This window comes from Shewanella metallivivens (genome assembly GCF_028750675.1).
In the GTDB taxonomy this organism is placed as follows: Bacteria; Pseudomonadota; Gammaproteobacteria; order Enterobacterales; family Shewanellaceae; genus Shewanella; species Shewanella metallivivens.
Genome location: NZ_JAQQPZ010000013.1, coordinates 634,386 through 692,056, shown reverse-complemented (window position 1 = coordinate 692,056; position 57,671 = coordinate 634,386). Strand labels below are relative to the sequence as shown.

The following is a 57,671-nucleotide window of genomic DNA, read 5'->3' as shown; positions in this document are numbered from 1 at the left end:
AAATACCATACCTTTTTCTACTTTTTTGATAAGATCGATCTCAACTTGGCAGCGGTGCAGTTAATTTTATCAAGGCGGTAGCATGAGTGAGATAGCAAATTTAATGGCACAATTGGCGCCAAAGGAAGGAATTAATGATACTCATTTAGCCGGGGTGCGAGTGTTTCGTGGCTCACAATATGCTTCTCGAGGTCCATTGTGCTACTCGCAAGGTGTATTGATCGTTGGCCAGGGTAAAAAGCGTGTTTATATTGAGGATCAAACCTTCGATTATGACCGCCAACATTCTTTAGTGATGACGGTACCGCTGCCGGTTGAATGCGAAACCTTTGCCAGTATTGAAGAGCCAGTATTAGTGTTGATGGTTGATATTAACTTAGTGCAGTTAAATTACATCGTTAGGTTAATGGACGAGCACCATCAGATCCCAAAAGATTTAAATGAGTCGCGCCAAAGTGGTTTTTTTATTGCCAACAGCACTGAAGACATGGATTGCAGTGTTATTCGCTTATTACAGGCTTTGCAGTCGCCGTTAGAGGCTAAAGTGATGGGCGAGGCGTTAGTACTCGAACTGTTATATCGCTTATTAGATGCGCCAAATTCCGCGCCGCTATATGCTTTGTCGTTAACCCACACTCGTTTATCTCGGGTTGAAAAAGCCTTGAGTTATATCCATAAGCATTACGGCGAGTCGGTTGAGGTGGATACGTTAGCGAGTTTGGTTAACATGAGCCCGTCAGCATTTCATCGTTGTTTTAAAGAGGTTACAACGTCTTCGCCGATTCAATATTTAAAGAAAATCCGCTTAAATAAAGCCAGAGAGTTATTGCAATTACAACGGCTGAAAGTGAAAGAGGTATCTACCCAGGTGGGCTATGAAAGTACCGCACAATTTAGCCGTGAATTTAAACGCTACTTTGATCAAAGCCCGGGTGAGTTTGCTCGGTTATAATACGCGTTTACATTGGGTTATTTCATTGGTTAAGAGTTTAATATGTCTGCAATTGCACCAACACAAATAACTTTTTTTGAGTTTTTAACGCCATTAGTGGCGTCGGGCCAAAAGACGATTACCATCCGTGATTTTAGCGAAAGTCATTACCAACCAGGTACTCAAGTTGAGGTCTACACCCTTGAAAGCCATACTAAGGTTTGTGACATTGTTATTTTGGCCGTTGAGCCATTAGCCTTTGACGACATCAATGAATTGCATGCCGACCAAGAAGGCTTACCTTTAGATGAGCTTAAACACCTTATCCAACAGGTTTACCCTGACCAACAACGTCTATTTATGATCTCTTTTGCGCTTGTTGACTCGAAAGTTAGTTCGAATTAATTGCCTATCAATCAGTGACCTCAAGTGCCATACCTCGTTTTAGACACGGTTGGCAACAGCAGTACCTAAAACATGATCTGCTTAACAAATGATCTTCTTTAACCATGTTAGTTTGCATATCTATTAGTTACTTCACATTTTAGCTACCGCTAAAGTGATAGTTTTGCTTTCTGCGTGTGGCATATTTGTATATTGACACTTTGCTATCAATGGTTTTGCTCTCAGGGCTTCATTCAATTAGGATTTTCTATGTCTTCAATCATTCAATCAGCCAGCCAAGAGTTGATTAAACCTTACCAAGCCAATATTACCGTGCCTAACTGGATGATAAGTTCGATGGAACGGGTTATGCAGTATTATGTCGACAAAAATCTGCGTCTTGACACGATTTCAACGGATCGCATGCCTAAGCCTGTTGAAGGCAAAAAGTACATGTTGTACGCCCACATTCCCTTTTGTCATACCTTGTGCTCGTTTTGTACTTTTCACCGTTTTTTATTCCGTGAAGACAAGGCGCGTGAGTACTTTATTGCACTACGCAAAGAAATGCAGATGGCGAAAGACTTAGGTTATGAATTTGAGTCAATGTACATTGGTGGCGGCACTACCACGGTATTAGAAGATGAATTAGCTCGTACCATTGAACACGCAAAAACATTATTCCCGGGCATTAAAGAGGTGTCTTGTGAGTCAGATCCACAGCATTTAGCCAGCCCTGAGTTTAAACAACTTAAAGGTTTGGTCGACAGAATGTCGATTGGGGTGCAAAGCTTTGATGACGGTATTTTAAAAATGACCGACCGTTTAGATAAGTTTGGTTCTGGACAAGAAACTTTTGACCGCATTATGGCGGCAAAAGAGTTATTCCCGATTATCAACGTTGATTTAATTTTTGGTTTTAGAGGTCAAACCGACGAGATTATCCAATCAGATCTCGACATGGCATCTAAGCTGGACCCGCGCCAAATTACTACTTATCCGTTAATGATTACTCACCAAACTCGTAAAAGCGTTAAAGGCCAACTCGCTGCTCCTCATGGTGAAATGGTTAACCAGTATCGCCAGATTTTGAATAGCTTAACGGGTCAGTATAACCAACTTTCTGCTTGGGCATTTGGTAAAACCGATAATGAAGGTTTTGATGAGTACGTAATTGATTATGATGAGTACCTAGGTGTGGGGTCGGGTTCATTTAGTTTTTTAAATGATACTTTGTATGTAAATACCTTTTCACTGAAAAAATACCAGCAACGCATTGCGCAGGGTCGCATGGCGGTTGAGCAACAGAAAAAATACCAATTAAAAGAAGTCATGCAATATCGTTTCTTACTGGGTATGTTCTCTGGACGTTTATCTCGTCAGTATTTCCGCGATAACTTTAATGTCAATTTAGACACTGCCTTATTTAAAGAAATGGCGTCAATGAAAGCCATGGGCGCGATAAAAAATGATCCGGTTAACCCTGATGAATTGATTGTGACCGACAACGGAAAAATGTTGGGCCTCTTAATGATGAAAGAGTTTTACTCTGGTATGGACAATGTGCGAGCCCAGCTGCGTCAACCGCTTGCTGAGACTGATATGTAATTATGTCGATAGCCGTGTGATCTACGCCGATTTTGTTATACTCAACACTCTTTCGTCGGGGTTATTCTAGGTATCGCTATGGCCAACATTTTACTGCTCGCTAATATCAATTGTGACCGAATTTTACGGTTAGACAAACCATTGCAAACTGGCGGGCGGTTTCATTATCAAGATGGTGGTTTACGTTTAGGCGGTGGTGGTGCAAATACCGGCTTAGGGTTGGTGTGGGCTAAACATAATGTGTCGTTAGTTAGCGAAGTGGGCAGTGACGACATTGGAGATTGGATTTTAGCGAAAGCAAGCACCCTTGGATTAGATTGTCGTTTAGTTCATCGTTTTAGCGGTAACACTTGTGAGATGCTGTTGGTGATGACTCCTGATGGCGAGCGCACCATTATTCGACCGCAGCGGCCGATATTCGAGTTATCTCATGCTCCCAATTGGCAACAATGGGACGCGTTTTATATCAATTCATCTGCAAATGGTGCTGATATATGGGCGCAAGATGCTATCGACAGTAATCCTCGTTGCAAAGTAATTGCTCAATTGGCTAAAGATCAGCGCAAGCGTCCTTGTCATGTGTTGATTGCCTCGATTACCGATATGCAAGGACGTTGCAATCAAGCGCCGTGGTCGTTTGCTCAATCTATTGCTGGTGATGCATTACAGTATTTTATTGTTACCGATGGTGATAAAGGTGCGATAGCCTACAGCGCTGAAGGCGAACAACATGTTCCCGCGGTGATGGCTGAGGTTGTTGATACCACGGGTGCGGGCGATGCGTATGCAGCGGGTGTTATCCATGGACTATGCCAAAATATGCCTATTTTTGAAGCAATGCATCAGGGGGCGTTATGGGCCTCATTTGCTGTTGCAACCCCGAGCTCTATCCCTGGAGAAGCGCTTAAAAAGCATCTAACATCAAGTTAATTAAAATCTTTGCAGCTGTCATTTTTATGTCATCTTTGAGCATTATTCTGTGCCGGTCTAATCAACTTATACTCATATTTAAGCGTAAATACGTCTATGTAATGGGTATTTTGCGGTATTAACTCCCATATTTTTTATTGCCTTACTATTCCCCTGTAAGGCTTTTTTTTGCCTGAAATTTGAGTATATTGATTCTACAAGATATGTGGGGAAAGCAGGATGAATAAAACGTGGGTTAATCGTATTTCGGGGTTGTATCTAGGCGACCAAGTGCAAATGCACAATGGTGTTGCCAGTGGTATTAACCAAAAGCATGCCGCAACACAACTGACGGTGCAGTTTGATAGCGTGGTGGGCAATAGTGAGGCTGATCCTAAGCATCATGGCGGTTTAGATCGAGTATTGCATCATTTTCCCCGCGAACATTATGGCCAATACCGCCGCTGGGACTTAATGTCTAGCTTTAAAGATGCGCCATCAATGGGTGAAAATATCAGCACTGTCGGTGTGAATGAAGCCCTCGTCAATATTGGTGATATTGTTCAAATTGGCGATGTCACTTTGCAAGTTACCCAACCACGCTCACCTTGTTTTAAGCTCAATGTACAATTTGACCAACCCAAATTTGCCCTCGCGATGCAAGAAAGCCGCATGTGTGGTTGGTTTTATCGGGTATTGTCTGAAGGGGTTATTCGCCCAAGCGATAGCATTTGTTTAATTGAGCGTAAAACTGACATTAGTATTGCTAAGGCGATGCAAATTTACTTTTTACCTGAGTTTGATGCCGAGCAGTATCAAATTTTACTTGCTTGTGAAGGTTTAGCACAAAGCTGGGTCGAATCATTGCAACGCCGCTTGGCACAACAAAGTATTGAAGACTGGGCAATGCGTTTGTATGGTAAAGCCAGTTAATTAAATACCGCTAAATAATAACGAATACACAATAACAGCATGATAAGGAACATCGAATGTCTGAACCGACAGGTGAAGTAAGTAAGCAAGCAAAAGACATGGGCTTATTGATCCACGCCGCCAGTTTTGCTGGGTATACTTTTCCATTTGGTAGCGTATTAGGTCCGTTGATTGTGTGGTTGATGAAGCGTGACGAGTATGAGTTTGCTAATCAGTGTGGTAAAAATTGCCTTAACTTCAAATTGAGTTTAATGATTTATGCGATGATTTCGGCAGTTTTGATTTTGGTGGGCGTTGGCGTGTTACTGCTAGCTGCGTTAGCATTATTAGATATTATTTGTACTATTATCGCGATAGTCAAAGCCAGTGACGGTATCGCTTATCAATATCCGCTGTCGATTAAGTTTCTGAAATAACACCTTAAGATGATAAAAATAATGCCACTCAATGAGTGGCATTATTTTATTTACCAGTTGTAGAGTGTTTGCTAGTTGCAAACACTCGAGTGGGATTACACCTTAAAGCGAGCCACCAACACATCTAATCGGCTTGCAAGTTGGTTCAAGGCTTTACTTGCTTCAGCAGCAGCTTGTGCGGTGTCAGATGTGCGTTGAGTGATATCGTTAATCTCAGTCACGTTACGGTTAATATCTTCCACCACAGTCGATTGCTCTTCTGTTGCGGCTGCGACTTGGATATTCATATCGCTAATTTGAGCTATACGTTCACTAATGCCACTGAGTGATTGGCTGGCTTCATCTACCGCGGTTACCCCTTCTTTTGAGCGACTACTCGATTGTGCCATGGCGCTCACCGCACGGCTGGCTTCTGATTGCAGCTTATCAATCATGGTTTGCACTTCATTGGTTGATGCTGCAGTACGTGAGGCAAGGTTACGAACCTCGTCTGCAACAACAGCGAAGCCTCGACCGGCTTCTCCGGCGCGGGCAGCTTCAATGGCAGCGTTGAGTGCCAGCAAGTTGGTTTGCTCTGAAATCGCGCGGATAACATCTAAAATACTGCCAATTGATTTAGTGTGAGTCGCCAGTGACTCAATCACTTCACCCACTTGAGCAACATCTTTAGACAGTTGATTAATGGTTGAGCGAGCGCGTGTGACCACTTTTTGGCCATCAACGGATTCGGTATCAGCATCGCGAGCGGTTACTGCAGCTTGGGCGGCATTAGCAGCAATTTCGTTAACGGTGGCGCCCATTTCATTAATGGCCGCAACAACCATCATGGTGCGGTCTTTTTGTAAATGACTGTCGTCTAAGGTTTGGTGTGCTTGATTAGACACATCCACTGCAGATAGACCAAGTTGTTGGCTAGTGTCTGCTACTTCAACAACGGTTTCTTGGATTTTGCTAATAAAGCTATTGAATCCGCGCGCTAATTGCGCGATTTCATCTTCGCCATTTACTGGGAGTCGTTGACGTAAATCACCTTCGCCTTCACCGATGTTTCTGAACATTTCAGCAACTTGTGCAATAGGGCGGCTTACTGAGCCAGCAACTGAAATGGCAATCACAATGAATACCACTGCAATCAATACTGTCCATAGCAGGATTTGGTAAGCGGACTCTTCAAGTAAGGCAAACACTTCTGCTTCAGGGACTTGAGCAACAAGATACCAATCCATAGACTTAATGTAGCTACTGGCGATTAACATGTCTTCGCCGTTAACATTGGCTTTAACGAGGTTGAAATCATTTTTGTTGAGTAAGCCGTTAGTATTAGCATTAGGGTATAAATTAGCTAACGTTGCCTTACCGACTTTTTGCGTATCTTGATGTAATTGAACTTTACCACTAGCATCAATAAGATACACAAAACCGGTATCTTCGATTTTAAATGACGACAGTAAATTCACCATATCATCTAGCGACTTGGCTAGGCTAACCATCCCTCGGCCATTAGGTTGCTGGTGGCTAATGAACAGTTTTACCTCACCGGTCGCTTCAGTGTAAACGCTTAACATGCGCTCTTTTTTACTCGCACGATAGTCAAAAAACCATGCGTCTTGCTGTTGGTTTAATATGCGTAAAAATCCATCTTGGGTGTAGTAAGCGCCAGTGTCGCGATCGGCATAAGAGGCTTGCACTAAATCGAATTGATTTTGCATGTCTTTGAGCTGAGCTATCACTAAAGTTTCTTGGCTTTCAGGGCGGCCTTCTTCAAGCCATGCTCCTAACATTCGGCTATTCGCGAGCTGTTCAGCAGCATTAATTAAGCTACTTATTTGTAGGTCGATGTCATTGCGAATTTGCAGGACTAAACTGGGCATTTCTGATTCAAGCATGCGTTGTTCAACCACTTGTTTGGCACTGCGCTGACTCAGTATTCCGACTAACATGGTTGAAAGCAGCACGGCAAAAGCTACCGTGAGCAGGATTTTTTGTTTAATGGTAAGGGTGTTAAATGTATTCATCTACAACGGCCTCAAAAAGTATCTCTTTGTTATATCGGACACAATGGCAATAAATTGATAAGAATTTTGTATTAATCAATAATGACAAAACGGTTAATGGTGTAGGTCTTTGTGATGTTATGGGGCTAATGATAGTCGAAAAAATGAAAAAAACGCACCTATTTTTAAGTGCGTTTTTTTGACAGTAGCCAATAAATTAACAATGGGTGAACAACGAGTTAATTGCTAATAAAGGTAACTTGTGGTTTACATGTTTGGATAGTTTGGTCCACCGCCGCCCTCAGGGGTGACCCAGGTGATATTCTGGCTTGGATCTTTAATGTCACAGGTTTTACAGTGAATACAGTTTTGGCCATTAATAACAAACTTTTTCTCGCCAGCATCTTCCACAACTTCATACACGCCTGCAGGGCAATAACGTTGCGCAGGTTCGTCAAATTTGACTAAGTTGACCGAAATCGGAATGCTTTGGTCTTTTAAGTGTAAATGGCAACGTTGACCTTCCTCATGGTAGGTGTTGGACAAATACACTGACGATAACTTGTCAAAACTGAGCTTGCCATCTGGTTTTGGGTAATCAATTTTGCTGTACTCGCTGGCCAATCCCATTGAAGCATAATCAGGCGTAGTATCGCGGAAGGTCACAGGGAATTTACCACCAAACCAGTTTTGGTCTATGAAGTTAAATGCACCACCCATTAAAGTGCCAAATTTATGCAGCGCAGGGCCAAAGTTACGTGATTGGTGCAATTCGTCATAAAGCCAGCTTTCTTCAAAACGTTGCTGGAAGCAGTCTAGATCTTTACCACCGTCTAATCCGGCTATTAACCCTTCACCTAGCGTTGTTGCAGCAATTATCCCGCTTTTTATTGCGGTGTGAGTACCTTTAATTTTGGCAAAGTTAAGAGTGCCTGCATTACAGCCAATGATTAACCCGCCTGGAAAACTCATTTTAGGTAATGAATTTAAACCGCCTTTAGCGATGGCTCTGGCACCATAAGTTAGGCGCTCACCACCGGTCAATGTTTGGGCAATGACCGGGTGCGTTTTATAGCGTTGAAATTCGTCAAATGGGCTTAAGTGTGGGTTTTTATAGTTTAAGTCAATAATTAATCCCACAGCGACTTGGTTGTCTTCCATGTGATATAAAAAGCCACCGCCAGACGAACCATTTACCAATGGCCAACCACCAGTGTGAACCACTTTACCTTGTTGGTGTTGCTCAGCAGGGATCTTCCAAATTTCTTTGAATCCTAAACCATAATGTTGCGGGGTTTTGCCATTATCTAAGTGGTATTTCTGAATAAGTTGCTTACCAAGATGCCCTCGGCAGCCTTCTGAAAATACAGTATATTTAGCGTGTAATTCCATGCCAGGCATATAGCTGTCTTTAGGCTGGCCATCTTCACCTACGCCCATATCACCGATGAGAATACCTTTCACACTGTTATCTTCATTAAACAGCAGTTCGCTGGCGGCGAAGCCTGGAAAAATCTCAACCCCCATGGCTTCGGCACGGTTGGCTAACCAACGGGCAAGGTTGCCCACGCTGATAATGTAGTTGCCTTCATTGTGCATGGTTTTAGGCACTAAACTGTTTGGCATTAAGCGTGATTTTGACTCAGAGTTGAGTAAATAAATTTCGTCGTGACTGACTTTGGTGTTGAGGGGGATATCAGAGTCACGCCAGTCGTTGAATAGTTCGTCTAGTACATCGGGTTGAAATACCGCGCCAGACAATATGTGGGCGCCCACTTCAGAGCCTTTTTCGACCACACATACTGTGATTTCTTTATCGGCATCTTTTGATATCTGCATTAAACGACAAGCCGTTGCTAAACCTGCTGGGCCTGCACCGACAATTACAACGTCGAACTCCATTGACTCGCGTTCCATGTTCTCACCTTTAAAAGTTTCCCGTTAACGTGCGGGTTTATTGTTTTTTTATCACGATAGTTAAACGATCGTTTATCCTTTTACTCACCTTACCGCAAAATTTGCTTTTGTCACAGGGGAAAACGCAATCTTATCAGCGTGAGTCGAGTCACAAATAGTTAACGATCTTGTCATTTTGAATAAGATATTCATCTAAAGGGGTATTTGTAAACCCGCAAATAGGCCTATAATTAGATCTGACGGTTCTCCGAGCTTTTTGCCCTACGTCAATGATATGGGCATTTTGCCGTGGTAATTTTGCCACCGGGGTGAGTAAAGAAATGCACTTACCTCCCACACTTGGAAAGGTTAACATGTCCCAGTTACAAGACAATTTTGGACGAAAATTTCATTATTTACGGATGTCAGTCACTGACGTTTGTAATTTCAAATGCAGCTATTGCCTGCCCGATGGTTATCGCCCTGATGGCAAACCTAGTTTTTTAACGCTTAACGAAATTGAAAATCTCGTTGCAGGTTTTGCTGCTGTGGGTACACAAAAAATTCGTATCACAGGTGGCGAGCCGACCCTTCGCAAAGACTTTACTGATATCGTGCGCATCGTTGCAGATAACCCTAATGTTAATACCGTAGCCATGACCACTAATGGTTATCGTTTACAGCAACATGCACAAGAATGGTATGACGCAGGTTTGCGACGTATTAACGTCTCAGTAGACAGTTTAGACCCCAAAATGTTTTACCAAATTACCGGTGAAAATAAATTCGACCAAGTGATGCGTGGTATTGATGCCGCACTTGAGGCGGGATTTGAACGAGTCAAAATTAATGCGGTGTTATTGAAAGGGTTAAACGACAAAGATTTACCGCGTTTTTTACATTGGATTAAACACACCCCTATTGATTTGCGCTTCATTGAACTGATGGAGACAGGACTTGGTCGTGAATATTTCAATGCCCATCATTTAGCCGGTATCGACATTAAAAAACAGCTTGAGCAAGAAGGCTGGTTATACGATCTACCGAGTGCCGATGATGGCCCTGCACAAAACTTCAGTCACAGTGACTATCAAGGCCGTATCGGTTTAATTATGCCGTACGCCAAAAACTTTTGCGCTAGTTGTAATCGTTTAAGAGTCTCTGCCAAAGGTAAATTGCACTTATGCTTATTTACTGAAAATGGCGTTGATTTACGAGATTTACTGCAAGATTCATCGCAACGTGATGAATTAATCACTCGCTTGCATGGCCAATTAGAGCAAAAGAAAGAAACTCACTTTCTGCATCAAGGCATTACTGGTGTGACTAAGCATCTCGCCTCTATTGGTGGTTAGCCGCCAGCTGGCTTAGCTCAAATATAAGTGCCGCTAACCTACAAATTCTATTTGATAAGGTATTCATAACATGAGTAATCGTTTCACCCACATTAATGCCGATGGCAATGCTCATATGGTTGATGTCACTGAAAAAGCTGTGACTGAACGCGAAGCCAGAGCTGAAGCGTATATCGACATGGCCGCTGACACATTATCGATGATAATGAGCGGTAGCCACCATAAAGGTGATGTGTTTGCTACAGCCCGTATTGCCGGTATTCAAGCCGCTAAAAAGACCTCAGACCTTATTCCGTTATGTCATCCTTTAATGTTAACCAAAGTGGAAGTCGAGCTTGAGGCTCAGCCTGAGCATAACCGTGTGCGTATCACTAGCCTGTGTAAATTGTCAGGTAAAACCGGTGTTGAAATGGAAGCATTAACCGCGACGTCTGTGGCTGCGTTAACCATTTATGATATGTGTAAAGCCGTGCAAAAAGACATGGTTATCTCGCAGGTGAGATTGCTTGAGAAACGCGGCGGGAAATCTGGCCACTTTACTGCTTAACATTGGCTAGTTAATTTATTGTCATCAAATTTATGTATTGAGAGACCACTATGATCCAAGTATTATTTTTTGCGCAAGTCCGCGAGTTACTCGGTACTGCGAAAGTGGAGCACAGTAGCGCCAATATTCGTACCGCAGAAGAGTTACGTGCTGCATTGGCTGCAACCGATGATAAATGGGCTAAAGTGCTCACTTCAGATAAGCTACTTGTTGCAGTTAATCAAACGATAAGTCAATGGGACACTCAGATAAAGGCTGGTGACGAAGTTGCCTTTTTCCCTCCTGTAACAGGAGGTTAAGTATGACAACATTGACTACTGTTCGAGTGCAAACCCAGGATTTTAGTGTTGCCGACGAATATGCATTATTGGCCAATGATAACCAAGACGGTGCGGTGGTTAATTTTATTGGTAAAGTGCGCGATTTTAATGATGGCAGTGCTGTGACTGATTTAACGCTAGAGCATTACCCTGGTATGACTGAGTCGGTATTAGATCAAATTTGCCAACAAGCACGCGAGCGCTGGCCATTAAACAAGGTGACGATTATTCACCGTGTCGGCACGATGGCGCTAGGTGAGCAGATTGTGTTTATCGGCGTAACCAGTGCCCATCGTAAGGCTGCCTTTGCTGCATGTGAGTTTTTAATCGATTTTTTAAAGACCAAAGCACCATTTTGGAAGCTCGAAGCCAACGATACTGGCAGCAAATGGGTCGAAGCCCGTGATAGTGATGAGCAAGCGGCTAAAATGTGGCAAAAATAATCTAACCAATATTCTGCCGTTGTTTGCTCAACCAATAAGGTCAGTGATTAATGTTTTTTTCTCGGTTATCTATTTTTACGCAAGGCGAGCGTTTCAATAAACAATATCGTGCGATTATCGCGACATTAATGCTTGTTTTTTTTGGGGTTACCTTGCCTAATCATTTGGTGCAGGCTGCCGAAGTGCCAGCCATAGCTGCCGCGGCAAACATTAAGTTTGCGCTCGATGATATCGCTATGAATTTCAAACAACAAACCGGGTTAGCAGTTCGTATCAGTTATGGCTCATCTGGCAATTTTGTTACTCAAATTCAACACGGTGCCCCATTTGAAATGATGCTCAGTGCCGATGAGTTTTATATTGAGCAGTTGCATAAGGCAGGTTACACCCAAGATGCTGGGGTTATTTATGCTATCGGTCGATTAGCGCTTGCTGCGCCAAAGCAATCTGAGTTAATTCTTGACTCTGAGTTAGTCGGGTTAGGGCAATTTATTACCGACGGCAAGCTTAAGCGCTTTGCGATAGCCAATCCCGATCATGCTCCCTACGGTGAACGTGCCCGAGAGGTGCTAAAATCCAAAGGGTTATGGGATGCTGTGCAACCTAAGCTGATCCTGGGGGAAAACGCATCACAAGCCGCCCAATTTACCATCAGTGGTTCGACTCAAGGTGGCATCGTACCCTTGTCATTGGTACTTGCGCCGCAATTTACTCAGCTAGCTAACCATGTGGTTATTCCTGATCATTTATACGAACCGCTTAATCAACGTATGGCATTAATGCCAAATGCCTCTGAAACCGCTATGCGTTTTTATCAATACATGCAAAGCCCACAAGCGCAAAAAGTATTAAGTGAGTTTGGCTTTAACTTACCGCAAGTAACAGAGACGCTAGACTAATGGATTGGCAAGCGCTGTTGCTGTCAGTCAAACTCAGTAGCTTTACTGTGTTGTTGTTAATTCCGTTGGCGATCTTCTTAGGCCGGGGCTTAGCTTATTATCAATTTCACGGTAAATCATGGTTAGAAGCATTAATTTTAGTGCCCTTAGTTTTACCGCCAACTGTGATTGGTTATTACTTGTTGGTGGGATTAGGCAATCAAAGCTTCATTGGTGGCCTTGCTGAGCAGCTATTTGGTCAACAACTGGTGTTTAATTTCTCTGGACTCGTGATTGCTTCCATTATCGTCAATATTCCCTTTGCTGTGCAGCCCATACAGCGCGCTTATGAAACCATTCCAATTGATATTCGTGACGCCGCTGCTTGCTGTGGTATGAGCCGTATGCGGATTTTCCTTAAAGTCGAGTTACCTATGGTATGGCCAGGTGTATTGACTGCACTAGTGCTGTGCTTCTCTCATGTATTAGGTGAATTTGGAGTGGTATTGATGCTCGGTGGCAATATCGCTGGCGAAACCAAAACGATTTCAATCGCCATTTATGACAGCGTACAAGCCTTCGACTTTGACTCCGCAGGCATGATGTCATTGGTGTTGTTACTATTTGCTGTGAGTGCTCTGGCATTAACGACCAGTCTGTCGCGGCGTTTAGGAGGCCATAATGCCACACAGCGCTGATCTCGTTTGTCATATTGGCCAGACGTTACCCATTCCATTGGCCGCTAACTTTACTTGCAAAGCCGGTGAAGTGTTAGCGGTAGTGGGGCCTTCTGGCGGTGGTAAAACGACGTTGTTAAGAATGATTGCTGGGCTGACAATTCCTAAGCAAGGCCATATTCAATGTGGTGACGTTTTATGGTTTGACTCTTCAACGCAAGTGTCACTAACACCCCAGCAACGTCATATTGGCTATATGCCACAACATTTTGGTCTATTTCCGCACTTGTCGGCTTTAGACAATGTGATAGCAGGGCTCGACCATGTGCCAAAATCAGAACGTAAGCAGCGTGCTTTAGACTGGCTTGAACGTGTTAATTTACATGGTTTGCCTAACCGTTTGCCTGCGCAACTCTCTGGGGGACAGCGTCAACGTGTTGCATTAGCACGAGCATTGGCTCGCGAGCCTGCCATTTTATTACTCGACGAGCCTTTTTCGGCGGTTGACCGTGAAACCCGCGAGCGCTTGTACATTGAGCTCGCACGATTAAAGCAACAACTGTCAATTCCAGTGGTTATGGTGACTCACGACATTCATGAGGCATTATTACTCGCTGATAAAATGATGCTAATAAGCCAAGGGAAAATGCTCCAGCAAGGTCAACCTTTTGAAGTGCTGTCACACCCTTATGATGAAGCTGTGGCTCGTCAAATGGGCTTGCGTAATATTTTTGATGGTGAAGTCGTCGAGCAAGACATTGAACGTAACATGACTTGGTTTAAGCTCGGCGAAGAACTCATTATCAGCGACAGTGCCCCGCCTCTCGCAAAGGGGCAAGCGATCCGTTGGGTTATCCCCAACCAGGGGATTCGTTTTAATGCCATCAGCAGTGGCCGTTTATGTAAAAGCATCAATAAACTGGATGTCATGATTGAGTCAGTATTGGTTATGGGGGAATCGTCACGCGTTATAGCATCTGTTATCGGTATTGGTTCAGTGCTTAATGCTGATGTCCCAACTCACTTAGTCGAAAAGTTAGCATTACAAACCGGAATGCAAACCACCATAGCGTTAAAGTCTGAGCAAATTCATATCTTAAATACCCCTTAATTCAAGCTGAATAAGCTAGAAGGCCTTGTTTTATGGTATTTATGATCAATTATTAATCTTAGATTTCTTGGGACTTTGGCCGCTCTTAGGTAGAGTAGTGCTGTAATAAAATTTTCAATCATATAGAGGCTAGTGATGGTTCGGTTGCTATTAGCAATATGCTTTCTTCCTTGTGCCGTGATGGCAACGCCGTCGATGCACACTTTATTGATCAATGGTGAGTTTCTAAAGCCCATTGTGGTGATGAAGCAGTTAGAACAACAAGACAAAGGCACTATTTGTGACTTTGACGTTGATGTGGAAGAAGGATTACTGGTGTACAGAATTTCTATGGTCAACGTAGAAGCGCGTGAAATCAGTAAATACCAATACCGAGCGTTAGATGGTGTTCTGTTAAACGAAAAATCATCTGCTTATAGTTCTGACGATATCGGCTCTGTGAATGCAGCCAAAATGCTGCAAGCTAAGCACATGACATTTTCTGCGCTGGTCGCTTTAGCGATTGAAGATCAACAAGGATACTTAACGCAAGCGGAATTGGACCACGACTTATCTATTAGTTATCTAGAACTAAAATTACTCAATCAAGATAGTAAAAATACCATTGCTTTCGACATTGAAACTCTGCGTCCACTTCCACTGCTCAAATGGGATTAAAGACTCTATGACTAAGCGTATTTTATTGGTTGAAGATGATGCCACGACGTTAAAATATGTGGCCGACGGATTTACGGCTCAAAAGTACCAAGTAGACAGTGCTACAGATGGACAAGAAGGTTTAACATTAGCCAAGCACAATCAGTACGACTTACTCATTTTAGACCGTATGTTACCTAAGCTTGATGGTCTGACGTTATTGTCCGCATTACGCACCAGCGGTAACAAAACACCGGTACTCATTTTATCTGCATTAAGCCATGTGGATGAGCGGGTAAAAGGCTTGCGTGCCGGCGGTGATGACTACATGACCAAGCCGTTTGCATTTGCTGAGTTATTGGTGCGTGCAGAGAAACTCGTCCAACGTAACATTATCGAGCCAGCGGCCACTGATATCGAAGTTGGCGGCCTAAAAATGGAGCTGCTCACGCGTAAAGTGACCCTCGATGACAACGAGTTAATGCTGCAACCTAAAGAGTTTCAGTTGCTCAAATACCTTATGGAACATCCTAATCAAGTGATCAGCCGTACACTGTTATTTGAAGCCGTGTGGGATTATCACTTTGACCCTCGCACCAATGTAATTGATGTGCATATTGCCAAACTGCGTCGTAAGTTTGAAGAGCTTGGACACGGTGAGTTAATTGAAACAGTAAGGGGTGCGGGTTATCGCCTCTGCAAAGGCCATTAAGCCTTACCAAAGTAGTGCGTGGCGCATCACGCTTATCTTCTCGACGTTAGTGACCATCTTGATTGTGATGTTGGTGTTAAGCCTTTATCGACAGTTAGTCATTGAACAGCAAAACCAAGTGGATAAGCACCTCGCCGCCGAAATGCAGCGATATCAGCAGTTAGCCTTAACCGTGAATCGCCGCAGCTTTGCGGCGCAAATTCGCGCAGCCGATCCTAAAACAGCATTAATTGCTTGGCGTAATAGTGTCGACATGGTTGGGGCATTAACTTTTTTGCCTGAAAATATGCCGCAGCTTCCCGAAACCAAAGACTTTCCTATTTTTACCGGTGGCCCTGATAAATTACATATTTTGACCGGCGGGCTAGTGATGACTCGTTATGGCCCGGTATTAATTGCTACTCGAACCGACCATTTAGCCACCCTTATTGAAAAATTTATCAATGCAGCATTTTGGGCGGTAGCCTTCACGTTAGGTTTAACATTAGCGTTAGGCTATATTTTCTCTAAAGCTATTCTTAGACGACTGGTCGAATACAATCGTTTGAGTGAGCAAATTGAGGCTGGACATTACGAAACCCGCTTGCCTGTGAGCGACAGCCAAGATGAGTTTGATATGTTAGCGCGGCAATTTAATTTAGTATTAGATACTCTAGAGCAAAACTTACGTGCAGTACGGGGCGTGACAGATAATATTGCGCACGATCTTCGTACGCCGCTATCGCATTTGCGAATTGGTATTGAACAGCTCGCAGACAAACCAACGAACGAACTGGCCGATGCCAGCGCAGAGTTACTTGAAGAGTTAGACCATTGCTTAGGTACCTTTGATGCAATGTTGTCATTAACTCGAATAGAAGAAGGCCAACAAACACTCGATTTGCAGCCAGTGAGTTTACAACAAATATGCCAAGACTTATTTGAAATGGCTGAAGTGATTGCTGAATCTCGCGACCAAGTGTTAGACATTTCACTGGAAAATGACGTGCAGATTAATGGTGATAAATACTTGTTATTTCAAGCGCTATTCAATCTAGTCGATAATGCGATTAAGTATTCACCCGTCGGCGCATCCATCTGTATTAAACAGTGTGGCAAACATATCCAAATTAGTGATAATGGCCCTGGGATTGTTGATGAAGATAAAGAGCGGGTATTTGACCGTCTTGTCCGTTTAGACCCAAGCCGTCACTACAAAGGGACAGGGTTAGGTTTATCGATGGTAAAAGCGATTCTGTCGCGTCATAAAGCCACTATTTCATTACACGACAATAACCCTGGGTTGTTAGTTAATATTCATTTTAAATAGTCAGCGGCTTCGTCTCTGGCTTTCATTGAGTTGGATCCATCCATGTATCAACTGCTGAGTGAGCAAGCTGACTTTATTGTGATCAATAAAGATCCTAATGTGCATTTTCATAGCCAAGATGGCGCTGCAGGGGTTATCGCTCAAGCAGAAGCGGATCTGGGGTATAAGTTGTATCCGGTTCATCGCCTAGACACACCCACTTCTGGCTTACTTATTGTGGCCAGAACCTCACAAGCGGCCAATGTATTTACGCAAATGTTCACGGCTCATCAGGTACAAAAATACTACTTAGCCATCGCGTTAGGTAAGCCCAAAAAGAAACAAGGTTGGATAGTCGGAGACATGGCCAAATCTCGCCGAAGCATGTACAAGTTGCTTCGCACTACAGAAAACCCTGCAATGACACAGTTTTTTTGTGCCAGTGTCTGTGAGGGTAAGCGAGGCTATTTACTCAAACCATTAAGTGGCAAAACCCATCAATTGCGCGTTGCACTCGCGAGCATTGGCGTGCCTATTTTAGGCGATACGCTTTACGGCAAAGATGACAGTGATCGCTGTTACTTGCATGCGTATTGTTTGCACTTTGACTATTTAGGCCAACAATATGCATTTGAACAATTACCGCTTAAAGGTGAGCATTTTGTTGATGAGTCGTTTGTTCAATTAGTTAACGCGCATTGGGTTAAGCCCGAGCTATTACCCTGGCCAAGCAAACGTTAACTTACTGCGAGATCCTTATTAATGATATTAATGGCTTGGCTCCACGCTATCAGATGGTGCTGATTGCTTGGTACTAATCGTGTTACGGCCATTGTTTTTGGCGATATACATAGCATCATCAGCTAATTGCAATAATTGCTCTACACTGAGATGCGGTTTACTGGTGACATAACCGATACTCAATGACACCGAGACAGTGTTTTTTTGCCACAAAATAGAGCTGTTATTAATTTTAGTTTGAATCTTTTGCGCTACAACAAGTGCATCTTTATCTGACGTTAATGGCAAAATAATTAAAAACTCTTCACCACCATAACGACAAATAAAATCAATCTTGCGTAACGATTGTTGCAACACTTTTGCAGTATTTTTGATGATAAGGTCGCCAGCCAAATGGCCATAGGTATCATTAATTTGTTTAAAGTGGTCTAGGTCGAGCACGAGGATGCTATAGGCTAATCCATTACGTTGCCATAGGGCGTCAACTTCTTCTAATTTTTTCAGTAATGCATGGCGATTCCACAGTCCTGTCAGTTGGTCTTTATTGGCCAAACTCGCTACTTTAAAGACTAAGCGAGTTAATGCATTGCCATACAAAACGAGGTTACTTATCAGCAACAAAATGATGTAACTCCACATCACCAAAGGGGAGTTTAATTTATCTCCCGCAGATAAATTAGCTAACTTTTCAGGGTAAATAAATAGAGCAAGAGCGCGAATTAAAAATAACGATGCCATCAAAAAAAACGGTACGTTTATCAGTGCGGCATAGTAGATAGAGAGATGCTTTCTGGCTGCTTTAACGTTATCTATTCCCGTTAAAGAGAGCAATACTGCAGCGGTGATGCTCATTAAAATCACTAAATAGACAGCGTAACTAAGTGACGGTGGCACCAATAGCATCAATAGGCCACACGTTGCCAGAGCGACTAAGTCGAAGAGATAAGACACGGGCTGTTTAAATAAGTATTGGCAACCCCATCGCATGAAGGCAAATCCTAGCAAAATAGTCATATCGGCACAGAACCAATATAAATAGTTAACTTCTGTGGTGCGTTGGGTATAGAGCAAAATGCCTATGATGGTCAGTAAGTTGGCAAAAGCAAAGCGCCAACTTGCTTTGGGGGCAATACGAAATACGCCAGCATAGATGGCCCAGGCAATGGTACAGCTAGCGCCAATTAAGAAAAAAAACTGCACAAAAATAATACTTTGGTTATGTTCCATATGACCTATGCGTATTTAAACACGTATTGTGGATAGACTACTATCGTTTTGGACAATAGATATTTTGTGAACTAGATAACAAAATGTTAGGGTAAATTCACATCATAAACAAATGATGTCAGTTACTATTTTTATAATTGCAATTATTGAATTAAGCAAACAATTAAGGATGATAAATGGACACAAATAAGTTATTACTGGTAATTATCGCAATCTTGCTACCCCCGCTGGCCGTGTTTTTGAAAAAAGGCTTAGGTAAAGATCTATTGATCAATGTGTTATTGTGTTTTTTCTTTTTTATTCCCGGTTTAATCCATGCGCTTTGGGTTGTGCTACAAGAAGATCTATAACCCTCTCAGATTGATGATGGTTCAGCAAGGTGAGTAACCGCAATCACTCAATCCCATTAGAGGTTATACGGCTTAAACGTTATAATAGCCGCTTATCGAGTCGATGATGTGGTTAACATGAACCGTAAAAAGAAAATTAATCAAACCCTTAAGGCAAAAGCCAAAAAAGCCAATGCCAAACTGCATAGCAGCAATAAACCGGCTTACGTGTCAAAAGCTGAACGTGAAAGGTTAGCACAACAAGCATTGTTTTGTGGCGACATGAATCAGAGCCCTACAGAGCAGCAGAGGGACGACACCTAGCTAGCGCTTTGTCGTCCTCTCACTGCGCTAGGCATTCGTTAGCTTTTGGGCAGGGGATTACCGCAGACTTTACATTGAGGCTGTTTAGGCAGTTTCAGCGCTCTAAACTCCATTGTCATGGCATCAACCATTAACAGTTTTCCTGCCAATGGTTGTCCTAGTTTGCAGATAACCTTAATGGCTTCAGTGGCTTGAATACAACCAATCATTCCGACAACTGGCGCTAAAATGCCAGACTCAACACAGGTTAATTGCTGCTCACCAAATAGCGCGCTAAAGCATTGATAACAAGGTGTATCAACTTGGTAATCAAATACTGTGACGGTGCCTTCCATCCGAATTGCTGCCGCAGAAACCAATGGTACTTTATGGCTAAAACAACTTTTATTTAGCTGTTCGCGCACAGAGACATTGTCTGTGCAGTCGAGCACTAAACTATGCTGGCTAACGAGCTGATCGATTTCATCGTCGTCTAGTAATTTATTAATCGCGTTGATGCTAATTAACGGATTAAGTTGAGCTAATGTTTGTTTGGCAGAATCAACTTTTGCCTGACCAACATTGGCATCAAAGTGAAGCACTTGGCGTTGCAGATTAGACAGCTCAACACGGTCAAAGTCGACAATCGTCATTTCGCCAACACCGGCAACTGCCAGGTATTGGCTTGCTGCACAGCCCAACCCGCCAGCACCAATAATTAATACTTTTGCTAATTTGAGCTTTTCCTGACCGTCGATATCCATGGCTTTAATTGAGATTTGACGGCTATAGCGGAGCATTTCATTGTCGCTTAAAATTTCTTGGTCTTCAGACTGCATAATTCTCCTAGCACAGCACGCTGTTGAAAGGCTCTACGGTTACAGTATTGCCTTTGGCTAAGTCGCCTTGGAATTGATCTAAAATCACAAAGCAGTTAGCTAAGCTCATCGACGTTAACATGCCTGAACCTTGCCCCCCGGTGATAGACACTTCGAGTTCGCCAGAGGCATTACGGCTTAAAATGCCACGTTGATATTCTACTCGTCCAGGATGTTTGCGGATATCGGTTTGCAGTGTCGCTTGGCACAATAATGGTGCCTTAGGTGTAATACCCTGCATTTTGTTTAAAATGGGCAACACTAATTTATAAAATGTCACCATTGAAGACACAGGGTTACCTGGTAAACCACAAAATATAGCCTTACCTATTTTACCGAAAGCAAACGGTTTGCCTGGTTTAATGGCGAGTTTCCAAAAGGTGATTTTGCCTTCTTCAGATAATATTTGTTTAGTATAGTCGGCTTCGCCTACTGATACACCACCAGACGTCAATACCATATCCGCTTTGCTGGCCGCTTCTTTAAAGGCGCCGCGTATAGCTTCTTTATCATCGGCAATGACGCCTAAATCAATCCATTCGACGTGACTTTTGCTCAATAAGCCTTGAATCGAATAACGGTTTGAATCATAAATTTGTCCTGGCGAAAGTTCACTGCCAACAGGGCGTAATTCGTCACCTGTTGAGAAAAATGCCACTTTTAATTTACGAGAAACCCGTACTTGGCTAATGCCTATGGTGGCTAATACCCCCATTTCTGCTGCGCGAATCGTGACACCACGGTGTAACACTTTGGTACCTGCCTTGAGCTCTTCGCCGCGACCACGCACATTGGCGCCGAGTTTATGCGGATGTGCAATCGTGATGCTGTCGCCGTCAGTTTGGGTCTCTTCTTGCATTTGTACTGTGTCATATCCGGCAGGAACAGGGGCTCCGGTCATAATGCGGATACAACTATTAGGTTGCACTTTTCCTTTAAAAGGGTGACCTGCAAAAGAGCTTCCGATAAGTGTGAGCGTGGTTTTATCTTGTGAGAGATCTAAATCGACAAAACGGAATGCATAACCGTCCATTGCTGAGTTATCAAACGGCGGTAAGTCGATGCTTGATGCTAAATCTTCTGCTAAAACGCGGTCTATGGCATTATTTAATGTCACTAACTCGGTATCTTGGGTTGCATCAACTTGTGCTAGTAATTGCTCAATGGCTTGGTCTGGATGCATTAGCTTGGGTTGCGCGCAAGGGTCTTGATCTTTGAGCATTGTAACTTCCTTAATGAATACCTAAACCTAAAATAAATTGATGTTAGCTTAACTCGCTAGTATGCCATGATGGTAAAAAGTTTTATGATCATAAAAAAGGTTTTTATCGTTTATGTCACAAACTAAATCAGTCAACGAATGGTATTTATACATTATTCGCTGTGCTAACTCGCATTTATACACGGGTGTCACGACAGATGTCACTCGGCGCTTTGCTGAGCACCAAAGTGGTGGACCTAAAGCGGCTAAGTTTTTAAAAGGCAAAGGCCCGCTAACACTAATGTATCAAGAATCACTCGTTGACCGGAGCTCGGCACTTAAGCGTGAAATAGCAGTTAAAAAGATGTCTCGATTACAAAAATTGCAATTGATAGATCAATTTACTGTTGAATAAAGCGCTGATAGCCATTACACCTCGCATCAACGATGCTATTAGCGCTTCATCCTGCATAGAACAGGTGCACAAGCTATGCTTTGCACCATGGTGTCTGTTATGTTTTTGTTGTGTGGCTTACTTTGCCGCGCGCAATACTGGATACACAAGATACTGATTATCAAAATAAGGACTACGCTGATAAAACCATCTCAATCTGGCTTTGCTGTCATTGGCAAAGACTGGGTCGGCTAGCGCCTGCTCAAATTCACGTTGTAATGCTGGATTTTCAGCTAACATTTTGGCCGCTAGAGGTTCAACTGCATAGTCTTCGATGTATTCAGTTCGAGTAAAAATAGTGTTGAAAAACCCCCAATAAAATAATGAGTCTTCAGCCTGTGGCTCAAGTAATAAAATGGCTAAATCGCCCAGAGGCTGATCGGTTGCAATACGGATTGTGCCAGTAGGCAATAAAGTGGTGACTTTATGACTACTGGTGTTAGCGCTAACCGTTTGGTGCCCTTCATAATCTGCGCTTGAAAATGTCGGGTCGCTAAATCGGTATTGTTGGGCAACAATAGCGGTGGGCTTAGTTAATTTACTCATACGAATGCCATGCAAAGACAAGCGTTCAATGACTTTTGTCCATTGAGGTGGAATGTAATAAGCAACAGGGCGCGACACCACTATATCCGCTTTGGTGTTAGCCATCACAGGAATATTGGCATACAACTTAGGCTCACCTGTCCAACGCACTACATCTGCACCGCTAATCGGACTCGTTTCAATACGATAATCAATTCCTTTAAAGTCTCGACCTTGTGGCAATAATTCACTTTGCCAAGTAAGGGTTAGTTTGCTTGGATTACGGTATTTATCTTCGTAAATGGATGATTTTAATTTGGTGCTATTTTGAGCTACCGTTTTCAGTGTTTGTTCTAGCATCACATAAGTGCCTAGTACTCTTTGCTTATAAGGTTTTAGGCTGTGATTTTCGATTAAAATTGTTGGCAAGTGGCGAGCATCACCATAACCATTAGAAAAGCGTGGGCTAGGGTTCCATAACGACACACCTTTTCTCATGTCAGCATTGTCTATCGCAAACACTAACGGGCCAGGAATATGACCTTGCTCAGTCAAGGCGGCTTCTATTGCAGGGCGATAAATCGTTTCTAACCAACTAAAGCTGCTTGGGCTGTAACCTTGCTTTACGTTATAACCAAAAGTGACATCATATTGGTAGTCAATACCATCGGTAACGTGTACATCAATATAGAGATCAGGTTGCCAAATATTGATGGCGCGGATCAGGTGTTGCATCTCTAGCGCATCGGCTTTGGCATAATCGCGATTTAAGTTGAGGTTATTTGCCGTGGTACGCCAGCCCATATTAATTGGGCCACGCTGATTTACGCGATTGTATTCGCTACTTCGCTCATGGGCGTCAACGCTTAATATGGGTATAAACAAAAAGTTAACGTTTTCAAGTAATGCTCTTTTGTTACCGTGGCTAATGTCTCTTAGCAACATCATCCCTGCATCTTTACCGTCGATTTCACCTGAGTGGATCCCCGCTTGTACTAGTACCGTTGCTTTGTCATTGCTGGATAATGTCGCAGCCGTTTCGGCGCCTTCACTAGAGGCGACTACCATCCAAATATCGCGTCCTTGAGGGCTTTTTCCTAGGCTAACTTTGTGCAATAAGTCGCTACTGTCGACTAATTTATCTAACCATGTCATGGTGTCGTTATAGTTTGGGGTGGAGAGGTAACCTTGTTGTTCAAAAGGCGTTGCCCAGGGGTGGTCTGCTGACATGAGTAGGGTTTCGCTCGCCCCCGACCATGGCTGGATTGGCGGTAATATGCTGTCGTTAATAAAAGTATTTGCTGGCGCGGTGTAGGTGAGCTGTGTGGGTTGTGCGTCTTGTTCTATCGTAGCACTAGCCGTGGCACAAAATAGCAAAGGGCTGACCCATAAACTAGCAAGCAAAAAACGGTGCATGAAGACCTCAGGTGATAATGTAGAGGGCAAAATTGATATGACATCATAGCATTACCTCTGAAGTAATATGAGGCCACAAAATAAAAAATCCCAACTAGAATGAATTGGGATTTTTGTTATTTATATTCTGCTTAGCCGGGTGGCATTTTATACTTTAGGACCAGCCTGCTTAATTGCATCAGAGACCTGATATTTAGCAAAATTTTCGCTGAACTCTTGGGCTAATTGTTGTGCATACTTGTTGTATTCAGTTGCATTATTCCACGTATTAACAGGGTTGAGTAACTTGCTATCTACACCTGTTACCGCAACTGGTACGTTTAGATTGAGTTTATCAATGTGGACGGTTTCAACATCTTTGAGCTCACCGCTGACAATGGCGTCGACAATGGCGCGAGTGGTTGGAATATCAAAACGTTTACCTACGCCATGTGGACCGCCGGTCCACCCAGTATTAACCAAGTAAACTTGGCTACCAAACGACTCAATACGTTGCATAAGTAACTCTGCGTACACACCCGCTGGACGAGGGAAGAATGGCGCACCAAAACAAGTCGAGAAAGTTGACTGAATAGCGGAGGTTGAGCCCATTTCCGTAGAACCTACTTTTGCAGTGTAACCCGATAAGAAATGATAAGCTGCTTGCTCTTTGCTCAGTACTGACACTGGCGGTAGTACACCGGACACATCGCATGTTAAAAACACAACGGCGTGCGGTTCTGCACCGCGATTTTCTTCTTTACGTTGGGCAATATGCTCAAGTGGGTAAGCAGCGCGGCTGTTTTCAGTTAAGCTGGTGTCGTTAAAGTCTGGAACACGTTGCTCATCAAGCACCACGTTCTCTAATACGGTACCAAACCGAATAGCATCCCAAATTACCGGTTCATTTTTTTGGCTTAGGTCGATGCATTTGGCGTAGCAACCGCCTTCAATATTAAATACTCCACCGGGTGCCCAACCGTGTTCATCATCACCAATGAGCAAACGCTTAGGATCTGCCGATAGGGTTGTTTTGCCTGTTCCCGATAAGCCAAAAAATAACGTGGTATCGCCATCGTGCCCAACGTTTGCTGAGCAATGCATTGGTAATACCCCTTTGGCTGGGAGTAAAAAGTTTTGCACAGAGAACATCGACTTTTTCATTTCACCAGCGTATTTCAAGCCTGCAAGCAGCACTTTACGTTCGGCGAAGTTAAGAATCACTGCGGCATCTGAATTCGTACCATCACGTTCAGGATCGCACACAAACCCTGGCGCATTAATAATTTGCCATGTGTCTTTGTTGTTGCGGTTAAACACCGTTGGAATGATAAACAGGTTGCGGGCGAAAATTTGATGCCATGCATATTCTGTGGTGACACGAACTGGGATGTAATGCTCATCATCGGCACCGACTTCGAGTTCAGACATAAACAATTCTTTGTCTGCTAGGTAAGTTTCAACACGGCTCCATAACGCATCAAATTTACCAGCATCAAATGGGCGGTTTACTTTGCCCCATTCGACATCAGCCTCAGTGCTCGGATCCTTTACAATAAAGCGGTCGTTAGGGGAACGACCTGTTCTTTCGCCCGTTTTTGCCACTAATGCACCATTGGCGGTGAGCTGACCTTCTCCACGAAGAAGCGCTATTTCAACAAGCTGTGCTGTCGTAGGGTTAAGGTTAACGCGGTGTGTTAAATCCGCCATAGTGTTGATCTCCATGTCTTTTAGGTCTGTATTCGCTTTTAGTCGCTACTAATATCTTGGCATTAGCTCGATTATTGTTATTGCTCGGTTGCTGTAAGCTAACGATGGTGATTGTAACTGATGTTTAGGTATTGGTAACGAACAGTTTGGTAATTTTTTTGAAAGTTTTTAATGTTTAGTACTTTTGTTTACACTTTTTAGACATAAAAAAAGCGCTTTCGCGCTTTTTTATGTAATTGGTTACGTTGTGGCGATCTTTTTGAGTTTATTGCTTTGCGTCACTACTGTGGCTACCAGCATATAGCGCTGCAACGTCAATAGCATCAAAGGTATATACCTGGTTGCAGTATTCACAACCCATATCAATCTTGTCATCTTCTGCTAAAATTGCTTCAATTTCAGCTTGAGAAAGCGTTTTAATTGCGGCGGCGCTGCGATCACGTGAACAGGTACATTTAAACGTCACATCAACTGGGTCAAATAAACGCACTTCTTCTTGATGATATAGGCGATGCAGTACTTCTGGTGCTTCGAGCGTAAATAGCTCTTCTGCTTTAATTGTGGCGGTTAAGGTTGATAAGTGTTCAAAGTCATCATTTTGCTCAGACTTGGTGGGTAACACTTGTAATAACATACCCGCAGCTTGTTTGCCGTTAGCAAACAATTGAATTTGGGTTGGTAACTGCTCAGATTGATTAAAGTATTCTTCTAAGCAGGCAGCTAAGTTTACGTGATCTAATGAAACGATACCTTGGTAACGTTCGCCCTCATCAGGGGTAAGAGTAATCACCATATAACCTTTACCAAGCATTTCCTGCAAACTCGCATCGTCGGCTATCTCACCTTTCCAGCGCGATACACCGCGTAATACTTGCTCGTTATTACCATTAATGACGGCAAGTGATACTGGACCGTCACCCTGCAATTGCACACTAATATCACCGGTAAACTTAATGGTTGCAGTTAATAGTGATGTTGCTGCCATTAATTCGCCTAACAAATGCTGTAATGCTACTGGATAGTCGTGGGCAGAAAGGACTTCTTGGTAGCTGTTTTCAAGTTGTACGATTTCACCGCGAACATCGGCGTTGTCGAATAGATAGCGGTGTAAAATATCGTTGTTCATCTTTACTCTCTTAACTCTATTATGCGCTTAAAAGTCTTTAAAGCGCATAAGCTGTCGTCGTTGTTTTTTATCCGGTTTATGATCAGGTGCCGGATTATTTAAAATATTAAGCCGCCGAGCTTCAGCGTTAATGATACGTTTGCTAATGCTTTCGGGGGTTTCTTCATACAAGGTTTGCGCGATACTTGCGCCCTGTCGATGGCCTGATAACACCTTAATGATAACTTCTTTATCATCATTACCTTGGCGTAGACGAATTTTTGCACCGACTTCCGCATTCTTACTGGATTTAGTCCTTTGACCGTTGTAATGTACTTTACCGCCGTTAATCATATCTTTTGCGATGGCGCGAGTTTTATAAAATCGAGCCGCCCATAGCCACTTATCTAACCGAATAATGCTTTTTTCGGACTGAATTTGATTCAAATGGCCTCCAAAACAGGGATGATTTCACAGACTGAGTAACTTAACTGCCATACAATACAAGTATTATTGCATTTTGGGGTTAAATTGAGCCTCATTTGTGGGCGCAAACTTAGCATATTTGGTGTAGATTCGCCAATCGATATGCTCTAGGGTTGTTGCTTTATTCTCTGTGGGTTAGCATGGCAAATAGGTATAACATTTTAAACATTAAAACAGAGACCTGTACCAAGACGTATAGAGGGTCCCAAAAAATATGGATTTATTAGATAAACTGATCAACAAGGCTGCATCTGTGCCGCATAAACCGATAAGTGGCGTGGTATTTTGGCTGGGATTGATCATTGTGTTGCTGCTTGCGGCACAAATTACATGGAAGTTAATGCCTGTGTCTTCGCCATCAGCGATTTGGCAACCTTCCCCTATTTCTGCTAGCACTGCAAAGCGTATCGAGCTTTCTGGTGTGCGTAACCTATTACTGTTTGGTCGTGTTGAAGATAATGCCAACATGCCTAAGGCTGAAGTGGTCGAGCAGATCACCGATGCCCCGAAAACCAACCTTTCAATTCAATTGACTGGTGTTGTTGCTTCTACTGCAGAAGAGCAAGGCTTGGCGGTTATTGAGTCTAGTGGTCAGCAAGAAACCTATAGCTTAGGCGACAAAATTAAAGGTACGTCAGCATCGTTAAAAGAAGTGTATGCCGATAGAATTATCATCACCAATGGTGGCCGCTATGAAACCTTGATGCTTGATGGACTTAAATACAGTGCAGAAAGCCAAGCAAATGAGCAGCTACAACAAGCCAAAGTCGATAAAAGGGTGACTCGAGTCGATCGTCGTGAAAATGAACGTTTTTCTGAGGATCTGTCTAATTCTCGCGATGAGTTATTGGCGGATCCAAGTAAGATTACTGATTATCTAGCAATTTCACCTGTTCGCGATGGTGAGGAGCTATCTGGTTACCGTTTAAATCCTGGTAAGGATGCTGCGTTGTTTAAGCAAGCGGGCTTTCAACCCAACGATTTAGCAAAATCAATCAATGGGTATGATCTGACCGATATGGGTCAGGCTTTAGAAGTGATGGCGCAATTGCCTGAGCTCACCGAAATGGCTGTCATGGTAGAGCGTGAAGGGCAGTTGGTCGAAATCATGTTTAGTTTGCCAGAATAATTTGGCGTTAGAGGATTGAGTAAAATGAATAACAAAGGGATCCGACATAAGATTATTGCTGGAATGTTAGTCGGCGCTGCGATGATGGCCGCGCCAATGGCTTGGTCGGAGCAATATGCTGCTAATTTCAAAGGCACAGACATTCAAGAGTTTATTAATATTGTCGGTAAAAACCTCAATAAAACCATCATCGTTGACCCTACCGTACGTGGCAAAATTAACGTACGCAGTTACGATTTGTTAAATGATGATCAATATTACCAGTTCTTTTTAAACGTCTTACAAGTCTATGGTTATGCTGTCGTTGAGATGGAAAACCACGTGATTAAAGTCATTAAAGACAAAGATGCGAAAACATCAGCTATTCGTGTGGCCGATGACAAGATGCCTGGTTTAGGTGATGAAATGGTCACCCGCGTGGTGCCATTGTATAACTCTGAAGCCAAGCAACTTGCTCCGTTATTACGTCAGCTAAACGACAATGCTGGCGGTGGTAATGTGGTCAACTATGACCAAGCCAACGTGCTAATGATTTCAGGCCGCGCTGCTGTGGTAAACAAGTTGGTTGAAATTGTACGCCGCGTAGATAAGCAAGGTGACACGGCTGTTGAAGTGGTATCACTTAACTTTGCCTCAGCGGGTGAAATTGTGCGTATTGTTGAAGCACTGTATCGTTCAAGCGCCAATCAAGCTCAATTACCGGGTCAAACTCCAAAAGTGGTTGCCGATGAGCGCACCAATGCCGTTATCGTCAGTGGTGATGAAAAAAGTCGTGAGCGAGTCATTGAGCTTATTCAGCGCCTTGATGCCGAGCAAGCGAATACGGGTAACACAAAGGTGCGTTATTTGCGTTATGCCAAAGCAGAAGATTTAGTTGAAGTACTGACAGGTTTTGCACAAAACCTACAAGAAGGTAAAGACGGTAGCACATCGGCTCAAGGCGCAAGTAGTAAACGCCGTAGTGACATTAATATTATGGCTCACCCAGACACCAACTCGTTGGTGATCAGTGCAGAGCCCGATCAGTTACGTACCATTGAAAGTGTCATTAATCAGTTAGATATTCGCCGCGCACAAGTATTGATTGAGGCGATTATTGTTGAGATTTCTGAGGGTGATGACATTGGTTTTGGCGTACAAATGGGGAGTGCTAGTGGTGGTTTAACGCAATTTAGTAACATTGGCACCACCATTACAGACGTTGGCGCGGGTGTATTAGCCGCTCAAGAAGAAGAAGGCACCACGGTTACTGTAACTAACTCTGATGGTGGCTCTACCACAACAACAAACCCAACATCAGATGGTGACTACACATTACTTTCTGATGCGTTAAGTAGTGTAAGTGGTATGGCATGGGGCGTGACGACGGGTGATTTTGCTGCATTGATTCAAGCGGTATCAAGCGACACCAAATCCAATATTTTAGCTACGCCATCAATTACTACCTTAGATAACCAAGAAGCCTCATTTATTGTCGGTGATGAAGTGCCTATTCTTACCGGTTCAACGTCGAGCTCAAGTAATGATAACCCGTTCCAAACCGTTGAGCGTAAAGAGGTTGGTGTTAAGTTAAAAGTGGTGCCACAAATTAACGAAGGCTCATCGGTTAAGATGACCATTGAACAAGAAGTTTCAGGTGTGAATGGTAATACGGGTGTCGATATCAGTTTCTCGACACGTCGTTTGACTACGACCGTGATGGCCGATTCTGGTCAGGTTGTGGTATTAGGTGGTTTGATTAGTGAAGAAGTGCAAGAGAGCGTGCAAAAAGTGCCTATTTTGGGTGACATTCCATATTTAGGCTGGTTATTTAAATCATCTTCGAGCTCTACGACCAAGAAAAACCTAATGATTTTCATTAAGCCAACCATCATACGAGATGGCATTACAATGGAAGGGATCGCAGGGCGTAAATATAACTACTTCAGAGCGTTACAACTTGAACAACAGGAGCGTGGTGTTAACTTAATGCCGAACACTGATATTCCGGTGCTTGAAGAATGGAATCAAGAAGCTTACTTGCCAGATGAAGTCAATGAAATGCTAGAGCGTTATAACAATCGTCAAGGGTTAGGTACTGAACTGCGAGATTCTGATCCTGCGTTACGCATTATTGATGAAAGTCTGCAAAAGGAAAAGGCTGAAGAGAATGAGTGATAGCGCAGTGACAGAGCCATTAGCCCAAGTATCTAGTGAAGTCGCCATGGAAGCGGTCGAAGGCGATGAGGTTTTTCACTCGAACAGCAAAGAGCGTCTGCCATTTGCGTTTTCACATCGTTTTCAATTGGTGTTAGCCAAAGAGAATGAGCAACTGTGTCTGTTTTATACTGACAAGACGCCGCTCAATGCAATGCTTGAAGTGCGCCGCTATGCGGGGGTTGATTTAGCGGTCATTAAGCTAGATGTCGCTAAGTTTGAAGCTAAATTAACTCAAGCCTATCAAGCTAACTCTTCAGAGGCTCAGCAGCTAATGGAAGACATTGGTAACGAAATGGACTTGTTTACCCTAGCTGAAGAGCTACCGCAAACTGAAGACCTGCTTGAAGGTGATGACGATGCACCGATCATTAAATTGATCAATGCGTTGTTGTCAGAAGCGATTAAAGAAGAAGCGTCTGATATTCACGTTGAAACTTACGAAAAACAGCTTGTAGTGCGTTTTCGTATCGACGGTGTATTAAAAGAAGTCTTAAAGCCAAATCGTAAGTTATCATCATTATTGGTGTCACGTATTAAGGTGATGGCGCGTTTAGATATTGCAGAAAAACGTCTGCCTCAAGATGGACGTATTTCATTACGTATTGCTGGCCGTGCAGTTGATGTGCGTGTGTCGACCATGCCATCGAGTCATGGTGAACGTGTCGTCATGCGTCTATTAGATAAAAACACTGGCAACTTAGACTTGCAACAACTAGGCATGACCCACAATATTCGCGAGCAGTTTGACGAATTAATTCGTAAACCTCACGGCATTATTTTGGTTACTGGCCCAACCGGTTCCGGTAAAAGTACCACTTTGTATGCGGGCTTAACCGAGATTAATTCCAAAGACACCAATATTTTAACGGTAGAGGATCCCATCGAGTATGAGTTAGATGGTATCGGTCAAACCCAAGTTAATACCAAGGTCGACATGACTTTTGCCCGTGGTTTACGGGCTATTTTACGTCAAGACCCTGATGTGGTGATGATTGGTGAAATTCGTGACCTTGAAACTGCCCAAATTGCAGTGCAAGCCTCATTAACGGGTCACTTGGTTATTTCAACGTTACATACCAACACGGCATCTGGTGCTATTACCCGTTTACAAGATATGGGTGTTGAACCGTTCTTGGTGTCATCGAGCTTACTTGGGGTATTAGCCCAGCGCCTTATTCGTACCCTTTGCCCTCATTGTAAAGAGGCTCACGAGCCTGACGAGCGTGAACGTGAATTATTAGGTGTTACTGCTAACGACACGCGTGTTATTTACCGTGCAAAAGGATGTAAAGCTTGTGGCCATAATGGCTACCGTGGCCGAACGGGTATTCATGAGTTATTGATAGTTGATGATAATGTGCGTGAGCTTATTCATGGTGGCCGTGGCGAACTAGCCATCGAAAAATACGTGCGTAAATCTGTGCCGAGCATTAGACATGACGGTATGAGTAAAGTCTTGACGGGTGTCACTACTCTTGAAGAAGTACTACGTGTGACGCGCGAGGAATAATCAATGGCAGCGTTTGAATACAAAGCCCTTGATAATAAAGGCAAACAAGTAAAAGGTGTGATAGAAGCCGACACTGCACGTCATGCTCGTAGTCAGCTGCGTGAGCAACGCTTAATGCCCCTTGAATTACAGCCTGTTAATGAAAAAGAAGCCCGCACACAACGCGGCGGATTTAGCTTTAGCAATGTGTTCAAAAAACGGATTTCGGTTGCAGAGTTGGCGTTAATTACCCGCCAAATTGCCACGTTGGTTGCCGCAGGCTTACCGATTGAGGAGGCATTAAAAGCGGTTGGCCAACAGTCAGAAAAAGCCCGTTTAGGCAATATGATTATGGCTGTACGTTCGCGTGTTGTCGAAGGGTACAGTCTAGCCGACTCTATGGCTGAATTTCCTCATGTGTTTGATGACTTATATCGTGCAATGGTCGCATCTGGCGAAAAGTCGGGCCATTTAGAAGTGGTGCTCAATCGTCTTGCAGACTATACCGAACGTCGTCAACAGCTTAAATCTAAGCTCACCCAAGCCATGATTTATCCTATAGTGCTTACCGTGGTTGCCATCGGTGTTATCGCTGTATTACTTGCTGCTGTAGTGCCTAAAGTTGTGGGTCAGTTTGAACATATGGGCCAAGAGCTTCCTGGTACCACCCAATTTTTGATCCTAGCGTCAGACTTTGTCCAACACTGGGGCTTATTCGTTGTGTTGATAATGTTTGGCGGCTTGATTTTGTTTCAGCGTATGCTCACCAATCCAATCATGCGAATGAAATACGACACAACGTTACTCAATATGCCCGTTATCGGTAAAGTGAGTAAGGGCCTCAATACCGCCCGTTTTGCCCGTACCTTAAGTATTTTGTCAGCAAGTTCTGTGCCTCTGCTTGATGGTATGCGTATCGCCAGTGAAGTATTACAAAACGTTAAAGTGCGAGCTGCAGTCGATGATGCCACTGCGCGGGTACGTGAGGGAACCAGTTTGGGTGCCGCGTTGACTAATACTAAGTTATTCCCAGCAATGATGTTGTACATGATAGCCTCAGGTGAAAAAAGCGGTCAGTTAGAAAACATGCTCGAACGCGCGGCTGACAACCAAGACCGCGAGTTTGAGTCTAACGTCAATATTGCACTTGGGGTGTTTGAACCAATGCTGGTGGTCAGTATGGCTTCGGTTGTATTATTTATTGTGATGGCAATCTTACAGCCCATTTTAGAGTTAAATAATTTAATCAGTGGCTAAGCAATAAAGCAAAGCCGATAAGTTCAAGATTTAAGTCATTTTTAGAAGGAAGTCTTTAATGCAACAACACAACAAACAACGCGGTTTCACCTTGCTTGAAGTCATGGTGGTGATTGTTATTCTTGGTATTTTAGCGTCAATGGTTGTGCCTAACTTGATGGGCAACAAAGACAAAGCAGACCAACAAAAGGCGGTTTCAGACATTGTTGCGCTCGAAAATGCCTTAGACATGTATAAGCTAGACAATAGTATTTACCCAACAACGGAGCAAGGGCTTGACGCGTTAGTGACTAAGCCTAGCTCATCGCCAGAGCCGCGTAATTTCCGTGATGGCGGTTATGTTAAACGTTTACCGCAAGATCCATGGCGTAATGACTATTACCTATTAAGCCCAGGTGAGAACGGTAAAATTGATATTTTTAGTGCCGGTCCAGACGGACAAGCAGGCTCTGAAGATGACATTGGCAGCTGGAACTTACAAGATTTCCAATAATATGCTTTTTCGTCGTCATGCTGGATTTACCTTATTAGAGGTATTACTCGTCGCATTGTTAATGGGATTGGTGGCATCGGCTGTCACCATTTCTATGAGCGCGGCAGGACCTGAGCAGGCTCTCAACAAGCAAGCGCAGCGATTTATATCAGCGACCGAAATGGTACTGGATGAAAGTGTGCTCAGTGGTCAGTTTATCGGTATTGTGATTGACGAAGACCAATATCAATTTGTGTTTTATCGAGAAGGTAAATGGGTGGCGGTTGAGCAAGACCGTTTACTGGCAACTCAAAAAATGGATCCCGGGGTCGTTCTTGATGTTGTGATAGATGGCATGCCATTGGTGCAAGAAGATGAGCAAGACGAGTCTTGGTTTGATGAGCCATTTATTGACGAAGAAAGCGACGACGATAAAAAAAAGCATCCTGAACCACAAATTTTGCTTTTTCCTAGCGGCGAAATGACACCATTTGAACTTAATTTTACTACTGTTACTGACGAACTAAAACGGGTCAATGTATTGGTGGTCGGTGATGCATTAGGGCGGCTGACATTAGGGCGAGTCGATGAGTAAACCTATTTTGCGTCAGCCAAAGGGAGCATTAACTAACAGTCTCGGCATGACCTTACTTGAGGTCATTGTCGCCTTAGCGGTGTTTTCAATCGCGGCCGTTTCAGTGACCAAAAGTTTAAGCGAACAAATGGCTAACATGCCCATTTTAGAAGAGCGCACATTGGCACAATGGGTTGCCAGTAACCAAATGGTTGAAGTGCGATTAACCGATGCATTTCCCGATATAGGAAAAAAAGAAGGTCAGGTTGAACTTGCAGGGCGTGAATGGTTTTGGCGCCGAGAAGTGGTAAAAACCACCGATGAAAAATTTAGAATGATCAAAGTGAGTGTCAGTGACGATAACCGCTATCAACGTATTGTGGCTCAGGTAAGCAGTTATGTGCACAACAAAGACTAATTACAGGGGCTTCACCTTACTTGAAATGCTCATCGCGATTGCGATTTTTGCCATGTTGGGCCTAGCGGCCAACTCAGTCTTGTCGACAGTAATGAAAAACGATGAAGTCACCAAAGAGTTTTCTGTGCGGCTTAAAGCATTACAGCAAGGCTTTGGTGCATTAGAAAGAGATTTGGGCCAAATGGTGGCTCGCACCCCAAGATCGTTCGAAGGCGACCGTGGCAGTCAATTTTTTCAAGCGGGTGATAATATTCTCGACTCTGATACCCAGGCGTTAATGTTTTATCGCCTTGGCTGGTTAAACCCTGATGGTATGTTACCTAGAGGCAGCGTGCAATCAGTTGCCTATGTGGTGCAAGCGGGGCGGTTAGAGCGTTGGTATTTCCCGTATCCTGAACCTGTTGTTGGTGCTGAACCGTTAAAAAGCTTAGTGATTGACCATGTGTTATCGGTTGAGTATTCGTTTTATATTGACGACAACTGGCAAACCAAAGTTGATGGCACAGTAATGCCTAAAGGTATTGCCATGGAAATTGAAATTGAAGGCTTAGGTAAAATCCAGCGGCGCTTTTTATTGCCTAAAGGTGCACCAGCAGAAACATCCGACGATGATTCAAAAGAAGATTCAGATGATTCAGATGATGAGGAGTCAACCTAATGGGTGGGCAAAAGCAGCGCGGAGTTGCCCTCATTGTGGTCATGCTGATTGTGGCTATGGTCGTTGTTATTGCGACAAACATTACTAGTCGTAACCAACTTTCGATGCGGCGTACACTGAATATGGCGCAATATGACCAAGCATATTGGTATGCCATGTCTGCTGAAGAATTGGCAATCAAAGTGCTTAAACAAGATTTTGAAGACGCCGAAGGCACTGTGCATTTACAACAATATTGGGCACTGGCTAATGTGGTTTTTCCAGCTGAATACGGTGAAATTGTTGGTGAAATAGACGACATGCGCGCCTGCTTTAATGTAAATGCAGTGGGCGAGCCCTCAACTGAAACTGAAAATAATCAGCCTAAAATGACATTGGCTGCAAGGCAGTTTCAGGCATTACTGATCAGTTTAGGCGTTGATGAATTTGGCGCTGAACAATTAACACAAACATTAAAAGACTATATTGACACCGACTCTGTCTCGAGTGCATATGGGGCAGAAGATGCAGAATATGAGTCTCGTAATGTGCCCTATCGTGCGGCAAATACTTTGATGCAACATCGCAGCGAATTAAGAGCGGTCCTGGGCTTTAATCAAAATGTATATTTAAATATTTTAGATTATGTATGTGCAATACCGGGCGACAGCCGGCAGATATTGAATGTCAATACGGTTAAAGTAGAGCAAGCCGCATTGCTTGCAGGCATGTTAGAAAACCAAATATCGATAAGCGAAGCTGAAAACATTATTAACGAACGTCCTGCAGATGGTTACGGTACGATTGAAGAATTTTGGGAGAGCTCGTCGCTCAGCAGCATTGAAGCTGAGGACGATCTTAAGTCCAGTTTTGTGGTCGACAGCGAGTATTTTTTATTGCACGCTGGCGCTAAAGTAGACAATGCAATATTTCGAATGGACAGCGTACTAAAGCGCAATGGTAACAACTTAGAAGTGCTCACCCGTCAGTACGGTGGCCAACAATAATAACAAGTTCATTGCGTGTAAAGACGTATTGAGAGTGGTGGAGAATAACAGTGTCTGAACGGCTATTTATCCGGTTAGGAAAAACATCAGAACACCCATGTTCATGGCTAGTATGGTCCGAACAAGAGCAAGAAATTATCGCCTCGGGTGAGCTAGCTGATGCAGCAAGTCTCAGCACGCTTGCTGAGCGAGCAGGTAATCGTCCTGTTGATGTGCTGGTACCTGCTGCTAGCATGACATTGACTCAAATTACTTTACCCGAAAAAGGTCAGCGTCAAGCATTAAAGGCATTACCTTACATGCTCGAAGAGGCCCTCGCAACAGATGTCGATAACATGCACTTTGTTATAGGCCCGCGTGAAGGTGAACAGCTAAATGTTGCTGCCGTTGCCCATGAGCAAATGCAAGCATGGCTTGCTTGGCTGCAAGAAGCTGGCTTAAAAGTAAAACGCATTGTGCCTGACTGCTTGGCATTACCATTAGAACAATGCCGCTGGGCTGCAATGAGTTTAGGCAACGAATATTTAATTAGAACATCTGAAGGCAGTGGCATTAGTTTACCTAAAGCTTGGTCGACATTTGCATTACCGCAACTGGTCAATAATGCAACGGCATTAAACGACAATCAAACGATTAATGTTGCCAGCTACAGCGACGATATCGCAATCGAAGGGGTGGAGGTTGATAATAAACCCCTCGACTTGCCTATGATGGTCTTGGCTAAAGGTATTTTAAATGCGCCAATTAACCTATTAAGCGGTATTTATAAGCCCAAGAGCGAATACAGTAAGCACCTAATAGTGTGGAAAAATGCCGCCATTATCGTGGTAGTTGCAATTGTGTTGGCACTCATCAATAAAGGGTTAGCGATTCACCAACTCAACAATGACACTGATGCATTACGGGCACAAAGTGAAGAGATTTTTAAACAAGCCGTGCCGGGCGTAAACCGTATTGTTAATGTTCGCTCGCAAATGGACAGTGAATTACGCCGTATGCAAGGTCAAGGTGGTGGCGCCGCATTTTTTGAAATGCTCGACGGGCTTAAACCTGCATTCAATAAAGTACCAGATTTAAAACCTAACAGCTTACGTTTTGAAGGTAACCGTGAAGAATTGCGTATGCAAATTACCGCGCAAAATTATGCTCAGGTGGACCAGTTTAAAGAAATTGTCGCCAAAGATTTTCAGTTAGAAGGTGGGGCAATGAATAGCACGGATGAAAACGTCACCAGCACCTTAACCTTGAGGACCAAATAATATGGAAAACTTACGTATTTGGTGGCAAGGTTTAGCGATGCGAGAACAACAGCTGGTTGGCTTTTGTGCCGCTATTTTGGTTGTCGGCTTGGTGTATTGGGGCGTATGGACACCGATTTCGAATGCACAAATTGAGGCTGAACGCAGCCACAGTGCAGCACAACAAACTTTGAATTATGTAAAACAAACAGCGAATAAATTAGCCGGTTTAAAACAGGCGGGCGCGAAAGCCAGTGCCCGTGGTAGTTTAAGCTCTATCGTCAACCAAACGGCAGGCCAATACCAGTTAGAAATTACCCGTATGCAACCTCAAGGTGACACTATTCAAATATGGATGGACGATGTCCCATTTGATGTATTATTGGGTTATCTGCATGAATTGGTTGAGCAAAAAGGCTTAACGTTAGACAGCGTAGATTTAGCCGAATCAGATGTAACTGGCTTTGTAAAAGTCAGACGTATTCAGCTTTCACAGTAAGGATTTTTTGTGAGTTTATTTTTTAAAATACTGTTTGGTGTTGTGGTTTATATCATTTTTATGATTGCCTATGTGCCAGCTAACTGGTTAGTTAGCATTGCGCCGTTACCTAACAATGTCTTGATCGGTGGTGCTGAGGGTACCTTATGGCAAGGTAAAGCAGCATTAGTGAGCGTCGATAAGCGCCAAGTTGAACATGTTACCTGGCAATTAAGCCCTTGGGGCTTGTTTTTGGGGCAAGCAAACATTGATTTTAGCATTGGTAATCGTGCGACACCGGTGAGCGGTAAAGGGAGTGTAACCTGGTCGCTAGCAGGTGTAAGTGGTAAAAATATCCGTCTTGATGTCCCTGACAGTTTTTTATTAGCAGGTGCTAGATTACCTTTCAAAACTCAAATTAATGGTGACGTGAGTTTAATGGTTGAGGTGTTAGAGCAGGGTAAACCTTGGTGTGAACAGCTTAAAGGCAAGTTATTTTTAAATAGTACAGATGTTAAAAATCAATTTGGTGTCTATCCGCTAGGTAATATTGCATTGGGGTTAAGTTGTCTTGACGGCCAATTGCAACTTGCTACAGATGAAACATTAAATGCATTAGGGTTAACTGGTACCGCTATTTTAGGTGAAGGTAACTTAGTTAAAGTCAGTGCCAAAATCAAACCTACCGACGCACAACCACAAGATTTACGTAAGTCATTGCAATTTTTGGGACGCCAAGATAGCCAAGGCTATTACCCCATCAATTACCAAGACATAGTGCCTGGACTGTAAGTTTTAAATCATAGAAAGCGCGTTGATAGCAATATCAACGCGCTTTTTGTTTTAGCGGTTTAAAGCGAATGCAATAAGTCACTCACCGCAGGAAATTGATTAAATACCGTGTGAGGCTTTTGGCTGTCAGGGTTATTTATGCCTAGCTGATAACCCACGCCAGCTCTTTTTGACGCTGCTAAAATCACCTCGCTGTCGTCAATAAACAAACACCGTGCAGGGTCGAGTTTAAATTTATTAAACGCATAGCACCAAAAATTTGGGTGTTCTTTAGGGTAGCCACTTTCATGGCTCGACAATAGTTCGTCTAAGCCTTCTGCTAAATTAGTATGACGGAGTTTTAACGCCAAGCTGTGAGGGTGAGCGTTAGTGAATAAAATACGTTGCTTACTTGCCCTCGCAAGTGCCTGTAAAAATGGCATGCTGTCGTGGCGTATTTTGATTCTGTCTACCGCAGTATGATGTAAGGCCAAAATATCTAAGCCTAAATGTTGTTGCCAATAATCTAAGCAATACCAGTCTAATGTGCCAACCACATTCTGGTATGCCTGAGCCACTAAATCATTAGCATCATCTAAACTAATCTGCCTTAGCAAGCTTAATTGCTGTGGTACTATTTGTAGCCAAAAGTGGTTATCAAAGTGCAAATCTAATAGGGTGCCATCCATATCAAGAAGCACAGTGTCTATCTTATGCCAAGGAAACATGTAAATTCCGGTTGTAGAATATACGTAGAATAGTAAGATTGTATCTTGTCTTTATTAATTCGTCACATGGGGCTGCAATGACACAGCGGCATGAAAAGCCGGAAATCCTGCACACTGAGATCGTTGCCAAAAGCCGACTGTTTCAAATTGAGCAGGTTCATCTGAAGTTTTCAAATGGCGTGGAGCGCCAATATGAAAGAATGAAAGGTGGTAGCAGAGGTGCTGTTATGATTGTACCTATCCACGAAGGTAAACTGTTACTCGCCAGTGAATATGCCGCGGGCACCGATAATTACGAGTTAGGTTTTCCTAAAGGGTTGATCGATCCTGGTGAAACCGCCATTGAAGCCGCCAACCGCGAGCTACAAGAAGAGATTGGCTTTGGTAGCCATAAGTTGACACTGTTAAAAGAGTTGTCACTTGCCCCAGGCTATTTTTCGAGCAAAATGCAGATCTTTGTGGCTGAGCAACTTTATCCAAGTCGGTTAGAGGGGGATGAACCTGAGCCAATCGATGTCATTCCATGGCCATTAACCGATTGCCAAGCCCTGCTTGATAATGTCGATTTTTCAGAGTCCCGTAGCGTAAGCGCATTATTTTTGACCCAACAATACTTAGCGTCAACAGAGCTGACAAAATAAGCGCTTGCAGTGACATCATTGGCTATATTTTATTGGTGTACACACAAATTTAGGCAAACAACCGCGACATAAAGGAACTCATAGTTCCCCCTTATAAGGTCACCCTTATCGAAATCAGCGATTGGAGTAGTAATGAAGCCAGAAGATTTAATTGAGCAAGTTATTGATATAGCGACAGAAGCCGGTATAAAAATTCGTGAGATTTACCTCGAGGGGAGCTTTAAACGAGAAGTGAAATCTGACAACACACCTGTCACATCGGCAGACTTGGCCGCCAACGATATTATTTGTAGTCAGCTTGCGGCGTTAACCCCCGACATTCCTATTTTAAGTGAAGAAGCCGCCGACATTCCGTTAAGCGTCCGCGAAACCTGGAAGCGTTATTGGCTTGTTGACCCGCTTGACGGTACTGGTGAGTTTATTGCGGGGAGTGGTGATTTTTCTGTCATTATTGCGCTGGTTGAACACAATCGTCCGATAATGGGTATTGTGTATGTACCGATGACTCAAGTGTGTTATTACGCTATTGCGGGGCTTGGGGCATATAAACGTGCTGGTAAAAATGAATTGCGTATCATTAGCAAACAATTACCAAATGGCGAAACAGGCAATATACGCTTAGCAGTAAGTCGCCGGCAAGATCCACAATCCGTATTAAAACTCATGAATAAACCTAATCATTGCGAGTTGGTAGTGATGGGTGGTGCGGCCTTAAAAAGTTGTTTAGTTGCTGAAGGTCGTGCTGATTGTTATGTTCGTTTAGGCCCTACGGGGGAGTGGGATACCGGCGCTGCACAGATTATTATTGAAGAAGCAGGCGGTGCGTTAATTGATATAAACTTACAACCATTAACGTATAACGAGCGTGAAAGCTTGGAAAACCCTAATTTTATCGTTGTAGGTAGCCCCAATTTACCGTGGGATGTCTTACTTACAACCTAAGAGGATAGCTTGGTAAATATATTTTTATAGCATATTGCTTTTATATTGACGTGTGAATATTGTATCTCAATTGTTAATAATCTGTGCTATTGAGAGTAAATCACATGAGACACAAAGGAATGTATACCGCTTCAACTTCGATGTTATTCATCCTCGGGGTGATTGGATTGACTGGTTGTGGAGGCGGTAGTGATGATACCTCTCCCGACACTGGTGGAAGCCCTGATGGGCGCTTAACTGGCGATATTGTTTATTACGCCGCAGCGTGTGATGTCAGCCAACCTGCAGTGGGAACTGACATTATTGTACACCGTAAAGATGGCAGTATTTTAAGCCAATCAAAAGTACCTTCAACAGGTAAGTTTGATATTGCTTGGCCATCTGATGCTTATCACTTTTCATATGCACAACAAATCAATGGCGAGTTATTCGTTTACAGTAGGCTCAATGTTGTGGCGGGTGATATTGGCATTGTGGGTGAGCGTAATAGTAATCTTGACTCTGCGTGCTCTTGCAGTGACTTTAATTTTTCATTGAGTGATATTCACTCCGCTTACAATGGCTATACCGTTTACCTTGATGGCGACAACAAGACGACACGTGCTAACGTTTGTAAACAAGATGGTCAATTCCCTCCAGTTAATTTAGTCCTTACTCCCAGTCATGATGATGGGCTAACATCCTATGCGGCACAAATCGATGTTAACAATTATGCTGCCAATCGCACTATATATGTTGAACCCTCTATATTCGAAAACGCCGCTAATGAAAGTGTTTTACTCGATGCTGTTTTAAGTAGTGCCAACAGTAATATTGAATACCCAGATTTTAGAACATTTTCAGAAACAGATTATGGCCGAGTAAACTGGATTCCATGGGTGATGTCGCCGCATGTTTTCCCTGGGTTATTTGCTAATAACTTCATTACTTCATCTCATTTTGATCACTTAGGAGGCGATGATTACGGCGAGGTATATTATTACACCAGTCGGCGTCATCGCGTAACCGATCCAGGTGATACTCAAGTAGTGCAGTTACAACAAAACCAGCAAAAAATGCTGCAAAGTACAGACGCCATTTTATCTAGCTTTAGTGAAGACGGTGCCAGTAACTATGATCTTACGGGTATTGGTACAGGTAAAACCTTACTTCAGGTTGATTTTGGTCAAAACGGCATTGCGCACTGGACAATTGAAGCGCCATTAAAAGGGACGTTCCCAGACTTGGATTTACCGACAAATTTACAAACGCCGTTTGAGCAAATTACCCAGGCGAATTTATCGGTAATGATTTATGGTTACTTTAGTCACTCGTCGAGCCAATATAACCAATTCCGCACAAAAGTAGCAGAACTACAACGCGCTGATTTGAAAACACGGTCAGACTTTTATGATAACTACGTTATTGAGCAAATTTCAGTAGATATTAATTAAGCCCACAAACAAACGCCCTTAAAAAAGGGCGTTATTTTTTTAGGCTGTTTTACGAGCGTCTAACCATTGATGAATGGCTCGCCTGTCACCTTGAAATATCACCCGATCACGTTTCTTTTCTAATTGAAACCGATACATAGGATCATAGTAAACCTCAAGCAACACACTAATCCACTCTAGATGTTTACTCACATCATTTTGATTCAACTGCTGTAATAACGCATCGTCTACCAATTGTTGCAGCTCACTATGCAGCTTACCGCCTAAGCGTTTACGTATCCCAGTAAGACTCTGACTGAGGTAGTCGCTAAATGTTGCAAAACCAGCTTGTTCACCAAATTTAACTACATAGTCAGCCAACTTTTCGGTGACATAGTCGTTAAGTAAACGAGGCAGGCGAATGTCTCTGGGTTCATCGAGTAATACAATATCAGCTTGTTGCATCGCTTGATAAAAAGCGTGTGGCAAAGCAGAGCGGCCAATCAGATAGCTTTCATCTTCAAGCAGCAAATGGCGATGTTGCAGCTGTTGATGTTGGAGTAATGAAACCGCAAGGTTATTTTCAAAGTTGATTTGCGTTGGCTGCGGGTCAATATTCTTGCCAAAACTCGATCCTTTATGGTTTGCGATACCTTCTAAATCAATCGATTCATCGCGCTGATGAATCAACTCTGTTTTACCGCTGCCGGTAATGCCACTTAATATCAGCATATTGGTTTGTTTTGGTGCATTGTCGACAGTACTGATTAAAAAGCTGCGCATTGCCTTATAGCCGCCTTGGATAAAAGGCACATTAAGGCCTGCATCTTTTATCCATTGCTGGGATAGTTTTGAGCGCAAGCCGCCTCTAAAACAATATAAATAGCTTTCAGGGTGCTGTGACAATTGAGCCTGCCAGGCTTCTATTCGCGCTTGCTTTATGTTCCCAGTGACTAATTTGTGGCCTAATGCGATGGCGGCATCTTGACCATGCTGCTTATAACAGGTGCCGACTTTAGCGCGCTCATCATCTTGCATTAATGGCAAATTAACCGAATGTGGAAAAGCACCCTTAATGAACTCGACTGGTGCTCGCACATCAATTAATGGTCTGTTTTCAAGTAATAACCGGCCATATTCAGAGCTGGGGATAATGTCATTCATTGAATGAGCTCGATGAGAGTATTATGGCCAGCATTTACCTGCGTTAACTCGACCATTGAACCAATACATATAGCTTCGATATTATTTTTCGCCAGCAATGCTTGTAGCTCAGTTTCGCTTTCTGCGTTTACAGCTACTAATAAGCCTCCGCTGGTTTGTGGGTCGCACAAAATAGCTTTTTGTTCTTCGGTGAGTGCCGGTAAGTGTTCACCATAACTATCAAAATTACGATGGGTGCCGCCAGGTACACAACCTTGTGCTAAGTAATCAGCGACCTTTGGCAGTAAAGGTACGTTATTTAATGCGAGTTTAGCTGTTAATTTGGCGCCCAGACACACTTCAATTAAATGACCTGCCAAACCAAATCCTGTGACATCGGTTAACGCATTCACACCCTGAATTTTAGCGATTTCAGTGCCGATAATATTAAGCTGGCACATGGCCTGCGGGGCAATGTGACTGTCCTCGTCACGTAATTTTTTTTGCTTTTGTGCCGTGGTTAAAATTCCAATGCCAATTGGTTTTGTGAGGTACAAGCGATCGCCAGCTTTTGCTGTGTTATTTTGCTTAAGTAATTCAAGTGGGATTTGACCTGTAACGGCCAAACCAAAAATCGGTTCTGGAGCATCAATACTGTGGCCACCGGCAAGCATTATACCTGCATCGGCACAAGCTTGGCGGCCACCATCAACCACTTGCTGCGCGACTTCTGGCGATAATACATTGACTGGCCAACCTAAAATTGCAATGGCCATAATGGGCGTACCACCCATGGCGTAGATATCACTAATTGCATTGGTTGCTGCAATACGACCAAAAGTGAAAGGGTCATCAACGATAGGCATAAAAAAGTCAGTAGTACTAATAATGCCTGTTTGTTCATTGAGCTTGTATACCGCTGCATCATCACGGGTTTGGTTACCGACGAGTAAATTAGGATCAGTAAAAACGGGGAGCTGTGAGGCAAGAATGGTACTTAATACTTTAGGTGAAATTTTACAGCCACAACCAGCACCATGACTGTATTCGGTTAATTTTACTGTTTGCTCAGACATAATAGGGTGATCTTTAGACGGCGTATTGAGCAGCAATTATAATCACTATTAGGCAGAATATCTTGTGTTTTAGTCATTTATAAAATTCAGTCATTGTTTTGTGTTTGCTAAAACATATTATTATGAACGTTGTTTTTTTATTTTGTTTACTGTTAACTTATCTCTCATCAAGACAACTGATGTTAGGTAACTACCGTGGCAAGACGTAAAGAGCACACTCATGAGCAAATTAAACATATGGCAATCGAAGCCGTGGTAATGCATTTGCAACATGACAACCTTCATTCTTTGAGTTTGCGAAAAGTGGCTAACCAAATCGGCTATGTGCCGAGTACCTTAATCAATATTTTTGGCAGTTATCAATATTTATTACTGGCGGTATCAGAACAGACTTTAGTTAATCTAGCTGCGGCGTTGCAAGGGTTAACGCTGCAGGCTCCGATAATTAATATTCAAAATATGGCGCTGGCTTATAGTGATTTTGCTCTACAACATAAAAGCTGTTTTCGGTTAGTGTTTGAATTAACGATGCCAGATGATCAGCCTTTGCCGCAAAACCACACCACTATTGTTAAATCATTATTTGCTTTAGTGGAGTCACAATTACGCAGATACTTTACAGACATTAATGAACCACAAGCAGAATTGATGAGCCGAGTGCTTTGGGGCGGTATTCATGGGTTAACGACTTTAGCCTTAGATGAAAAGCTATTTGCAACGCACAATGACTTACAGACTATGCTGTGCAGTCATGTACAAGGATATATTGCTGGTATAAGCAAAACAGGGAGTTTGCATGATATTAACTAAACGCTTTTTACCTTATTTTGTGACCCTATGTTTAGGGGCGCTAAATGATAACTTTTACAAAAATGTCTTGTTATTACTGGTGACCTACAGTCAGCTTAATGCATTACCTATCGACGTTAACTTGTTTGTCAATTTAGCCGCTGGTGTGTTCATTTTGCCGTTTTTCTTGTTTTCAGCTCATGCGGGTATCGTGGCTGATAACATGAACAAAGCAAAATTGATCCGCCGTTTAAAGCTTTTAGAGCTGATTATCATGTCCACAGCTGCAGTCGCGATAATTAGCCAGAGTTATATGGTGATGTTGTTTCTGTTGTTTTTAACCGGTAGCCAGTCTGCTTATTTTGGTCCAGTAAAATATTCATTATTACCTCAAGCATTGAGCGAGGCTGAATTAGTTAAAGGTAATGCCTTAGTTGAAATGGGTACCTTTCTGTCGATTCTTATTGGCACATTAAGTGCGGGCTTAGTGGTAGCGAATGAAAATGGTTTAACCTGGGCTGCCATGATTGTGTCGGTTCTTGCTGTGTCGGGCTATCTTGCCAGCCGAGCAATTCCTTCTTTGCCAGCACAAGGTGAGCTCAACCCGAATAAATTTTCATTATTTTCTGGCACCTTACGTTGTATTAATAAGGCTCGTGAAACGAAGTCGATTTGGATGGCAATTTTAGCCATCAGTTGGTTTTGGTTCTTAGGTGCCACTTACCTGACCCAGTTTCCTCATTTTGCCAAGTTGCATTTGCATGCTGATGCCACTGTGGTGTCTCTATTATTGGCGTTGTTTTCAGTGGGCATTGCCGTCGGCTCTTTTGTGTGTGAACGTTTTTCATTTGGCCATGTAGAGCTAGGGATCCTGCCATTTGGAGTGTTAGGTTTAAGTTTGTTTAGCTTTGATATGATTGCCGCAATACCCGTGCAGGTTGTTGAGCCTGGTTTTGTGTATAGCTTTAAGTCTTTTATTAGCAATGCTCAGCATTATCGAGTCATGGTAGACCTGTTTTTGGTTGGGTTGAGTGGTGGGGTATTTATTGTGCCCTTGTATGCGTTTATTCAAACCCGAGCAGAAAAACAAGAGTGCGCCCAAGCCATTGCGGCTAATAATATTATTAATGCGTTGTTTATGGTGGGCTCTGCAATACTCTCAATTGTATTACTCGGTGTATTAAATTGGACTATTCCTGAGTTATTTATGCTGATAGGCATAATGAATTTAGTGGTATTGTTATATGTTTACTCACAGGTACCTGAGTTCACTCAACGGTTTATCAGTTATTTGCTCAGCCACGTGATGTATCGAGTTAATGTGAATGGCAGACAACATATTCCAGCTCAAGGTGCAGGGATTATAGTGAGTAACCATGTGAGCTATGTTGATGCATTAATCATTATGGGAGCTTCAACGCGGCCGATTCGGTTTGTGATGGATAAATCGATTAGCGAAATCCCGATATTAAAGTACTTGTTTAAGCATGCTGGGGTTATTCCTATTTGCTCACCTAAAAAGTGTGAAGTCACTTACCAAAATGCATTTGAGCAGATACATAAGGCGCTAGCCAATGATGAACTGGTGTGTATATTCCCTGAAGGTCGGTTAACGCCAGACGGTGAAATTGGTGAATTTAGACCTGGAATAGAGAAGATATTACAGCGTGATCCGGTACCAGTAATACCGCTTGCACTCAAGGGATTATGGGGGTCGTACTTTAGTCACAAAGATGGTCATGCATTGACAACCAAACCGACTCGTTTTTGGTCTAAAGTGAAAGTGAATATCACCGAGGCCGTAGCGGGAGAGACAACTAACCGCATGGCATTGCAACAGCAAGTGACGCAACAATTCGATATTAACCTGTAGATAAAAAAGGCCATCTTGATTAATTGAAGATGGCTTTTTTAGTGTGACTTAACTTACTGGACGTAAGCTGCAGTTAAGCTTTTCCATTGACGCTGTCTTTCTAAAAATTGGCTGCGTAAATGTTGAACTTGCTGCTTAAGGTTATGGTCGGCTAACTGCTTGCGTTTAGCTTCAATTAAGCTCTTTTTTGCTTGATAGTATTCAAGCAAATGTTGTTTCATTAAGTCGTATTCAGCTTGAAACTTCTCAATAATTTCATCGCAGTTAGGTAAATGAGCCACTTGATTCTGTGCGTGTAAAAGTTGCATCTGTAAACGCGCACTTTCGATACGTTCTTGCGGCACTTTACGTAAGTTACTGGCTAAGCCAACCCAGCTCATCACTTTGATTAACCATTTGGTTGGATCGTAATCCCACCACTTAATGCCATTACGATAATCGTTTTCAAAAATATGGTGAAAATTGTGATAGCCCTCGCCATATGTTAATAAGGCTAAAAAAGCATTATCGCGAGCAGTGTTTTTATCTGTGTACGGCTGTTTACCCCAAATATGGGCTAAAGAGTTAATAAAGAAGGTGCAGTGATGGACTACGACTAAGCGTAATAAACCAGCCATTAACACCATCGACAGTATGTCACCGTTTAACCAACCTAAAAATGCAGGTAAACCAATGTTCATTAAAATGACTAACGCTAAGTAGTGTTTATGTTGCCACATAACGATACGATCGTTTTGTAAGTCGCGTACGTTATTGTAATCGCTGTAACGACTGGCCTGATATTCACGCAGCATCCAACCTATGTGGCTATACCAAAAGCCCATTTTGGCTGAGTACGGATCTTTATCATTATTATCAACATGTTTGTGGTGTATACGGTGATCGCTGCACCAATGTAAAGCGCTGTTTTGTAGTGCTAATGCGCCTCCTAATGCGTATAAAAAACGAACCGCAGGGTGAGCCTTATAGGCTTTATGAGACCATAATCTATGGTAGCCAGCGGTAATCGATAAACCACTAGCGTAAGCGAAAACAACAAATGCAATCCATTCAATGCCGTCAAAGCCATGGGTGAAGCCACGCCAAGGGATTAGTACCACAGCGCCAATTAAGGTAATGGCAAATAGCAGGGTATTAAGCCAAATGATTGGAGGTTTTTTCATTTAATAAGATTCCAATAATAGGTTATAGCAAGTTGAGCGTACATTTGTACGCTAATTTAACTTAGTCGATAGGGACGGGTCAAGTTTAACAGGGCTGTGTTTCTGTTTTAAAAACGGTATTATCTATTGATAAATATTGACTGAATGGACTAGTAAATGGGTGTTAGAGCACAACAAAAGGAAAAAACGCGTCGTGCATTAGTGGATGCAGCTTTTAATCAATTAAGTGCAGAACGCAGTTTTTCAAGTTTAAGTTTGCGTGAAGTTGCACGCGAAGCAGGTATTGCTCCCACTTCTTTTTATCGTCATTTTAAAGATATGAACGAACTTGGATTAACCATGGTTGATGAAGGTGGTTTAACCTTGCGGCAAATGATGCGCAAAGGTCGTCAACGCGCAGAAGCAGGTGGCAGTGTCATCCGTATTTCAGTTGATACCTTTATTGAAGTATTAGAATCTAATCCAAACGTATTTCGTATTTTATTGCATGAACGTTCAGGAACGTCGGCTGCTTTTAGAGCAGCCGTTGAGCGTGAGATTGAACATTTTATTTCAGAATTGGCGCATTACACTGAAGCGCAAGCTAACCGCACGCCAGATCTTGCGCGAGCACAAGCTGAAGCATTAGTGATTTTAGTGTTTAATGCCGGAGCATCGGCGTTAGATTTAAAACGCAGTGAACGTAAAGCATTGGCTGATCAGCTTGTATTGCAGTTGCGCATGGTGGCAACGGGTGCAGAAGCATTACAACAAAAAATGGAAAATCGTTCCTAAGGTTTTTGATATTACTAATATAACAAGGGTGCAATAAATGCACCCTTGTTGTATCTAGCGAATCGCGGTGAGTTACTTTCGTACTAACAACACCCCGGACTCCATATGGTCGGTATATGGGAATTGGTCAAATAATGCAAAGCGGCTAATTTCATGGGTTTCGCTTAGCGTCAGCAAGTTGTCTTTTAAGGTTTCAGGATTACACGAAATATATAAAATTCGCTCATAGCCCTGTACTAACTTTAAGGTCTCTGGGTCAATACCTGCACGTGGTGGGTCAACAAAAATGGTATTGCAATCATAACTGTCTAAATCAATTCCTTCTAAGCGTCGATATTGACGTTTTTTGGCCATCGCATCGCTAAAGTCTTCAGCCGACATACGAATAATTTGAACGTTATTGACCTTGTTAATATCAATATTGTATTGAGCGGCATCAACAGACGGTTTAGCTAATTCAGTGGCCAGTACACGGTTGAAATTTTGTGCAAGGGCAATCGAGAAATTGCCATTGCCACAATACAATTCAAGCAGATCACCTTGGCTTTGCTGAGTTACATCAATCGCCCATTCGAGCATTTTTACGGATACTTTAGCGTTTGGTTGAGTAAAGCTGTTTTCGATTTGCTTGTAGTGTAACGTTTGTTGATTGACGGTTAACGACTCGACCACAAAATCTTTGTCTAAGTCGATTTTCTGTTTGCGAGCTCGGCCAATAATATTGACATTAAACTGTGTCGCCAGCTTGGATTTTAATTGAATAGCTTGCTCGCGCCATTCATCATCAAGTTGGCGATGATAAAGCAACGACACTAAGATTTCACCACTTAACGTTGATAAAAAATCTATCTGAAATAGCTTGTGACGTAATGCTGGATTAGGCTTTAATTCTTCTATAATTGCCGCCATCATTTGATTAATCAGTAACCCTGCTGGTAAATATTGGTCACAACGCACTTTTGCATTCAGTGCTTTATCAAACATGTAGTAATATAGGTCATCGCCTTCATGCCACATTCTAAATTCGGCACGCATACGATAATGCATAGGTTCTGAAGCAAAGATCTCTAGCGCTGGTGGATTGAAATCGGCAAAGGCCTGTTCAAGCTTGATGCGCTTTTGTTGTAATTGTGCACCGTAGTTTTTAGGATCCATTGCAGCTAAATTCATATCGTCCACCTAATGCTGTAAAAAAGGGCGCAAATATTATACTAAATGACGCTGATGTCTAGTATTACGCGCCTCATGATAAAATAACATCACCATTAATATTGAGCAGATTTATCGTTGGAGCCCATATTGTCTGGACCTATATTAGTATTTGATTCTGGCATCGGCGGACTGTCGGTCATGAGTGAAATTAGAAAGCAACTACCTCAGCATGACTATTGCTATTTGTTTGATAATGCCCGTTTGCCATATGGTAACCTGTCAGAGCAAGAACTGATCAGTGGTTGTGTTGCATTGATAATCCAACAAGCCATTCGTTTAAATGCCAGTATAGTGGTCGTGGCATGCAATACCGCAAGTACACTCGTATTGCCTCAACTACGCCAGTTACTTTCTATTCCAATTGTTGGTGTTGTCCCAGCAATCAAACCCGCAGCAATGTTATCGCAAAAGAAACACATTGGCTTGTTGGCAACACCAGGAACCGTAAAGCGAGATTACACTCAAGAGCTTATCAAGCAATTTGCTGGAGATTGCCAAGTAGAATTATTTGGAACATCCGAATTAGTGCTACTAGCCGAAAAATATGTGGCACGACAAGCTATCGACAAAAATCAGTTAAAAGTTATCCTTGAGCCGATTATTGAATCCGATATAGATGTATTGGTATTAGGTTGTACACACTTTCCGATGATTGCAACTGAGATCAGTGATTGCATAGGACCAGGAGTTGCATTACTAGATTCGGGTGAGGCAATAGCGAAGCGGGTCAGGTTTTTGCTTTCTAAAGAGCATTGCGGCAGTAAGCAATTACAAACATGCTATACAGCAGAAATTAGTGAAGGACTTAAAGAAGCATTAGTCGATTATGGTTTTAGTGATTTTTCGCTGGTAACCATAACCGACTAATAATATAGCTAGTTCACTTATTACGAATTCTGGCTATTATCAGAGTCAGATTCTTGTGATTTAGCTTCTCTTACTTTCAAAGTACGTTCTTGGAAGCTGTAGTCATTAAGTTTGGTCATTGCCTTTTGAGCGCCAGTTTCAGACATTTCAACAAAACCAAATCCTTTACGACGACCCGTCTTGCGGTCACGCACTAAACGTACCGAGTTCACTGGGCCATACTCACCAAATAAAGCTTTCACTTCACCTTCATGTACACGGTAAGGCAGGTTACCAACATATAGTGTCATAGTTGGACCAACATAAGGCTCATCAGCAGACTTTGCTGAGTTTGTTGGCACAAAGGTAAAAATCAACGTTGCCACAACTACACCAGCAATAAACGCTACAGAAGAAGATGCACCGCCAAACTGAGAAAAAACAAAAGCGCCAAGAAGCGCCGCAATCAAAACAATCACGAATGATTTCTGCATAAAATAATCTCTAATGAATATAAAAATGATAAATAACTGTTAAAAACCGTTACATAGTAATTAAATTTTGCCAGATAAACCAGACTGCTGTTGAAAAATTGAGCTTAAACTTAACTTAAATATTAGAAATGACCATTTTGTGATCTCGCCAAAGGTGTTTCTTTAAGCAAAAAACTCAAAAAAGAAACGAACTGAACAAAAGTTCAACGTTCGAAACTATTATTGATTAAAAGCGCTTGCACTAAATCTTATGGTGCCTATAATGCGCATCCACTGACACGGCAGACAGCGAAAGCAGAAACCGGTGAGTGTTATCAAGCTACTGAGGTAGCGAAGATAACGGCAAAAAGAAGTTTGAAAAAACACTTGACGCCATAAAGGGAATGCGTAAAATACGCAGCCCTGACCTACTGAAACNNGGNNTCAACGCTCTTTAACAATNTWAWCAAGWAATCTGTGTGGACATTCACAGGTATTGAGTTATTCGAAATTGTCTTCTTGTTCTTCGGAATGTAGGCAATCAAAAAATTTAACTCAATGATGAGAATGTTCATAGTTATATGACACTGCAGCAATGTAGTGAATAATTCGTGAGCTCTTTGAGCGAAGCGAATTATAACAGTAGAATTCATTGAGCCGTTCGACGTAGTCGAACAAAAAAACTTTAATTGAAGAGTTTGATCATGGCTCAGATTGAACGCTGGCGGCAGGCCTAACACATGCAAGTCGAGCGGTAACACAAGGGAGCTTGCTCCTGAGGTGACGAGCGGCGGACGGGTGAGTAATGCCTAGGGATCTGCCCAGTCGAGGGGGATAACAGTTGGAAACGACTGCTAATACCGCATACGCCCTACGGGGGAAAGGAGGGGACCTTCGGGCCTTTCGCGATTGGATGAACCTAGGTGGGATTAGCTAGTTGGTGAGGTAATGGCTCACCAAGGCGACGATCCCTAGCTGTTCTGAGAGGATGATCAGCCACACTGGGACTGAGACACGGCCCAGACTCCTACGGGAGGCAGCAGTGGGGAATATTGCACAATGGGCGAAAGCCTGATGCAGCCATGCCGCGTGTGTGAAGAAGGCCTTCGGGTTGTAAAGCACTTTCAGTAGGGAGGAAAGGGTATTGCTTAATACGYAATATCTGTGACGTTACCTACAGAAGAAGGACCGGCTAACTCCGTGCCAGCAGCCGCGGTAATACGGAGGGTCCGAGCGTTAATCGGAATTACTGGGCGTAAAGCGTGCGCAGGCGGTTTGTTAAGCCAGATGTGAAATCCCCGGGCTCAACCTGGGAATTGCATTTGGAACTGGCGAACTAGAGTCTTGTAGAGGGGGGTAGAATTCCAGGTGTAGCGGTGAAATGCGTAGAGATCTGGAGGAATACCGGTGGCGAAGGCGGCCCCCTGGACAAAGACTGACGCTCATGCACGAAAGCGTGGGGAGCAAACAGGATTAGATACCCTGGTAGTCCACGCCGTAAACGATGTCTACTCGGAGTTTGGTGCCTTGAGCACTGGGCTCTCAAGCTAACGCATTAAGTAGACCGCCTGGGGAGTACGGCCGCAAGGTTAAAACTCAAATGAATTGACGGGGGCCCGCACAAGCGGTGGAGCATGTGGTTTAATTCGATGCAACGCGAAGAACCTTACCTACTCTTGACATCCACAGAAGATTGCAGAGATGCGATTGTGCCTTCGGGAACTGTGAGACAGGTGCTGCATGGCTGTCGTCAGCTCGTGTTGTGAAATGTTGGGTTAAGTCCCGCAACGAGCGCAACCCCTATCCTTATTTGCCAGCACGTAATGGTGGGAACTCTAGGGAGACTGCCGGTGATAAACCGGAGGAAGGTGGGGACGACGTCAAGTCATCATGGCCCTTACGAGTAGGGCTACACACGTGCTACAATGGCGAGTACAGAGGGTTGCAAAGCCGCGAGGTGGAGCTAATCTCACAAAGCTCGTCGTAGTCCGGATTGGAGTCTGCAACTCGACTCCATGAAGTCGGAATCGCTAGTAATCGTAGATCAGAATGCTACGGTGAATACGTTCCCGGGCCTTGTACACACCGCCCGTCACACCATGGGAGTGGGCTGCAAAAGAAGTGGGTAGTTTAACCTTCGGGAGAACGCTCACCACTTTGTGGTTCATGACTGGGGTGAAGTCGTAACAAGGTAGCCCTAGGGGAACCTGGGGCTGGATCACCTCCTTACCTATACGACTAACTCAATACCTAAAATGCAGCAATGCATGTGAGTGTTCACACAGATTACTTGATAGAAAGAAAGAGAAAGATATCGAAAGGTATTTTTTGCGGATTTTGATTGTTAATCAAGGCGCTTGAGGAATGAGGAAGGATGTGTAGTTCGCTACATAACGACCGAATGACGAAAGCAACGCTGAGTAACGATTAAAAGACCAAAAAGAATGGGTCTGTAGCTCAGCTGGTTAGAGCGCACCCCTGATAAGGGTGAGGTCGGTGGTTCAAGTCCACTCTGACCCACCAAATCTTCTTTAACTCTGCGTTAATTTATCCCTCGTTTAGCAAGCTAAACGTCGGCATAAATAGCCTTGATTTAAATCGATTTGGCTTCGCCAATCTTAGTGATTGGATACCGGATATCAATCTCAACTGCATGTAAATGGGGCTATAGCTCAGCTGGGAGAGCGCCTGCCTTGCACGCAGGAGGTCTGCGGTTCGATCCCGCATAGCTCCACCATTTACTTGTTGGTTCAATTGGTTTGGTCAATACGCTATAAAAAGCGGTTCGATCCCACTCACATTGCTCCACCATGACATGCATTGGTTAGAGATGCCAAAGATAAACAAAATTTATCTTTGGCTTTTTTAAGCCCGCTCTTTAACAATTTGGAAAGCTGATAGTATTTAATTGCATGAGTCTGTCATGTGATTAATTACAAATCGTTTGATGCGNCACTTTATTTTAGGTGACGTATCAAACATTGAGTTCTCAAAACACTGTTTAAGTGTCTTGAATATTCTAAAAACTAAGGCGATTTCGTGTGCGAAAGTGCATGAATTATCAAAGTAAAAACCAGCTAGTTGCAATGCAACTCAAGTTTTTCTTATCTTTTGTTTAGGCAAAGGGTGAGCGCAGTTAATCGCTTATTAGGCAAGGCTTGAAGTTGAACGACGAATGAGTGTAGCAGCGCTACATGATTGAAGAGTGAAACTGAACACGCCGCATAATAAGATGAGTAACAAGCGTAAGAAAGACCCATTTGGGTTGTATGGTTAAGTGACTAAGCGTATACGGTGGATGCCTTGGCAGTCAGAGGCGATGAAGGACGTAGTAACTTGCGAAAAGCGTTGGCGAGCTAGTAACAAGCATTTGAGCTAACGATGTCCGAATGGGGAAACCCACTCACATAAGTGAGTATCTGTACATGAATACATAGTGTGCAGAGGCAAACCCGGGGAACTGAAACATCTAAGTACCCGGAGGAAAAGAAATCAACCGAGATTCCCCTAGTAGCGGCGAGCGAACGGGGATTAGCCCTTAAGTCAGTGGGGTGTTAGTGGAATGTGTTGGAAAGCACAGCGGCACAGGGTGATAGCCCCGTACACGAAAACTAACCATTGATGAAAACGAGTAAGGCGGGACACGTGACATCCTGTTTGAATATGGGGGGACCATCCTCCAAGGCTAAATACTCCTGACTGACCGATAGTGAACCAGTACCGTGAGGGAAAGGCGAAAAGAACCCCTGTGAGGGGAGTGAAATAGAACCTGAAACCGTATACGTACAAGCAGTGGGAGCGGTTCTTGAGACCGTGACTGCGTACCTTTTGTATAATGGGTCAGCGACTTACATTTTGTAGCGAGGTTAAGCGAATAGCGGAGCCGTAGGGAAACCGAGTGTTAACTGCGCGTTTAGTTGCAAGGTGTAGACCCGAAACCCGGTGATCTAGCCATGGGCAGGTTGAAGGTTGAGTAACATCAACTGGAGGACCGAACCGACTTATGTTGAAAAATGAGCGGATGACTTGTGGCTGGGGGTGAAAGGCCAATCAAACCGGGAGATATCTGGTTCTCCTCGAAAGCTATTTAGGTAGCGCCTCGTACGAACACCATTGGGGGTAGAGCACTGTTAAGGCTAGGGGGTCATCCCGACTTACCAACCCTTTGCAAACTCCGAATACCAATGAGTGCTATACGGGAGACAGACGGCGGGTGCTAACGTCCGTCGTCAAAAGGGAAACAACCCAGACCGTCAGCTAAGGTCCCAAAGTGTATGTTAAGTGGGAAACGATGTGGGAAGGCTTAGACAGCTAGGATGTTGGCTTAGAAGCAGCCATCATTTAAAGAAAGCGTAATAGCTCACTAGTCGAGTCGGCCTGCGCGGAAGATGTAACGGGGCTAAACATACCACCGAAGCTACGGGTGCATTTCATTAGAGATGCGCGGTAGAGGAGCGTTCTGTAAGCGGTTGAAGGTGAAGGGGTAACCCACACTGGACGTATCAGAAGTGCGAATGCTGACATGAGTAACGATAAAGGGAGTGAAAAACTCCCTCGCCGAAAGACCAAGGGTTCCTGTCCAACGTTAATCGGGGCAGGGTGAGTCGACCCCTAAGGTGAGGCCGAAAGGCGTAATCGATGGGAAACAGATTAATATTTCTGTACTTCTGCTAACTGCGATGGAGAGACGGAGAAGGCTAGGCTAGCGCGGCGTTGGTAGTCCGCGTTTAAGGTGGTAGGCTGATTTCTTAGGCAAATCCGGGAAATCTTAAGGCCGAGAGCTGATGACGAGTCACTAAGGTGATGAAGTAGTTAATGCCATGCTTCCAGGAAAATCTTCTAAGCTTCAGGTTAGTAGGAATCGTACCCCAAACCGACACAGGTGGTCGGGTAGAGAATACCAAGGCGCTTGAGAGAACTCGGCTGAAGGAACTAGGCAAAATGGTACCGTAACTTCGGGAGAAGGTACGCTCTTGGCGGTGATGAGACTTGCTCTCTAAGCTGCTGGGAGTCGCAGATACCAGGTGGCTGCAACTGTTTATCAAAAACACAGCACTGTGCAAAATCGCAAGATGACGTATACGGTGTGACGCCTGCCCGGTGCCGGAAGGTTAATTGATTGGGTTATCGCAAGAGAAGCTCATGATCGAAGCCCCGGTAAACGGCGGCCGTAACTATAACGGTCCTAAGGTAGCGAAATTCCTTGTCGGGTAAGTTCCGACCTGCACGAATGGCGTAATGATGGCCACGCTGTCTCCAGCCGAGACTCAGTGAAGTTGAAATTGCGGTGAAGATGCCGTATACCCGCGGCTAGACGGAAAGACCCCGTGAACCTTTACTATAGCTTGGCACTGAACATTGAACCTACATGTGTAGGATAGGTGGGAGACTTTGAAGCATGAACGCTAGTTTGTGTGGAGTCGTCCTTGAAATACCACCCTTGTAGTTTTGATGTTCTAACTCTGACCCCTAATCGGGGTTGAGGACAGTGCCTGGTGGGTAGTTTGACTGGGGCGGTCTCCTCCCAAAGAGTAACGG

54 protein-coding genes, 2 tRNA genes, 2 rRNA genes and 1 riboswitch (1 of these 59 only partly in view) are annotated in these 57,671 nt (G+C 43.4%); of the genes, 43 read left to right on the top strand and 15 right to left on the bottom strand.

What is annotated here, in order from left to right; all coding sequences use genetic code 11:
• The first annotated feature begins 82 nt into the window (after positions 1-82).
• The 6 genes from PQR79_RS15775 (at position 83) to PQR79_RS15750 (ending at position 5,181) form a co-directional block, all read left to right on the top strand.
• Positions 83-952, top strand: a complete 870-nt coding sequence (locus PQR79_RS15775) for an AraC family transcriptional regulator (protein WP_238107327.1) — start codon at positions 83-85, stop codon at positions 950-952.
• A 42-nt stretch (positions 953-994) separates the two neighbouring features.
• Positions 995-1,336 (top strand): N(4)-acetylcytidine aminohydrolase, encoded by a 342-nt coding sequence (gene yqfB / locus PQR79_RS15770; RefSeq protein WP_238107326.1) that lies wholly within the window; start codon positions 995-997, stop codon positions 1,334-1,336.
• A 249-nt stretch (positions 1,337-1,585) separates the two neighbouring features.
• Positions 1,586-2,923: a coproporphyrinogen III oxidase family protein gene (locus PQR79_RS15765; RefSeq protein ID WP_238107325.1), complete on the top strand. Its 1,338-nt coding sequence runs from the start codon at positions 1,586-1,588 to the stop codon at positions 2,921-2,923.
• Between the two features lie 78 nt (positions 2,924-3,001).
• Positions 3,002-3,853 (top strand): PfkB family carbohydrate kinase, encoded by an 852-nt coding sequence (locus tag PQR79_RS15760; protein ID WP_238107324.1) that lies wholly within the window; start codon positions 3,002-3,004, stop codon positions 3,851-3,853.
• A 219-nt stretch (positions 3,854-4,072) separates the two neighbouring features.
• Positions 4,073-4,765 carry an MOSC domain-containing protein gene (locus tag PQR79_RS15755; RefSeq protein WP_238107323.1) on the top strand — a complete coding sequence of 231 codons (693 nt, stop codon included), beginning with the start codon at positions 4,073-4,075 and terminating at the stop codon, positions 4,763-4,765.
• 56 nt (positions 4,766-4,821) lie between these two features.
• On the top strand, positions 4,822-5,181 hold the full coding sequence (locus PQR79_RS15750; RefSeq protein WP_238107322.1) for a DUF4870 domain-containing protein: 360 nt from the start codon (positions 4,822-4,824) through the stop codon (positions 5,179-5,181).
• 95 nt (positions 5,182-5,276) lie between these two features.
• Here the strand turns inward: PQR79_RS15750 and PQR79_RS15745 are convergent, their stop codons facing one another.
• Together PQR79_RS15745 and PQR79_RS15740 are read right to left on the bottom strand one after the other, a co-directional pair.
• On the bottom strand, positions 5,277-7,196 hold the full coding sequence (locus PQR79_RS15745) for a methyl-accepting chemotaxis protein (protein ID WP_238107321.1): 1,920 nt from the start codon (positions 7,194-7,196) through the stop codon (positions 5,277-5,279).
• Positions 7,197-7,442: 246 nt separating this feature from the next.
• The gene (locus tag PQR79_RS15740) at positions 7,443-9,092 is read right to left on the bottom strand and encodes an electron transfer flavoprotein-ubiquinone oxidoreductase (RefSeq protein WP_238107320.1); all 1,650 of its coding nucleotides are present in this window, start codon (positions 9,090-9,092) and stop codon (positions 7,443-7,445) included.
• A 233-nt stretch (positions 9,093-9,325) separates the two neighbouring features.
• A riboswitch (molybdenum cofactor riboswitch) is annotated at positions 9,326-9,458 on the top strand.
• Between PQR79_RS15740 and moaA the strand changes: the two genes are divergently transcribed.
• The 11 genes from moaA to PQR79_RS15685 all read left to right on the top strand — a co-directional run bounded on the left by moaA (position 9,446) and on the right by PQR79_RS15685 (position 17,779).
• On the top strand, positions 9,446-10,426 hold the full coding sequence (gene moaA, locus PQR79_RS15735) for a GTP 3',8-cyclase MoaA (protein WP_238107319.1): 981 nt from the start codon (positions 9,446-9,448) through the stop codon (positions 10,424-10,426). (Overlaps the previous riboswitch by 13 nt.)
• Before the next feature lie 70 nt (positions 10,427-10,496).
• Entirely contained in the window at positions 10,497-10,973 is a 477-nt protein-coding gene (gene moaC / locus PQR79_RS15730) for a cyclic pyranopterin monophosphate synthase MoaC (protein WP_238107318.1), read from the top strand.
• A 50-nt stretch (positions 10,974-11,023) separates the two neighbouring features.
• Positions 11,024-11,272, top strand: coding sequence for a molybdopterin synthase sulfur carrier subunit (gene moaD, locus PQR79_RS15725; RefSeq protein ID WP_238107317.1), 249 nt, complete (start codon positions 11,024-11,026; stop codon positions 11,270-11,272).
• A 2-nt stretch (positions 11,273-11,274) separates the two neighbouring features.
• The gene (moaE, locus tag PQR79_RS15720; protein WP_238107316.1) at positions 11,275-11,736 is read left to right on the top strand and encodes a molybdopterin synthase catalytic subunit MoaE; all 462 of its coding nucleotides are present in this window, start codon (positions 11,275-11,277) and stop codon (positions 11,734-11,736) included.
• Between the two features lie 128 nt (positions 11,737-11,864).
• Positions 11,865-12,635 (top strand): molybdate ABC transporter substrate-binding protein, encoded by a 771-nt coding sequence (gene modA, locus PQR79_RS15715; RefSeq protein ID WP_238107358.1) that lies wholly within the window; start codon positions 11,865-11,867, stop codon positions 12,633-12,635.
• Entirely contained in the window at positions 12,635-13,312 is a 678-nt protein-coding gene (modB, locus tag PQR79_RS15710; protein WP_238107315.1) for a molybdate ABC transporter permease subunit, read from the top strand. Before modA ends, modB begins: the two co-directional genes overlap by 1 nt.
• Positions 13,296-14,402, top strand: coding sequence for an ABC transporter ATP-binding protein (locus tag PQR79_RS15705; protein ID WP_238107314.1), 1,107 nt, complete (start codon positions 13,296-13,298; stop codon positions 14,400-14,402). The genes modB and PQR79_RS15705 overlap by 17 nt, the downstream gene beginning before the upstream one ends.
• A 195-nt stretch (positions 14,403-14,597) precedes the next feature.
• Positions 14,598-15,059: a hypothetical protein gene (locus PQR79_RS15700; RefSeq protein WP_274408565.1), complete on the top strand. Its 462-nt coding sequence runs from the start codon at positions 14,598-14,600 to the stop codon at positions 15,057-15,059.
• A gap of 7 nt (positions 15,060-15,066) precedes the next feature.
• Complete coding sequence (locus PQR79_RS15695) at positions 15,067-15,750, top strand: response regulator transcription factor (protein ID WP_238107312.1); 684 nt, start codon at positions 15,067-15,069, stop codon at positions 15,748-15,750.
• A 67-nt stretch (positions 15,751-15,817) separates the two neighbouring features.
• Positions 15,818-17,059 carry a sensor histidine kinase gene (locus PQR79_RS15690; RefSeq protein ID WP_303648595.1) on the top strand — a complete coding sequence of 414 codons (1,242 nt, stop codon included), beginning with the start codon at positions 15,818-15,820 and terminating at the stop codon, positions 17,057-17,059.
• 42 nt (positions 17,060-17,101) lie between these two features.
• Positions 17,102-17,779, top strand: coding sequence for a TIGR01621 family pseudouridine synthase (locus tag PQR79_RS15685; protein ID WP_238107311.1), 678 nt, complete (start codon positions 17,102-17,104; stop codon positions 17,777-17,779).
• Between the two features lie 27 nt (positions 17,780-17,806).
• On the opposite strand, the gene PQR79_RS15680 is transcribed toward PQR79_RS15685, so the two are convergent.
• Positions 17,807-19,006, bottom strand: coding sequence for a GGDEF domain-containing protein (locus PQR79_RS15680; protein ID WP_238107310.1), 1,200 nt, complete (start codon positions 19,004-19,006; stop codon positions 17,807-17,809).
• A gap of 176 nt (positions 19,007-19,182) precedes the next feature.
• On the opposite strand from PQR79_RS15680, the gene PQR79_RS15675 reads away from it, so the two are divergent.
• Together PQR79_RS15675 and PQR79_RS15670 are read left to right on the top strand one after the other, a co-directional pair.
• Entirely contained in the window at positions 19,183-19,356 is a 174-nt protein-coding gene (locus PQR79_RS15675) for a YqaE/Pmp3 family membrane protein (protein WP_160055483.1), read from the top strand.
• A 117-nt stretch (positions 19,357-19,473) separates the two neighbouring features.
• Positions 19,474-19,659: a DUF2986 domain-containing protein gene (locus PQR79_RS15670; protein ID WP_238107309.1), complete on the top strand. Its 186-nt coding sequence runs from the start codon at positions 19,474-19,476 to the stop codon at positions 19,657-19,659.
• 38 nt (positions 19,660-19,697) lie between these two features.
• Here the strand turns inward: PQR79_RS15670 and moeB are convergent, their stop codons facing one another.
• Both moeB and moeA read right to left on the bottom strand, forming a co-directional pair.
• Complete coding sequence (gene moeB, locus PQR79_RS15665; RefSeq protein WP_238107308.1) at positions 19,698-20,477, bottom strand: molybdopterin-synthase adenylyltransferase MoeB; 780 nt, start codon at positions 20,475-20,477, stop codon at positions 19,698-19,700.
• A 7-nt stretch (positions 20,478-20,484) separates the two neighbouring features.
• Positions 20,485-21,738, bottom strand: a complete 1,254-nt coding sequence (gene moeA / locus PQR79_RS15660) for a molybdopterin molybdotransferase MoeA (RefSeq protein ID WP_238107307.1) — start codon at positions 21,736-21,738, stop codon at positions 20,485-20,487.
• A 112-nt stretch (positions 21,739-21,850) separates the two neighbouring features.
• Here moeA and PQR79_RS15655 point away from each other — a divergent pair, with 112 nt between their 5' ends.
• Entirely contained in the window at positions 21,851-22,132 is a 282-nt protein-coding gene (locus PQR79_RS15655; protein WP_238107306.1) for a GIY-YIG nuclease family protein, read from the top strand.
• A gap of 117 nt (positions 22,133-22,249) precedes the next feature.
• Here the strand turns inward: PQR79_RS15655 and PQR79_RS15650 are convergent, their stop codons facing one another.
• The 4 genes from PQR79_RS15650 to hslR all read right to left on the bottom strand — a co-directional run bounded on the left by PQR79_RS15650 (position 22,250) and on the right by hslR (position 27,353).
• Positions 22,250-24,112 (bottom strand): M14 family metallopeptidase, encoded by a 1,863-nt coding sequence (locus PQR79_RS15650; RefSeq protein WP_238107305.1) that lies wholly within the window; start codon positions 24,110-24,112, stop codon positions 22,250-22,252.
• A 147-nt stretch (positions 24,113-24,259) separates the two neighbouring features.
• A complete protein-coding gene (locus tag PQR79_RS15645) occupies positions 24,260-25,816 on the bottom strand; it encodes a phosphoenolpyruvate carboxykinase (protein ID WP_274408564.1) in 1,557 nt (518 codons plus the stop codon).
• A gap of 250 nt (positions 25,817-26,066) precedes the next feature.
• A complete protein-coding gene (hslO, locus tag PQR79_RS15640) occupies positions 26,067-26,927 on the bottom strand; it encodes an Hsp33 family molecular chaperone HslO (RefSeq protein ID WP_238107303.1) in 861 nt (286 codons plus the stop codon).
• A gap of 27 nt (positions 26,928-26,954) precedes the next feature.
• Complete coding sequence (hslR, locus tag PQR79_RS15635) at positions 26,955-27,353, bottom strand: ribosome-associated heat shock protein Hsp15 (RefSeq protein WP_238107302.1); 399 nt, start codon at positions 27,351-27,353, stop codon at positions 26,955-26,957.
• A gap of 253 nt (positions 27,354-27,606) precedes the next feature.
• Here hslR and gspC point away from each other — a divergent pair, with 253 nt between their 5' ends.
• From gspC to PQR79_RS15575, 12 genes are read left to right on the top strand one after another with little or no spacing between them, the layout of a single operon-like run.
• The gene (gene gspC, locus PQR79_RS15630; protein WP_238107301.1) at positions 27,607-28,521 is read left to right on the top strand and encodes a type II secretion system protein GspC; all 915 of its coding nucleotides are present in this window, start codon (positions 27,607-27,609) and stop codon (positions 28,519-28,521) included.
• Between the two features lie 24 nt (positions 28,522-28,545).
• Positions 28,546-30,678: a type II secretion system secretin GspD gene (gspD, locus tag PQR79_RS15625; RefSeq protein WP_238107300.1), complete on the top strand. Its 2,133-nt coding sequence runs from the start codon at positions 28,546-28,548 to the stop codon at positions 30,676-30,678.
• Positions 30,671-32,230 carry a type II secretion system ATPase GspE gene (gene gspE, locus PQR79_RS15620; protein WP_274408563.1) on the top strand — a complete coding sequence of 520 codons (1,560 nt, stop codon included), beginning with the start codon at positions 30,671-30,673 and terminating at the stop codon, positions 32,228-32,230. Before gspD ends, gspE begins: the two co-directional genes overlap by 8 nt.
• Before the next feature lie 3 nt (positions 32,231-32,233).
• On the top strand, positions 32,234-33,466 hold the full coding sequence (gene gspF, locus PQR79_RS15615) for a type II secretion system inner membrane protein GspF (protein WP_238107299.1): 1,233 nt from the start codon (positions 32,234-32,236) through the stop codon (positions 33,464-33,466).
• A gap of 58 nt (positions 33,467-33,524) precedes the next feature.
• On the top strand, positions 33,525-33,959 hold the full coding sequence (gspG, locus tag PQR79_RS15610) for a type II secretion system major pseudopilin GspG (protein ID WP_238107298.1): 435 nt from the start codon (positions 33,525-33,527) through the stop codon (positions 33,957-33,959).
• 1 nt (position 33,960) lies between these two features.
• Positions 33,961-34,533 carry a type II secretion system minor pseudopilin GspH gene (gene gspH / locus PQR79_RS15605; RefSeq protein ID WP_238107355.1) on the top strand — a complete coding sequence of 191 codons (573 nt, stop codon included), beginning with the start codon at positions 33,961-33,963 and terminating at the stop codon, positions 34,531-34,533.
• Positions 34,526-34,930: a type II secretion system minor pseudopilin GspI gene (gene gspI / locus PQR79_RS15600; protein WP_238107297.1), complete on the top strand. Its 405-nt coding sequence runs from the start codon at positions 34,526-34,528 to the stop codon at positions 34,928-34,930. Before gspH ends, gspI begins: the two co-directional genes overlap by 8 nt.
• Positions 34,911-35,588 (top strand): type II secretion system minor pseudopilin GspJ, encoded by a 678-nt coding sequence (gene gspJ / locus PQR79_RS15595; RefSeq protein ID WP_238107296.1) that lies wholly within the window; start codon positions 34,911-34,913, stop codon positions 35,586-35,588. The genes gspI and gspJ overlap by 20 nt, the downstream gene beginning before the upstream one ends.
• Entirely contained in the window at positions 35,588-36,574 is a 987-nt protein-coding gene (gspK, locus tag PQR79_RS15590; RefSeq protein ID WP_238107295.1) for a type II secretion system minor pseudopilin GspK, read from the top strand. The genes gspJ and gspK overlap by 1 nt, the downstream gene beginning before the upstream one ends.
• Before the next feature lie 50 nt (positions 36,575-36,624).
• A complete protein-coding gene (gene gspL / locus PQR79_RS15585; protein ID WP_238107294.1) occupies positions 36,625-37,833 on the top strand; it encodes a type II secretion system protein GspL in 1,209 nt (402 codons plus the stop codon).
• Position 37,834: 1 nt separating this feature from the next.
• Positions 37,835-38,311 carry a type II secretion system protein M gene (locus tag PQR79_RS15580; protein WP_238107293.1) on the top strand — a complete coding sequence of 159 codons (477 nt, stop codon included), beginning with the start codon at positions 37,835-37,837 and terminating at the stop codon, positions 38,309-38,311.
• A 9-nt stretch (positions 38,312-38,320) separates the two neighbouring features.
• Entirely contained in the window at positions 38,321-39,082 is a 762-nt protein-coding gene (locus PQR79_RS15575) for a type II secretion system protein N (RefSeq protein ID WP_238107292.1), read from the top strand.
• A 59-nt stretch (positions 39,083-39,141) separates the two neighbouring features.
• On the opposite strand, the gene yrfG is transcribed toward PQR79_RS15575, so the two are convergent.
• Positions 39,142-39,789, bottom strand: coding sequence for a GMP/IMP nucleotidase (yrfG, locus tag PQR79_RS15570; RefSeq protein ID WP_238107291.1), 648 nt, complete (start codon positions 39,787-39,789; stop codon positions 39,142-39,144).
• 77 nt (positions 39,790-39,866) lie between these two features.
• On the opposite strand from yrfG, the gene nudE reads away from it, so the two are divergent.
• The 3 genes from nudE (at position 39,867) to PQR79_RS15555 (ending at position 42,805) form a co-directional block, all read left to right on the top strand.
• A complete protein-coding gene (nudE, locus tag PQR79_RS15565; RefSeq protein WP_238107290.1) occupies positions 39,867-40,430 on the top strand; it encodes an ADP compounds hydrolase NudE in 564 nt (187 codons plus the stop codon).
• A 132-nt stretch (positions 40,431-40,562) separates the two neighbouring features.
• A complete protein-coding gene (cysQ, locus tag PQR79_RS15560) occupies positions 40,563-41,372 on the top strand; it encodes a 3'(2'),5'-bisphosphate nucleotidase CysQ (protein ID WP_238107289.1) in 810 nt (269 codons plus the stop codon).
• 104 nt (positions 41,373-41,476) lie between these two features.
• Complete coding sequence (locus PQR79_RS15555; protein WP_238107288.1) at positions 41,477-42,805, top strand: hypothetical protein; 1,329 nt, start codon at positions 41,477-41,479, stop codon at positions 42,803-42,805.
• Positions 42,806-42,844: 39 nt separating this feature from the next.
• On the opposite strand, the gene mnmH is transcribed toward PQR79_RS15555, so the two are convergent.
• Together mnmH and selD are read right to left on the bottom strand one after the other, a co-directional pair.
• Complete coding sequence (gene mnmH / locus PQR79_RS15550) at positions 42,845-43,948, bottom strand: tRNA 2-selenouridine(34) synthase MnmH (protein ID WP_238107287.1); 1,104 nt, start codon at positions 43,946-43,948, stop codon at positions 42,845-42,847.
• Positions 43,945-45,003, bottom strand: a complete 1,059-nt coding sequence (gene selD, locus PQR79_RS15545) for a selenide, water dikinase SelD (protein WP_238107286.1) — start codon at positions 45,001-45,003, stop codon at positions 43,945-43,947. The genes mnmH and selD overlap by 4 nt, the downstream gene beginning before the upstream one ends.
• A 195-nt stretch (positions 45,004-45,198) precedes the next feature.
• Here selD and PQR79_RS15540 point away from each other — a divergent pair, with 195 nt between their 5' ends.
• A complete protein-coding gene (locus PQR79_RS15540; protein ID WP_238107285.1) occupies positions 45,199-45,813 on the top strand; it encodes a TetR/AcrR family transcriptional regulator in 615 nt (204 codons plus the stop codon).
• Positions 45,800-47,665, top strand: coding sequence for an MFS transporter (locus PQR79_RS15535; protein ID WP_238107284.1), 1,866 nt, complete (start codon positions 45,800-45,802; stop codon positions 47,663-47,665). The genes PQR79_RS15540 and PQR79_RS15535 overlap by 14 nt, the downstream gene beginning before the upstream one ends.
• Before the next feature lie 53 nt (positions 47,666-47,718).
• Here the strand turns inward: PQR79_RS15535 and PQR79_RS15530 are convergent, their stop codons facing one another.
• Positions 47,719-48,828, bottom strand: coding sequence for an acyl-CoA desaturase (locus PQR79_RS15530; protein ID WP_238107283.1), 1,110 nt, complete (start codon positions 48,826-48,828; stop codon positions 47,719-47,721).
• Positions 48,829-48,984: 156 nt separating this feature from the next.
• Here PQR79_RS15530 and fabR point away from each other — a divergent pair, with 156 nt between their 5' ends.
• Entirely contained in the window at positions 48,985-49,602 is a 618-nt protein-coding gene (gene fabR, locus PQR79_RS15525) for an HTH-type transcriptional repressor FabR (protein ID WP_238107282.1), read from the top strand.
• 72 nt (positions 49,603-49,674) lie between these two features.
• Here fabR and trmA read toward each other — a convergent pair whose 3' ends face one another.
• Positions 49,675-50,772, bottom strand: a complete 1,098-nt coding sequence (trmA, locus tag PQR79_RS15520) for a tRNA (uridine(54)-C5)-methyltransferase TrmA (protein ID WP_238107281.1) — start codon at positions 50,770-50,772, stop codon at positions 49,675-49,677.
• Between the two features lie 129 nt (positions 50,773-50,901).
• On the opposite strand from trmA, the gene murI reads away from it, so the two are divergent.
• On the top strand, positions 50,902-51,681 hold the full coding sequence (gene murI / locus PQR79_RS15515) for a glutamate racemase (protein WP_238107280.1): 780 nt from the start codon (positions 50,902-50,904) through the stop codon (positions 51,679-51,681).
• Between the two features lie 20 nt (positions 51,682-51,701).
• On the opposite strand, the gene PQR79_RS15510 is transcribed toward murI, so the two are convergent.
• Positions 51,702-52,154, bottom strand: coding sequence for an RNA recognition motif domain-containing protein (locus PQR79_RS15510; protein WP_238107279.1), 453 nt, complete (start codon positions 52,152-52,154; stop codon positions 51,702-51,704).
• A 665-nt stretch (positions 52,155-52,819) separates the two neighbouring features.
• Between PQR79_RS15510 and PQR79_RS15505 the strand changes: the two genes are divergently transcribed.
• The 4 genes from PQR79_RS15505 to PQR79_RS15490 all read left to right on the top strand — a co-directional run.
• Positions 52,820-54,362: ribosomal RNA gene (locus tag PQR79_RS15505) — 16S ribosomal RNA — on the top strand.
• A gap of 217 nt (positions 54,363-54,579) precedes the next feature.
• Positions 54,580-54,656 (top strand) — tRNA-Ile (locus PQR79_RS15500).
• A 138-nt stretch (positions 54,657-54,794) separates the two neighbouring features.
• Positions 54,795-54,870: transfer RNA gene (locus PQR79_RS15495), tRNA-Ala, on the top strand.
• A 534-nt stretch (positions 54,871-55,404) separates the two neighbouring features.
• A 23S ribosomal RNA gene (locus PQR79_RS15490) occupies positions 55,405-57,671 on the top strand (it continues 627 nt past the right edge of the window).
• The 16S and 23S rRNA genes sit together here with 2 tRNA genes alongside, the layout of an rRNA operon.

Excerpts from the sequence above, each read along its gene's own strand:
- cysQ (WP_238107289.1), top strand. The coding sequence starts at position 40,563 with ATGAAGCCAGAAGATTTAATTGAGCAAGTTATTGATATAGCGACAGAA.
- PQR79_RS15670 (WP_238107309.1), top strand. The coding sequence starts at position 19,474 with ATGAACCGTAAAAAGAAAATTAATCAAACCCTTAAGGCAAAAGCCAAA.
- PQR79_RS15510 (WP_238107279.1), bottom strand. The coding sequence starts at position 52,154 with ATGCAGAAATCATTCGTGATTGTTTTGATTGCGGCGCTTCTTGGCGCT.
- moeB (WP_238107308.1), bottom strand. The coding sequence starts at position 20,477 with ATGCAGTCTGAAGACCAAGAAATTTTAAGCGACAATGAAATGCTCCGC.
- gspG (WP_238107298.1), top strand. The coding sequence starts at position 33,525 with ATGCAACAACACAACAAACAACGCGGTTTCACCTTGCTTGAAGTCATG.
- gspF (WP_238107299.1), top strand. The coding sequence starts at position 32,234 with ATGGCAGCGTTTGAATACAAAGCCCTTGATAATAAAGGCAAACAAGTA.
- PQR79_RS15680 (WP_238107310.1), bottom strand. The coding sequence starts at position 19,006 with ATGGAACATAACCAAAGTATTATTTTTGTGCAGTTTTTTTTCTTAATT.
- PQR79_RS15775 (WP_238107327.1), top strand. The coding sequence starts at position 83 with ATGAGTGAGATAGCAAATTTAATGGCACAATTGGCGCCAAAGGAAGGA.
- gspK (WP_238107295.1), top strand. The coding sequence starts at position 35,588 with ATGGGTGGGCAAAAGCAGCGCGGAGTTGCCCTCATTGTGGTCATGCTG.
- moaC (WP_238107318.1), top strand. The coding sequence starts at position 10,497 with ATGAGTAATCGTTTCACCCACATTAATGCCGATGGCAATGCTCATATG.
- PQR79_RS15535 (WP_238107284.1), top strand. The coding sequence starts at position 45,800 with ATGATATTAACTAAACGCTTTTTACCTTATTTTGTGACCCTATGTTTA.
- PQR79_RS15675 (WP_160055483.1), top strand. The coding sequence starts at position 19,183 with ATGGACACAAATAAGTTATTACTGGTAATTATCGCAATCTTGCTACCC.
- PQR79_RS15690 (WP_303648595.1), top strand. The coding sequence starts at position 15,818 with ATGTTGGTGTTAAGCCTTTATCGACAGTTAGTCATTGAACAGCAAAAC.
- PQR79_RS15745 (WP_238107321.1), bottom strand. The coding sequence starts at position 7,196 with ATGAATACATTTAACACCCTTACCATTAAACAAAAAATCCTGCTCACG.
- moaA (WP_238107319.1), top strand. The coding sequence starts at position 9,446 with ATGTCCCAGTTACAAGACAATTTTGGACGAAAATTTCATTATTTACGG.
- PQR79_RS15530 (WP_238107283.1), bottom strand. The coding sequence starts at position 48,828 with ATGAAAAAACCTCCAATCATTTGGCTTAATACCCTGCTATTTGCCATT.
- yrfG (WP_238107291.1), bottom strand. The coding sequence starts at position 39,789 with ATGTTTCCTTGGCATAAGATAGACACTGTGCTTCTTGATATGGATGGC.
- gspI (WP_238107297.1), top strand. The coding sequence starts at position 34,526 with ATGAGTAAACCTATTTTGCGTCAGCCAAAGGGAGCATTAACTAACAGT.
- trmA (WP_238107281.1), bottom strand. The coding sequence starts at position 50,772 with ATGAATTTAGCTGCAATGGATCCTAAAAACTACGGTGCACAATTACAA.
- PQR79_RS15645 (WP_274408564.1), bottom strand. The coding sequence starts at position 25,816 with ATGGAGATCAACACTATGGCGGATTTAACACACCGCGTTAACCTTAAC.
- gspH (WP_238107355.1), top strand. The coding sequence starts at position 33,961 with ATGCTTTTTCGTCGTCATGCTGGATTTACCTTATTAGAGGTATTACTC.
- modB (WP_238107315.1), top strand. The coding sequence starts at position 12,635 with ATGGATTGGCAAGCGCTGTTGCTGTCAGTCAAACTCAGTAGCTTTACT.
- PQR79_RS15580 (WP_238107293.1), top strand. The coding sequence starts at position 37,835 with ATGGAAAACTTACGTATTTGGTGGCAAGGTTTAGCGATGCGAGAACAA.
- PQR79_RS15685 (WP_238107311.1), top strand. The coding sequence starts at position 17,102 with ATGTATCAACTGCTGAGTGAGCAAGCTGACTTTATTGTGATCAATAAA.
- gspE (WP_274408563.1), top strand. The coding sequence starts at position 30,671 with ATGAGTGATAGCGCAGTGACAGAGCCATTAGCCCAAGTATCTAGTGAA.
- PQR79_RS15765 (WP_238107325.1), top strand. The coding sequence starts at position 1,586 with ATGTCTTCAATCATTCAATCAGCCAGCCAAGAGTTGATTAAACCTTAC.
- moeA (WP_238107307.1), bottom strand. The coding sequence starts at position 21,738 with ATGCTCAAAGATCAAGACCCTTGCGCGCAACCCAAGCTAATGCATCCA.
- modA (WP_238107358.1), top strand. The coding sequence starts at position 11,865 with ATGCTTGTTTTTTTTGGGGTTACCTTGCCTAATCATTTGGTGCAGGCT.
- selD (WP_238107286.1), bottom strand. The coding sequence starts at position 45,003 with ATGTCTGAGCAAACAGTAAAATTAACCGAATACAGTCATGGTGCTGGT.
- gspJ (WP_238107296.1), top strand. The coding sequence starts at position 34,911 with ATGTGCACAACAAAGACTAATTACAGGGGCTTCACCTTACTTGAAATG.
- fabR (WP_238107282.1), top strand. The coding sequence starts at position 48,985 with ATGGGTGTTAGAGCACAACAAAAGGAAAAAACGCGTCGTGCATTAGTG.
- PQR79_RS15750 (WP_238107322.1), top strand. The coding sequence starts at position 4,822 with ATGTCTGAACCGACAGGTGAAGTAAGTAAGCAAGCAAAAGACATGGGC.
- PQR79_RS15555 (WP_238107288.1), top strand. The coding sequence starts at position 41,477 with ATGAGACACAAAGGAATGTATACCGCTTCAACTTCGATGTTATTCATC.
- gspD (WP_238107300.1), top strand. The coding sequence starts at position 28,546 with ATGAATAACAAAGGGATCCGACATAAGATTATTGCTGGAATGTTAGTC.
- gspC (WP_238107301.1), top strand. The coding sequence starts at position 27,607 with ATGGATTTATTAGATAAACTGATCAACAAGGCTGCATCTGTGCCGCAT.
- nudE (WP_238107290.1), top strand. The coding sequence starts at position 39,867 with ATGACACAGCGGCATGAAAAGCCGGAAATCCTGCACACTGAGATCGTT.
- mnmH (WP_238107287.1), bottom strand. The coding sequence starts at position 43,948 with ATGAATGACATTATCCCCAGCTCTGAATATGGCCGGTTATTACTTGAA.
- moaD (WP_238107317.1), top strand. The coding sequence starts at position 11,024 with ATGATCCAAGTATTATTTTTTGCGCAAGTCCGCGAGTTACTCGGTACT.
- PQR79_RS15760 (WP_238107324.1), top strand. The coding sequence starts at position 3,002 with ATGGCCAACATTTTACTGCTCGCTAATATCAATTGTGACCGAATTTTA.
- PQR79_RS15650 (WP_238107305.1), bottom strand. The coding sequence starts at position 24,112 with ATGCACCGTTTTTTGCTTGCTAGTTTATGGGTCAGCCCTTTGCTATTT.
- PQR79_RS15755 (WP_238107323.1), top strand. The coding sequence starts at position 4,073 with ATGAATAAAACGTGGGTTAATCGTATTTCGGGGTTGTATCTAGGCGAC.
- PQR79_RS15705 (WP_238107314.1), top strand. The coding sequence starts at position 13,296 with ATGCCACACAGCGCTGATCTCGTTTGTCATATTGGCCAGACGTTACCC.
- PQR79_RS15655 (WP_238107306.1), top strand. The coding sequence starts at position 21,851 with ATGTCACAAACTAAATCAGTCAACGAATGGTATTTATACATTATTCGC.
- yqfB (WP_238107326.1), top strand. The coding sequence starts at position 995 with ATGTCTGCAATTGCACCAACACAAATAACTTTTTTTGAGTTTTTAACG.
- PQR79_RS15695 (WP_238107312.1), top strand. The coding sequence starts at position 15,067 with ATGACTAAGCGTATTTTATTGGTTGAAGATGATGCCACGACGTTAAAA.
- hslO (WP_238107303.1), bottom strand. The coding sequence starts at position 26,927 with ATGAACAACGATATTTTACACCGCTATCTATTCGACAACGCCGATGTT.
- PQR79_RS15740 (WP_238107320.1), bottom strand. The coding sequence starts at position 9,092 with ATGGAACGCGAGTCAATGGAGTTCGACGTTGTAATTGTCGGTGCAGGC.
- PQR79_RS15700 (WP_274408565.1), top strand. The coding sequence starts at position 14,598 with ATGCACACTTTATTGATCAATGGTGAGTTTCTAAAGCCCATTGTGGTG.
- moaE (WP_238107316.1), top strand. The coding sequence starts at position 11,275 with ATGACAACATTGACTACTGTTCGAGTGCAAACCCAGGATTTTAGTGTT.